Raw genomic sequence first — 56,378 nt, forward strand, 5'->3', positions numbered from 1 at the left:
AGACCCCGAAGGATCCGACGTGCGCGATACTGGGATTGAACCAGTGACCCCTACCGTGTCAAGGTAGTGCTCTCCCGCTGAGCTAATCGCGCGGGGAGGTCTTCCGGTCGGAACCGGTCGAACCTCTCGGAGGTGGAGACGGGATTTGAACCCGTGTACACGGCTTTGCAGGCCGTTGCCTCGCCTCTCGGCCACTCCACCAGGCAACACACGAAGAACGATCTTACACTGTTCTCCATCGAGCGGACGACGAGATTCGAACTCGCGACCCTCACCTTGGCAAGGTGATGCTCTACCAACTGAGCCACGTCCGCCTGTCTCCCGGGACCTTCACCGCTTTTCTTCGGCTGCGCTCCCTGGCGACGTGTTGAACTCTAGCGGATTCCCGGGCCAGCTAAAAATCCGTTCCCGCAGCGTGCCGATGGGATGCCCACCGAGCGCCTCCCCGCCGACCCCTCGGCCCGGCCACCGGCCGCCACCTGCGGCGCTTCCGGACGATCATCCGCAGGCCACCCGGCGCACACCCGCGCGACGCCGGGCGCTGCTCACGCCCCTGCGTCACACCCCCGCGCCGGGCCCGCACCCCGGACCTACACTTCAGGCACCGCCGCCCAGCACCACCGCGCAGGAGAACCGTGTCCGGCCCCACCGAACCCAGCACCCCGCTCGCCCGCTTCGGCGGCCGCCTGGCCACCGGGCTGCGCGACGTCACCTCGGACCCGGCCGCCCTGGACTCCACCGGCTACTGGGCCGTCGCCTACGACTTCGAGGGCCGGCTGACCTGCGCCCGCTTCGACGACGTCCGCCCCGCCCCCGCGCCGCCCTCGGGCGCCGGCTGGCGCGGACCGGGGGCCGGCGACTGGCACAGCTCCCTGGACCGCTCCGCCTACACCGCGGGCGTACGCCGCATCCGTGAACACATAGCCGCCGGCGAGGTCTACCAGGCGAACCTCTGCCGCGTGCTGTCCGCACCGCTGCCCGACCCGGCCCGCAGCGACGTCGACGCCCTCACCGGCCTCCTCGCCCACGGCAACCCCGCCCCCTACGCCGGCACCATCCGCCTGCCCGCGCACGGTGTCGAGATCGCCACCGCCTCGCCCGAGCTGTACCTGCGCCGCGCCGGCCGCACCGTCTCCTCCGGCCCGATCAAGGGCACCGGCCGCACCGAGGACGACCTCCTCGACAAGGACCACGCCGAGAACGTGATGATCGTGGACCTGGTCCGCAACGACCTCGGGCAGGTCTGCGCGACCGGCAGCGTCACCGTCCCCGACCTGTGCGCCGTCGAGAAGCACCCCGGCCTGGTCCACCTGGTGTCCACCGTCGAGGGCACCCTGCGCGAGGGCGCCGGCTGGCCCGAGCTGCTCGCCGCCACCTTCCCGCCCGGCTCCGTCACCGGCGCCCCCAAGTCCAGCGCCCTGCGGATCATCGACGCCCTGGAGACCGCCCCGCGCGGCCCGTACTGCGGCGCCGTCGGCTGGGTCGACGCCGACCGCGGCGAGGGCGAACTCGCCGTCGGCATCCGCACCTTCTGGCTCGACCGGACCGACCCCGAGGCGCCCGTGCTGCGCTTCGGCACCGGCGCCGGCATCACCTGGGGCTCCGACCCCGACCGCGAGTGGGCGGAAACCGAACTGAAGGCCGCCCGCCTGGTCGCGATAGCGTCGGGCAGCGATATCGACCCGACGGGCGCATGAACCGCCCCGCCCCCACCTCGTCCTAGGAGCAGCCCTCGATGCAGAACCCGACCACGAGCTGGGTCAACGGGGCGCTCGTCGACTCCGCCGACGCCGCCGTCTCGGTCCTCGACCACGGACTCACCACCGGCGACGGGGTGTTCGAGACCATGAAGGCCACCGACGGCCGGGCCTTCGCGGTCACCCGGCACCTCGACCGGCTCACCCGCTCCGCCCGCGGCCTCGGCCTGCCCGACCCGGACCACGACCTGGTCCGCGAGGCCTGCGCCCAGGTCCTCGCCGCCAACCCGGCCCCGCTCGGCCGCCTGCGCGTCACCTACACCGGCGGCACCTCACCGCTCGGCTCCGAGCGCGGCACCGCAGGCCCCACCCTCGTCGTCGCCCTCGGCGCGATCAACCGCCGCCCCGACGAGACCGCCGCCGCCGTCGTCCCGTGGCGCCGCAACGAGCACAGCGCTGTCGCAGGCCTCAAGACCACCTCGTACGCCGAGAACGTCGTCGCCCTGGCCGCCGCCCACCGCGCCGGCGCCTCGGAGGCCCTGCTCGCCAACACCGCCGGCCTGCTCTGCGAGGGCACCGGCTCCAACGTCTTCGTCGTCCTCGGCGGTCGCCTGCTCACCCCCACCCTCGGCTCCGGCTGCCTGGCCGGCATCACCCGTCAGCTGGTCGTCGACTGGTGCGGTGCCGAGGAGAACGACCTGCCGCTCAGCGCCCTCCGGGACGCCGACGAGGTCTTCCTCACCTCCACCACCCGTGACGTCCAGGCCGTGACCCGGGTGGACGACCGCGAGCTGCCCGGCATCGGCCCCGTCACCGCCAAGGCCATGGCCGTCTTCGCCGAACGCAGCGGCGACGACCTCGACCCGTGATCCCCGAAGCGGCAACCAGGGCATAGGGGCCCGGGCGCGGGGAAGGGACCACCACATGACCACGACGCTGCGCCCCGAGGGCCCGGAGACACCCACCGACGCCGGCGGCCGCACCAGGCGCTGGCAGATCTGCGCCAACGGCCGCCAGGTCGGCGCGCTGCGCACCACCGCCATCCCGCACGGCAGCCAACTCTGGGGCGAGATATCGGAGTTGGAGGTCAGGGAAGGCCGCGGTCGGGGCCGCGGCACGTTCGGCGCGCTGGCCGCGGAGGAGGTGCTGCGCAACTGGGACTGCACCCGGGTGGACGCCAACATCCCCGAGACGGCGCGGATCGCCCGGGGGCTCGCCACCACCCTCGGCTACACCGAGCGGATGCGGAACCTGGCCAAGCGGCTGACCACCGCCCCCGCCCTGCCCGCCGGCATCACCGCCGACCGGATCGAGCCCCCGGAGTTCCAGGCCTGGCTCGACCGGGCCGCCCGGGGTTACCTCCGCTCGCTCGTGGAGTCCGGACTCAGCGAGGAGCAGGCCCGCGCCAGGTCCCACCTGGACCACCAGCGCCAGCTCCCGCAGGGCGCCGACAGCCCGGGCGTCGCTCTGCGCCGCCTGCGCGCGGACGGTGAAGCCGAGCCGCTCGGCTCGCTCTGGGTGGACTTCCACCGGCGCGACCTGCCGAACGGCGGGCCGCTCGCCTGGGTGATGACCGTCGAGGTGTCCCCGGCCCACCGGGGCCGGGGCCACGGCCGCACGCTGATGCTGTTCGCCGAGCGCGAGTGCCTGGCCGCCGGCGTGCGCGACCTCGGCCTCAACGTGTTCGCCGGGAACGAGGTCGCGATCCGCCTCTACGCCTCGCTCGGTTACCGGGTCACCAACCGCATCTACGGAAAGCCGCTGTGACCCGACATGACGTCAGGAAGCCGCCGCCGCCTCGATGGCGGCCACGATGCGGTCCCGCAGGCCGTCCTGGCTCTGCCCGCCGTCCAGCCGCTGCCCGCCGATCACGTACGTCGGCGTACCGGTGACCCCGATCGCCCGGCCCTCGGCCTGGTCGGCGTCCACGGTGAGCATGTGCCGGCCGTCGATCAGCGCGGTGTCGACCTCCTCGACGTCCACCCCGACCGCCCGGGCCACCTCCAGCAGCACCTGCTGCCCGCGGGCGTCCAACTCCTCGACCCGGGCCAGCAGCGCCTCCACGAACGGCCAGCCCAGCCCCTGCGCGAACGCCTCCTCGGCGGCCTCCGCGGCCGCGTAGGCGTGCTTGTGCTTCTCCAGCGGGAAGTGGCGGACCTCGACGGGCAGCGCGTCGCCGTACCGCGCGCGCAGCGCCCGTACGTCGTCCAGCGCGGTGCGGCAGTCCGGACACTGGAGGTCGCACCAGAACTCGAGCCGGGGGAGGGAACCATCGATCATTCCCCCAGTGTTTCACTAGTGGGCGCCCGCTCCAGCCGACGGTGCGCCCCTGCGAAGGCCGACAGGGAGGCAGTGATGACCAGGACGACCGGAAGCGAAGGAGTACTGCCGTGCTGACGGCGGCGACCAGCTTCGCGCTCACGGCGGGCGGGGTGGCCGTGGCCGGCCTGCGGGCCTACCGGCGGCGGTTCCTGTCCGCGACCCGCTGGTTCGCGGTGGCCCTGGTGCCCGCCGGGCTCTACCTGACCGGCCTGTTCCCGGTGGCCCGGACGATCGGCAGCGAGTTCGCCGACTGGGCGACGAGGCTGGTGTTCGACCCCCGGGTCTGGACCGGCATCGTGCTGCTCGGCCTCTCCGCGCTCCTGCTGGTGACGACGCGCTGGGTGGGCCGCCGGGGCGCCGTGGACGCCGCCCCGGACCGCCCGGCGGCCGCCGGTGCCGCGCCCGAGCGCCCGGCGGTGGCGGCCACCCCGCCGAAGAAGCCGGCGACGGGCAAACCCGCGGCGGGCAAGCGGGACGACGGCCTCGGCGACTTCTCCGACATCGAGGAGATCCTCCGCAAGCGCGGCATCTGAGCGGCATCCGAACGCGGCATCCGAACCCCCGCGGGGGTCGGCGTCAGGCGGAGGGCACGGCCTCCGCCGAGCGCTGCCGTGCTCGGTAGGCGGCGACGTGCAGCCGGTTGCCGCAGGTGCGGCTGTCGCAGTAGCGCCGGGAGCGGTTGCGGGAGAGGTCCACGAAGACCCGGGCACAGTCCGGTGCCTCGCACCGGCGCAACCGCTCCCGCTCGCCCGCCATCAGGATGAAGGCCAGCGCCATGCCCAGCTCGGCGGCGAGGTGGTCGCCGAGCGCGGCGTGCGGCGCGAAGTAGTGGATGTGCCAGTCGTGGTGGTCGTGGTTGGTCAGCCGCGGCGTCGTACCGGCGGCCGCGACGATCCGGTTGACCAGTTCGGCGGCCTCGGCGGTGGACTCCGTCCCGAACACCTCCCGCAGCCGGGTGCGCAGGTCGTGCACCTTGCGCAGGTCGTTCTCGGTGAGCGAGTCGATCTCGCTGATCTCCTGGCCGACCACGAAGGCGTCCAGTGCGGCCACGTCCGGCAGCCGCTCGGTGCCGCACACCTCGGGCGCGGTGTTGAGCAGCTCGACGAGGATGCTCAGCGCGCACTCGGTGTCATGGGTGATCAGCACGTTGGGGACTCCTCGCGCAGGGGGACTCCGGAACCCCGCGTCCACGGTTACCCCAGACCATACCGGGCCGTGCGGCGGAAGGGCGGCGGGTTCTTTCGAAGGCGTGTACGGATTCCGTCAGAGTGCCGTGAAGCGGACGGCGTCCGGGCGGCCGGGCCCGCGAAGGACCCCCCGAAATGCCGAGGGCTCCCGGCAGCGAGGCCGGCCACCCGTATGGATGGCCGACCTCGTTGCCGGGCGCCTGCAGTGTCGCGGACCCGATCCGGTGGGATCGGGCCGTCCACCGGCCCCGAGGCCGCGTCGCGCGCGGCTGAGTTGCTGCCGTGCCCCCGAGTAGGACGGCAGCGGTGACGGCAGGAGGTACCACCCCGCCGATGGCGGGGCGTGACCGCCTCCGGGCGGGATCAGCTTTCGGCGAGGATGTGGGACAGCTCCCGGTCGAGGTCGAAGTGGCGGTGTTCGGTGCCGGGGGGCACCGCGGCGTCCGTCCGCTTGAGAAATGACTCAAGCGCCCGGGCCGGGGCTTCGAGCAGGGCTTCTCCTTCCGGAGAGCTCAGCGCGATGCAGACCACCCCTTGCCCGTGGCTGCGGGACGGCCAGACCCGGACGTCGCCGGTACCGGTCGGTCGGTGCAGCCCCTCCGCGAGGAGATCTCGGGCGAACACCCACTCCACGGTCTCGTCGGCGCCCGTGTGGAACGTGGCGTGCACGGCGTAGGGGTCGGCGGTGTCGTAGCGCAGGCCCGCGGGGACGGGCAGTGAGGACTCGCTGGACACGATGAGGCGCAGGTGCAGCTCGCAGCTGACCGTGGTGTTCATAAGCGCCATGGCCTTTCGCTCAGTGTGCGCTCGGGGAATCGCACGTCGGCGAACGGACCATCCCACCCCCAAGCCCGATGTAAACCCCTCTGTCCCGATTCGGGCGCGAGTCGTACCCCTTACGGCGCATTGCGGAATCATCCCGGAGTGGCCCGGTCGGGCATTACCGGGCCGCTTCTTGGTTAGTTTCCTGGCATGACTGTGCGAAACGACAAGACGGCCAAGAACACGGGATCGGGTGAACCGGTCACGGCGGATGACGCGGCCGGCTCCCGCGCCCCGGCGTTCGTCCGCCGCTCGCGGCCGCTGCACCTCACCTGGCAGGTGGCGATCTTCCTGGCCGGCCTCGCCGTGGTCGTCCTCGGCGTGATCATGCTGCCGCTGCCCGGCCCCGGCTGGGTGGTGATCTTCCTGGGCATGGGGGTCTGGGCCACCGAGTTCGACTGGGCCCGGCTGGTGCTGCGGTGGAGCCGCCGCAAGGTCGCCGAGGCCGCCCACCGCGCCCTGGACCCGCGGGTGCGCCGCCGCAACCTCACCGTCACCGCCATCGGCCTCGCCGCGGTCGTCGGGATCGGCGGCTGGTACTTCACCCGCTACGGCCTGGCCGTCCCCTGGACGGCGGGCGAGAGCTGAGCGGCCCGGGGCCGGGGGCTGCCGTGACCAGGGTGTTCGGACCACCCTCCGGGATGCGGTAATGTTTTCCCTGCACCCGGGCGATTAGCTCAGCGGGAGAGCACTTCGTTCACACCGAAGGGGTCACTGGTTCGATCCCAGTATCGCCCACCGGAATGCATTGTGATACGTGAGGCCCAGCCGATTATCGGCTGGGCCTCACGTGTATTTCCGGAATCCATCCGAAGAACCATCCGGAATGCGACTGAGGCTCAGTCATCTTCCGCGTGGAGCGCGAGTTCTGCGGATGCGCCAGCAGTACCCGGAAGGGGCGAGTTGTACGACGACCGCCAAATGGTGCTACAGTTCTTCTCGTTGCCCGGGCGATTAGCTCAGCGGGAGAGCACTTCGTTCACACCGAAGGGGTCACTGGTTCGATCCCAGTATCGCCCACCGGACAGCACGCAGGCCCTGACCAGGAAACCGGTCAGGGCCTGCGGCGCGTTCGGGACCGGCGCCTGCCGGCCGCCGCTACGCCGCCGCCTCGCAGCCGTGCTCGGGCTCCAGCCGGCGGCCGCAGCCGCACCGGGCCGGCCGCAGCGGCCAGGAGGGGTCCACCCGCTCCGGCGTCCCCGACCGGTCGAACCAGTTCTGCAGCCCCCGCGCCTGCGCCGCGTGCCAGACCGCCTGCCGCAGGTGCAGCTCCGCCGCCGTCAGTTCGCCCAGCGCCGCCGGGTAGCGGGCGCCTATCCGCCGGGTCAGCGCCAGCGCCGCCGTCGCGTCCGCCGCCGCGTCGTGCGCCCCGGCCAGCTCCACGCCGTAGTGCGCGCACAGGTCGGTCAGCGTTCGACGGCCCTTGCGGTAGCGGTCCACGTGCTTGTCCAGCACCCGCGGATCCAGCACCACCAGCCCGGCCGTGCCCACCCCGCCGGTCAGCGTCAGCCCGTGATGGCGGCGCAGCTCCCGGTCCAGCAGCGTCAGGTCGTACGGCGCGTTCATCACCACCACCGGGCGCCCGGCCCGCGCCTGGTCCGCCAGCGCGCGGGTGACCTCCGCCACCACCGCGCCGACCGGGCGGCCGTGCGTCCGGGCGTGCTCGTCGGTGATGCCGTGCACCGCCCGGGCGCCGTCCGGGATCGGGACGCCCGGATCGGCGAGCCAGGTGGTGGTCTGCACCGGCCGACCCGGGGCGAGTTGGACGACCAGGGCGGCCGAGACGATCCGATCGGACTCGACGTCCACGCCGGTGGTCTCGGTGTCGAAGGAGGCGAGTGGGCCGGTGTACCAGTGCTGCTGCATGACTGCCCCTCAGGCGAGCGTTCCGCGCGCCCGGTTGATACCCGGTTCTGACACCCGTTCAACCGTTTGGCGCAAGCCCGACCGGGGATCCTGCCCGTGGGCCCGCCGTTCCGATCCGGACGGGCCCGGAGCAGGGGGAGGCCACGGGGCGATGGCACTGACGCAGCCGCAGCCCGAGGAGGCGGCGGCCGTTCTACGGGGAAACCTGGCGGTCACCGCCTGCATGGAGACGCTGCAGGTCGGCTACCTGCACGCGGTCGCCGCCGCGGCCGGCTGCTCGCTCTCCCAGCCGTTCCCGGACAACGGGATCGACTGGCAGGTCAGCCACGGCTCCCGGGCGCACGAGGTGGACGACGAGGTCACCATCAAGATCCAGCTGAAGGCCACCCAGCAGATCGCGGCCGATCCGACCGGGCCGTTCTTCAGCTTCACCCTCGACAACGACCACCTGCGCAAGCTCGCCCGGGCGAGGGTCGCCGTGCCGCGCATCCTGGTCGTGATGCTGCTGCCGCGGCGGGTCGACCGCTGGCTGCACGCCCGCCCGGACGCGCTGGAACTGCGGCACTGCTGTTACTGGGTCAACCTGGCCGGCCACCCGGTCACCGGACAGCGGCGCACCAACGTGCGGGTCCCCACCGGCAAGGTCTTCGACGACCGCGCGCTCTGCGACATCATGGCCCGGGTCGGCGCGGGTGGCAGCCCGTGACCGCCCGCCCCGGTCCTGGCCCCCGGCAGCGAGGAGCAGCACCCATGACACCGCCGCACGCACCCGGCGAGCCGGTCCAGGCCCTGCCCGACCCCGCCGCCGTCGACCCGGCGGTGCTCGCCACCCTGCTCGCCCGGCACGGCTGGGTCCGGCGAGGCGGCCCCGCCGCCCGCTACGGCCGCTGGACGCCGCCCGACGACGAGTCCGGCACCAGCGTCCTCGTCCCCGCCGGGGACGGCTTCGACGACGCCGTCGACCTCCTCGCCGACGCCGTCACCGCGCTGTCCCGCTCCTCCACCCCGTCCGCCCGAGCCATCCTGCTCGCACTGGCCGTCCCCGGCGACGAACTGCGTTGGCACCGGGAGCCGGCCGGCCCCGCCGAGGCCGCCACCTGGGACGACGCCGAGCGGCTCCAGCGGGCGGCCCGCGCGATGCTCGCCGCCGGGGCCAAGGCCGGCCGGGCCACGGCCGCCTACTTCGGCGCCCGGCTGGACGCGCACGCCGGGGACTTCCTGGACCGCGTCCTGGTCGTCGAGCAGGGCGCCGCCCTCACCGCCTACACCCCCGCGCCCGAGGGCCGGGCCGCCGTCACCACCCTGGTCCGCGCCCTGGAGGCACTGCGCGACGCCGTCGACTACCGCCGGGTCAGCGGGGGGCCCGAGGCCTTCGAGAACGCCGTCCAGGCCGGAGTCAGCCGGGAACTCGTCCAGTCCGTGGAGGACCTGGTCCGCGGCGCGACGGCGGCCCGGTTGACCGTCGCCTGGTCCGCCGCCGCGGGGACCCCGGGCGGCTTCGGGGACCGCCGGGTCGTCCTCGACTTCTCGCCCGGCGACCTGCCCGCCCTGACCGAGGCCGCCGAACTGCTCGAACGGATCGAGCCCGCCGTCGCCGTCACCGTCGTCGGCGTGGTCGTCCGGCTCAAGCGCGCCGACCCGGCCGGACCGGGCGCGGTGCGGCTGCGCGTCCTCGGCGGCGCCGAAGTCCGCGAACTCAAGCTCCGCCTGCCCGACCCCGACTACCGGCTCGCCGCCGAGGCCCACCTCGCGGGCCTGCCGGTCCGGGTCGCCGGCCGGCTGGAGAGCCGCGGCGGCTTCCGTCGGCTCACCCGGCCGCAGGGCCTGGAACTGTGCGGCTGGGAGGACGCCGACCGCGAGCGGCTGCTGAAGTCCCTCGGCGAGGGACTCGGGGAAGAGCTCGGCGAAGAGCTCGACGGAGGCCTCGGGGAAGGGGGAGAGGGGGCGTAGGTGCGCGGCCGGGTCGACGCGCTCGGTACCATCGTCACGCGCAGCGCAGTGTTGCGTCCTCTGAATCCAGCACGTCAGGAGAGACCGGTGACGGACGTCCGGGTAATCATCAACCGCGAACCCGATCGGGAAGAGCGCGTGGTGACCACGGGCACTACGGCCGCCGAGCTCTTCGCCGACGACCGCTCGATCATCGCCGCCCGCGTCGGCGGCCAGCTCAAGGACCTCGCGTACGCCGTCCAGGACGGCGACGAGGTCGAGCCGGTCGCGATCGGCAGCAAGGACGGCCTGGACATCCTGCGCCACTCCACCGCGCACGTCATGGCGCAGGCCGTGCAGCAGCTCTACCCCGAGGCCAAGCTCGGCATCGGCCCGCCGGTCAAGGACGGCTTCTACTACGACTTCGACGTCGAGAAGCCCTTCCACCCCGATGACCTCAAGGCCATCGAGAAGCGGATGCAGGAGATCATCAAGCGCGGGCAGAAGTTCTCCCGCCGCGTGGTCACCGACGAGTCCGCCCGCGAGGAGCTGGCCGCCGAGCCGTACAAGCTGGAGCTGATCGGCCTCAAGGGCTCCGCCGCCACCGCCGGCGAGGGCGCCGACGTCGAGGTCGGCGCCGGCGAGCTCACCATCTACGACAACCTGGACGCCAAGACCGGCGAGCAGTGCTGGGGCGACCTCTGCCGCGGCCCGCACCTGCCCAGCACCCGGTACATCCCGGCGTTCAAGCTGATGCGCAACGCGGCCGCCTACTGGCGCGGCAGCGAGAAGAACCCGATGCTGCAGCGCATCTACGGGACCGCCTGGCCCACCAAGGACGAGCTCAAGGCCCACCTCGACTTCCTGGTCGAGGCCGAGAAGCGCGACCACCGCAAGCTCGGCAACGAGCTCGACCTCTTCTCCATCCCCGAGGAGATCGGCTCCGGCCTCGCCGTCTTCCACCCCAAGGGCGGCATCATCCGCCGGGCGATGGAGGACTACTCGCGCAAGCGGCACGAGGAGGAGGGCTACGAGTTCGTCTACACCCCGCACGCCACCAAGGGGAAGCTCTTCGAGAAGAGCGGCCACCTCGACTGGTACGCGGACGGTATGTACCCGCCCATGCAGCTCGACGAGGGCGTGGACTACTACCTCAAGCCGATGAACTGCCCGATGCACAACCTGATCTTCGACGCGCGCGGCCGCTCGTACCGTGAACTGCCGCTGCGCCTCTTCGAGTTCGGGACGGTGTACCGGTACGAGAAGTCCGGCGTGGTGCACGGCCTGACCCGCGCCCGCGGCTTCACGCAGGACGACGCGCACATCTACTGCACCCGCGAGCAGATGGCGGAGGAGCTCGACTCGACGCTGACCTTCGTGCTCAACCTGCTGCGCGACTACGGTCTGACCGACTTCTACCTGGAGCTGTCGACCAAGGACCCGGTCAAGTACGTCGGCTCGGACGAGACCTGGGAGGAGGCCACCGCCGTCCTCGCCAGCGTGGCCGAGAAGCAGGGGCTGCCGCTGGTGCCGGACCCGGGCGGCGCGGCCTTCTACGGCCCGAAGATCTCGGTCCAGGCGCGCGACGCGATCGGCCGGACCTGGCAGATGTCGACGATTCAGCTCGACTTCAACCTCCCCGAGCGTTTCGATCTCGAGTACACGGCGGCGGACGGCTCGCGCCAGCGGCCGGTCATGATCCACCGCGCGCTGTTCGGCAGCATCGAGCGGTTCTTCGCGGTGCTGCTGGAGCACTACGCCGGCGCCATGCCGCCGTGGCTGGCCCCGGTCACCGTGACGGGCATCCCGATCACCGACGAGCACGTGCCGTACCTGCTGGAGGTCGCGGCCGGGCTGAAGAAGCACGGGATCCGGGTCGAGGTGGACACCTCGGACGACCGCATGCAGAAGAAGATCAGGAACGCTCAGAAGAGCAAGGTTCCGTACATGCTGATCGCCGGCAACGACGACGTCGAGGCGGGCGCGGTGTCCTTCCGGTACCGCAACGGCGAGCAGAAGAACGGCGTGCCGGTGGCGGACGCCGTCGCCGAGATCGTGGACGCGGTGAGGAACCGCGTCCAGGTGTGACGCCTTCGGACCACCACGCGCGGGGCGGGCTCTCGATGAGTCCGCCCCGCGCGGCTTTGCAAGCAGCGTTGGGCGAATATGCTGATCAGCATGACGACTGAGCCGGAACTGCAGCGGGGCGTCGGGGAGCCGGACGGCTTCCGCCGCCTGTGGACCCCCCATCGGATGGCCTACATCCAGGGTGAGAACAAGCCCACCGGTCCGGCTCCGGACGACGGTTGTCCGTTCTGCTCGATCCCCTCGCTGAGCGACGAGGACGGGCTGGTCATCGCCCGGGGCGGCGCCGTGTTCGCGGTGCTGAACCTGTACCCGTACAACGGCGGCCACTTGATGGTGGTCCCGTACCGGCACGTCGCGGACTACACCGACCTGGACGAGGCGGAGACGGCCGAGCTGGCCGACTTCACCAAGCGGGCGATGACCGCGCTGCGGTCGGCCTCGGGGGCGCACGGGTTCAACATCGGGATGAACCAGGGCGCGGCGGCCGGTGCCGGGATCGCGGCGCACCTGCACCAGCACGTGGTGCCGCGCTGGGGCGGGGACACCAACTTCATGCCGGTGGTCGGCCACACCAAGGTGCTGCCGCAACTGCTGGCGGACACCCGGAAGATGCTGGCCGAGGCCTGGCCGCAGGACTGATCGGGAACGCCGGAGGGGCCCGTCACCGCTGAGTCGGTGGCGGGCCCCTCCGGCGTGCGCGGGCCGTGGTCACTCGAACTGGTCGACCTTGTACGGGCGGGTGCCCTGGGCCTCGGACTTGATGATCGAGGCGCGGTTCTTGAAGCGGTCGGTGTCCAGGTCGTGCTCCTCCAGGAACTCCAGGGTGGCGGCGTGCACGGCGCCGAGGACCGGGACGGAGGCGTTGAGCGCGTTGTCGGTCATGAACCGGCTGCCCCACGGCGGGCTCGCCCAGGCGTGCCGGAAGCCGAACGGCTCGGGCAGGCCCAGGCCGCCGCCGAGCCAGGAGAGCAGCCCGGGGGCGCGGGTGAGCGGCGCGCGCAGGGCCTGGCGGACCACCTCGTCGTTGTCGATCAGGGGGAGCTTGACGGTGCGCTCCTCCCAGAACTTGCCGGTCTTCTGGACGGTCTTCTCCTTGGCCGAGGGCTTGTCGGAGAAGACGCCGTTGACCGGGCCGAGCGCGTAGCCGGCGACGGTGACGGTGAGGGTGTTGGCGAGCAGGGTGACGGTGACGGTGAAGGTGATGATCAGCTTGCCGTCGAAGGTGATGAACTGGGTGGCGAGGTAGTGCCGGGGGCCGCCGCCGGCGAAGGTCTGCTTGTCGGCGATGGTCTGGAGGGCGAAGTCGCGCATCCGGTCGCCGTCCATGTCGGCGTTGCCGGGGCGGGAGATCTCATCGGCGTTCTCGCCGATTTCGAGGACCGCCCACTGCTTGACCGTGATGTTGGTCATCCCGCTGTTGGCGACCTCGCTGACGGCGAGCCCCTTGAGGTGCGAGGAGATCTTCCGGACGAGGTCCCAGGGGTGGAAGGCGCGGAAGTCGGAGTGGCCCGCGGCGGGGCGCATCACGTCGACCAGGCGCCATTCGCCCCAGCGCTTGCCGACGCCGAGGATGCCCTTGGGACCGGCGTAGTGCTGGACGTTGGTCTCCTGCTCGGCCTCAATGCGGGCGAGCTTGTCGCGCAGGTCGACGGCCTTCTTGTCGAGGTCGTCGCGGGGGACGGCCTTGGAGACGGTGGCGGCGACGGAGCTGCCCTCGGCGAGGGCGAGCCAGCGCTCGCGGAGCTCCTTGGTGGAGCGCAGCACGATGCGTCGGGCGAGGATCCCGCCGATGATGGGCGGGATCATGGCGACGCGCAGGTAGACGCCGAGCGGGCCGTGGGCGGGGGGCTTGACGAGGAACAGGACGGAGACCACGGCTGCGGCCAGGAGCGCGAGGGCGCCGTAGAGCTCGTCCTGGAGGGCCTTGCCCTTCATGAGGTAGATGCGCAGGTAGAACGCACCGATCCAGATCAGGGTGCCGGGCAGGGCGAGCAGGCCGAAGAGCACGGTGACCACGGTGAGCTTGCGGTCCCGCGCGGCCCGCAACTCCTGTGCGGCCAGGCAGTGTTCGACGATCTGGCGGGTGTCGGTGCCGAACGAGGGCACGATCGGCTTGCGCCCGGCACCGACGGTGCGGGAGATGACGGCGGCGCTGAACGCCTCGCCGAGGTTCGCCTCGAAGAGCTTGAACCGGGGCTTCTTGTGGGTCGCGGCGGTGACCTTGCCGACGAAGTCCTCGATCTTGCCGTCGCGGTACGCGACCGAGGAGAGCGCCGGGGTGACTCCGGTTTGCGGCCCGGCGTCGGTGCGGGGTATCTGCGCACCCGGAGTCATGTCGAGTGTGGTCACGGTGGCGTCCCCTCCTCCCCTTGTCAGCGGCAGGTTATCGTGCCGCGGTGTCGCCGCGCGCATGATCGTCTGAAGTGCCGTCACGATCGGGCCGCGCCTGGGCTTGAGAGGCATGATGCCCAGCTTCGGGCTGGTCGATACCCGGTCGGCGGCGGTCGTCGGGGTGGTGCAGGATGGCCGTGACGGCCAGGAAGGGAGCCCGGGCGATGGATCCGGTGTTGGTGTTCGACGGGGACTGTTCGTTCTGTTCGTCCTGCGTGCGGTGGGCGGAGCGCTATCTGCGGCAGACGCTGGCCTCGGGGGGCTGGGACGCGGTGCCGTTCCAGTTCGAGGACCTGGCGGCGCTGGACGCGCGCGCGGGCGGGCTGGGCGAGGTGACCGCGGAGCGGGCGGAGCGCGAGGTGCTGTGGGTGACGCCGACGGGCCGGGTGTACGGGGGTGCGCAGGCGGTGGCGCGGCTGCTGATGCGTTCGGGCGGCGCGTGGGCGTACCTGGGGGCGGTGCTGGCGTCGGCGCCGGTGCGGCCGGTGGCGGGCCTGGCGTACCGCTGGGTGGCGCGCAACCGGCACCGGATGCCGGGGGGTACGGCGGCGTGCGCGCTGCCGCGGCGGCAGGGCGCTCAGTCGGTGTAGCGGGTGGCCAGGGCGGTCGGCATGGGTTCGTGGCGCAGGTAGGCGCGGGAGAACTCGGCGGTGCCGTGGGTGAGTGAGCGCAGGTCGACCGGGTAGCGGACGAGTTCGAGTTCGGGGACCTCGGCGCGCAGCAGGGTCAGGCCGGGGCCGCCGGTCTCGGTGCCGAGGACGCGGCCGCGGCGGGCGGAGAGGTCGCCGAGTACGGCGCCGAGGTAGTCGTCGGGCAGCAGGACGGCGACGGCGGCGACGGGTTCGAGCAGCCGGATGACGGCGTGTTCGGCGGCGTCGCGCAGGGCGAGGGCGGCGGCGGCCTGGAAGGACGCGTCGGAGGAGTCCACGGAGTGGGCCTTGCCGTCGGTGAGGGTGACCCGGACGTCGACGAGCGGGTGGCCGGTGGCGACGCCCTTGGCGAGCTGGGCGCGCAGGCCCTTCTCGACGGAGGGGATGAAGTGCTTGGGGACGGCGCCGCCGACGACGTGCTCCTGGAACTCGAAGCCGGAGCCGGCCGGGAGGGGTTCGACCTCCAGGTCGCAGATGGCGTACTGGCCGTGGCCGCCGGACTGCTTGACGAGCCGGCCGTGGCCGGCGGCGGCGGTGCCGAAGGTCTCGCGGAGGGCGACCTGGGGTTCGACGGTGTCGACGTGGACGCCGTGCCGGGTGCGCAGGCGGTCGAGGACGACCTCGGCGTGGGCCTCGCCGGTGCACCAGAGGACGAGCTGGTGGGTGTCGGGGTTCTGTTCGAGGCGTAGGGCCGGGTCCTCGGCGGTGAGGCGGGTGAGGGCCTGGGAGAGCTTGTCGTCGTCGGCCTTGCTGTGGGCTTCGACGGCGATCGGGAGCAGGGGCTCGGGGAGGGCCCAGCCGGCGAGGTCGACGGGGTGGCCGGGGTCGTGGACGGTGTCGCCGGCGCGGGCGGTGGTGAGCTTGGCGATGCAGACGAGGTCGCCGGCGACGGCGTGCGGGACGGGCCGCTGGAGCTTGCCGAAGGGGCTGCTGAGGGCGGTGACGCGTTCGTCGCCGTTCTGGTCGGCGCTGTGGGCGGGGCCGGCGAGGTGGATGCGGGTGTCGGGACGCAGGGTGCCGGCGTACAGGCGCAGCAGGCTGATCCGGCCGACGTAGGTGTCGCCGGTGACGCGGACGACCTGGGCGGCGAGCGGGGCGTCGGGGTCGCAGTCGGGGGCGGGGCGGGTGCGTTCGCCGGGGTCGGGGAAGGTGTGGACGATCAGGTCGAGGAGTTCGGTGGCGCCGAGGCCGTTCTCGCTGGTGGGGACGGCGGGGTGGAGGGCGCAGCTGAGGACTTCGCGGCGCAGGCCGGCTTCGAGGGCGTCGGTGTCGAGGGTGTCGCCGGAGAGGTAGCGCTCCATGAGCGTGTCGTCCTGGCCGGAGATGGCCTCGACGAGGCTGTCGTGGGCCGGCCCGGTGTCGGGCAGCGGAGCGGCCCGGCCGTAGGTGTCGCCGGTGAGCAGGTCGACGCTGCCGTCGGGGCGGCCGTCGTGGAGGACGGGCAGGAAGAGCGGGCGGAGGGTGTCGGGGCCCAGGTCGAAGGCGTCGTGGCAGGCGGTGAGGATGTCGTCGAAGCCGGTGCGGGCGAGGTCGAGTTTGGCGACGGCGATGGCGCGCGGGATGCCTTCGGCGGCGCACTCGCGCCAGAGTGCGCGGGTGGGGGCGGTGACGGGGTCGGTGGCGGAGACGACGAAGACGGCGGCGTCGGCGGCGTGCAGGGCGGCGCGCAGGTCGGCGGTGAAGTCGGGGTGGCCGGGCGGGTCGATCAGGTTGATCTTGACGCCCTTCCATTCGAGCGGGAGCAGCGAGAGCTGGACGGAGCGCTGCTGGTGGTGCTCGATGTCCTCGTGGTCGGAGACGGTGGTGCCGTCGGTGACGCGACCGGCCCGGCCGGTGGCGCCGGCGGCGAGGGCGAGGGATTCGGCGAGCGTGGTCTTGCCCACACCGCTGGAGCCGATGAGGACGACGTTGCGCAGGTCCCGGGGGGCGGTGACGGCGGGTGCCTGGGCGGCTCGTGCCGTGCTGCGGTCGGGCATCGGGGTCTCCTCCCGTCGCGCCGGGGCTGTCCTTCGAAAGTGTAGGTGCGGGTGCTGCGGCGGCGCGTGTCGTACGGGTGGGCGGTGACCGTCCGTGTGTGGGACGTGGCCGGGGTGTCGTCGGGCGGTGCGTGCGACGGAGCGTGCCTCCGGCCTGGCTACGATGGGTGGGCCGGACGGGCTGATCCGTCCGGCCGTCTGCCGCGCGTGTTGCGCCAGGCGGGTACCAGGGAGATCGGAGCGGTCGGGAAGGCCATGCTCAACAAATACGCGCGTGCCTTCTTCACACGTGTTCTGACCCCGTTCGCCGCGTTCCTGATCCGGCTGGGCGTGAGCCCGGACGCCGTGACGCTGATCGGTACGGCCGGTTCGGTGGCCGGTGCGCTGGTGTTCTTCCCCCGCGGGGAGTTCTTCTGGGGCACCATCACGATCACGCTGTTCATCTTCTCGGACCTGGTGGACGGGAACATGGCCCGCCAGCTGGGCCGGAGCACCAGGTGGGGGGCGTTCCTGGACTCCACGCTGGACCGGGTCGCGGATGCGGCGATCTTCGGTGGTCTGGCGATGTGGTACGCGGGCAAGGGTGACGACAACCTGCTGTGCGCGGTGGCGATCTGCTGCCTGGCGAGCGGGCTGGTGGTGTCGTATACCAAGGCGCGGGCGCAGAGCCAGGGGCTGCCGTGCGACGTGTCGGGGCTGGTGGAGCGGGCCGAGCGGCTGGTGGCCAGCCTGGTGGCGGCCGGGGTCGCGGGTCTGCACAAGTTCGGGGTGCCGTACGTGGAGTGGCTGCTGCCGGTGGCGCTGTGGCTGGTGGCGGTGGGCAGTCTGGTGACGGTGTTCCAGCGCATGCTGACCGTGCGCCGGGAGGCGTTCGAGGCCGACCGAGCGGCGGCCGGGAGCTGATGGGGGGCGTCCTGCGGTGACGGACCGACTGGTGTACTGGGCGTACGCGCTGGGCTGGGCGGTGCTGAAGCACCTGCCGGAGCGGGTGGCGCGGGGCCTGTTCGACCGGCTGGCGGACCACGCCTGGCGCCGGCGGGGCAAGCGGGTGCTCCAGTTGGAGGCGAACCTGCGCCGGGTCCGTCCGGGACTGGACGAGGCGGGCCTGCGGGCGCTGTCCCGGGCCGGGATGCGTTCGTACCTGCGGTACTGGATGGAGTCGTTCCGGCTGCCGGTCTGGAGCAGGGAGCGGGTGGCCCGGGATGTCCGGTCGGAAGGCCTGGAGAACCTGCGCGCGCCGATCGAGGCCGGTCGGGGCGCGGTGATCGCGCTGCCGCACATGGGCAACTGGGACCTGGCGGGCACCTGGGTGGCGCAGCTGGGCTTCCCGTTCACCACGGTCGCGGAGCGGTTGAAGCCGGAGCGGCTGTTCGACCGGTTCGTGGAGTTCCGGGAGGGCCAGGGCATGGAGGTCCTGGCGTTGACCGGGGGCGGGGCGAACGTGATCGGCACGCTGGCGCGACGGCTGCGCGAGGGTCGGCTGGTCTGCCTGGTGGGGGACCGGGACCTCTCGGAGGCGGGCGTGGAGGTGTCGTTCTTCGGGGAGGCGACCCGGATGCCGGCCGGTCCGGCGGCGCTGTGCCAGCGCACCGGGGCGGCGCTGCTGCCGGTGACGCTCTGGTACGACGGCCCGGTGATGCGGGCGCGGATCCACCCCGAGGTGCCGGTGCCGCAGGAGGGCGACCGCAAGGAGCGGACGCAGGTGATGACGCAGGCGCTCGCGCGGGTGTGGGAGGAGGCGATCCGCGAGCACCCCGAGGACTGGCACATGCTGCAGCGGTTCTGGCTGGCCGACCTCCCGGTCCGTGAGACGGTGGAGGAGGCGGCCGCGCCGCACTCCGAGGCGGCCCGGGCGGCCGCGCCGGAGCCGGCCGGCGAGCCGGCGGCCGAGGCCTCCGGGTCCTGATCCCGGCCAGCAGGAGTACCCGAAGGAGCATGAGGAACCCGTGAAGATCGGCATCGTCTGCCCGTACGACTGGGACGTCCCCGGTGGGGTGCAGTTCCACATCCGGGACCTGGCCGAGCACCTGATCGGTCTGGGCCACGAGGTCTCGGTGCTGTCGCCGGCCGAGGACGAGGAGGCGCTGCCGCCGTACGTGGTCGGCGCCGGGCGGGCGGTGGCGGTGCCGTACAACGGGTCGGTGGCGCGGCTGAGCTTCGGCGTCCTGTCGGCGGCGCGGACGCGGCGGTGGTTGCACGAGGGCCGGTTCGACATCCTGCACGTGCACGAGCCGGCCGCGCCGAGCGTGTCGATGCTGGCCGCCTGGTCGGCGTCCGGGCCGATGGTGGGGACGTTCCACACCTCCAACCCGCGCTCGCGGGCGATGATCGCGGCCTCGCCGATCCTGCAGCCCGGCCTGGAGAAGATGCGGGCCCGGATCGCGGTGTCGGAGTACGCCCGGCGGACGCTGGTGGAGCACCTGGGCGGCGACGCGGTGGTGATCCCGAACGGCGTGGACGTCGGCTTCTTCGCGGACGCCGAGCCGGATGAGCGCTGGTGCGGCGGTGCGGCGGCCGGGGAGCCGGGCACGATCGGCTTCGTCGGCCGCATCAACGAGCCGCGCAAGGGCCTGCCGACGCTGCTGGCGGCGCTGCCGAAGATCCTGGCCGAGCGGCCGGGCGTGCGGCTGCTGGTGGCGGGCAAGGGGGACGAGGAGGAGGCCGTCGCCGGCCTGGCGCCGGAGGTCCGCCGTCAGGTGGAGTTCCTCGGCATGGTGAGCGACCGCGACAAGGCCCGGCTGCTGCGCAGCGTGGACCTGTACGTGGCGCCGAACACCGGTGGCGAGAGCTTCGGGATCATCCTGGTCGAGGCGATGTCGGCGGGCGCCCCGGTGCTGGCCAGCGACCTGGACGCGTTCAAGCAGGTGCTGGACGGCGGGGACGCGGGCGAGCTGTTCCCGGTGGAGGACGCGGACGCGCTGGCCGCTGCGGCGCTGCGGCTGCTGGGCGATCCGGGGCGGCTGGGGGAGCTGAGCAAGGCCGCCTCGCGGTACGTGCGGCGGTTCGACTGGTCGACGGTCGGCGCGGACATCCTGGCGGTGTACGAGACGGTGGCGGCGGGGGCCGCGGCGGTGGTCGAGGAGGACGTGCGCGGCGGCCGGCGCGGCCGGTTCGGGCTGGCCCGGGACTGAGGCCGGCGGGCCCGGGACTTTTCCGGGGTGTCGGCGGCGTTAGGGTCGGTCGACCGTATTCGGGCACGACGCATGGGGGCACCGATGCCGCAGATCTCCGTCGACTACTCGCCGAGCCTGGCCGGCTCCTTCGACCGCCGGGCGCTGGGCGTGGCGATCAACCGGCTCGCGGTGGGGACGATCGACGCGAAGCCGGAGGCGTGCAAGACGCTGTTCCGGCAGAACGACGACTTCGTGGTGGGGGAGGGCGAGGGGGCCGCCGCGCAGGTGTACGTCGAGTTCCAGATCTTCCCGGGCCGTACGCCGGAGGCGAAGGCGGCGCTCAGCGAGGGCGTGCTGGCGCTGCTGGCGGAGCACGTCGCGCCGACGCCGGGCACCCGGCTGCACACCGCGGTGAACGTCTCCGACATCGACCGCGGGTCCTACCGGAGCGCGAGCGCGGAGGGCTGAGCCGGTGACACCCGGTAGCGTTGCGCCCCGTGACTACCTGGATCTGGGCCGGCGTGGCCGTGGTGCTCTTCGGCATGTACCTGAGTTGGACGGCCGGTCGGTTGGACCGGCTGCACGCCAGGATCGACGCGGCGCGGGCCGCGTTGGACGCGCAGCTGGTCCGTCGGGCCTCGGTGGCGATGGAGCTGGCCACGTCCTCGCTGCTGGACCCGGCGGCCTCGCTGCTGCTGCTGGACGCGGCGCACGCGGCCCGGCAGGCCGAGGACGACCAGCGTGAGGTGGCGGAGAGCCAGCTGAGCCTGGCGCTGCGGGCGGTCTTCGCCGAGCCGGAGCAGGTGGCGGCGCTGGTGGCGGAGCCGGGCGGGGAGGACGCGGTGCGCGACCTGACGGCGGCGGTGCGCCGGGCGCCGATGGCGCGCCGGTTCCACAACGACGCGGTGCGGGCGGCGCGGGCGGTGCGCGAACACCGTCTGGTGCGGTACTTCCGGCTGGCGGGGAAGGCCCCGTTCCCGCTGGCGTTCGAGATGGACGATGCCCCGCCGCCCGCGCTCACGCCCGAAGGGGCACCCGCCTAGGCTGTGCTCGGATACGGCCCGTTTGTCGCATCCCGTCGTCCGGGCTGGACTTGGTGGCGCATGGTTGCGTCACCCGTTCCGCCTACCATAGGGCGATAGCACTGGTTCATCTTCGAGTGAGGTCTCACGTGTCCACCACCCCCACCACCGCAGACCAGCCGCAGATCGGTACCGCCCGGGTGAAGCGCGGCATGGCCGAGCAGCTCAAGGGCGGTGTGATCATGGACGTGGTCAACGCCGAGCAGGCCAAGATCGCCGAGGACGCCGGCGCGGTGGCCGTCATGGCGCTGGAGCGGGTTCCGGCCGACATCCGCAAGGACGGCGGCGTGGCCCGGATGTCCGACCCGAACATGATCGAGGAGATCATCGAGGCGGTCTCCATCCCGGTGATGGCCAAGTCGCGGATCGGTCACTTCGTCGAGGCCCAGGTCCTCCAGTCGCTCGGCGTCGACTACATCGACGAGTCCGAGGTGCTGACCCCGGCCGACGAGGTCAACCACTCCGACAAGTGGGCCTTCACCACCCCCTTCGTCTGTGGCGCCACCAACCTGGGCGAGGCCCTGCGCCGCATCGCCGAGGGCGCGGCCATGATCCGCTCGAAGGGCGAGGCCGGCACCGGCAACGTCGTCGAGGCCGTCCGCCACCTGCGCCAGATCAAGAACGAGATCGCCAAGCTGCGCGGCTTCGACAACAACGAGCTGTACGCCGCCGCCAAGGAGCTGCGCGCCCCGTACGAGCTCGTCAAGGAGGTCGCCGAGCTCGGCAAGCTGCCGGTCGTGCTGTTCTCCGCCGGTGGCGTGGCCACCCCGGCCGACGCCGCGCTGATGCGCCAGCTCGGCGCCGAGGGCGTCTTCGTCGGTTCGGGCATCTTCAAGTCGGGCGACCCGGCCAAGCGCGCCGCCGCCATCGTGAAGGCCACCACCTTCTTCGACGACCCGAAGATCATCGCGGACGCCTCCCGCAACCTCGGCGAGGCCATGGTCGGCATCAACTGCGACACCCTGCCGGAGACCGAGCGCTACGCCAACCGCGGCTGGTAGTCGCCCCTTGTGCCGGCCCGTCGCAGCGCCTCGGCGCGCGGCGGGCCGCGTCACGTACATCCGTAGAACGATCTAACGAGGTTGAAGACCGTGAGCACTCCAGTCATCGGCGTCCTCGCCCTCCAGGGTGACGTCCGCGAGCACCTGGTCGCGCTGGCCGAGGCCGACGCGCTCGCCCGCCCGGTGCGCCGTGCCGAGGAGCTGGCCGAGGTCGACGCGCTGGTGATCCCCGGCGGGGAGTCCACCACCATGTCCAAGCTGGCGCTGCTGTTCGGCGTGATGGACCCGCTGCGCGAGCGGGTCGCCGCCGGGATGCCGGTGTACGGCACCTGCGCGGGAATGATCATGCTGGCCGACAAGATCCTGGACGGCCGGGACGACCAGGAGACCGTCGGCGGCATCGACATGACCGTGCGCCGCAACGCCTTCGGCCGCCAGAACGAGTCCTTCGAGTCCGGTGTCGCCTTCGAGGGCCTGGGCGACGCGCCGGTGCACGGCGTCTTCATCCGGGCCCCCTGGGTCGAGGGCGTCGGCGCGGGTGTCGAGGTGCTGGCCGAGCTGCCCGCCGCGGACGGTCCGGAGAGCCGGATCGTGGCCGTGCGCCAGGGCAACCTGCTGGCGACCTCCTTCCACCCGGAGCTCACCGGCGACCACCGCGTGCACGCCTACTTCGTCGCGATGGTCGAGGAGCACCTGGGGCGGCGCTGACCGTGTGCGCCTTTCCGGTGACGACACCGGTAAGATCTCATCTGTTTCATTTCCCTTTGGCGACGTAAAGGAGCTGGCGAATGTCCGGCCACTCTAAGTGGGCTACCACCAAGCACAAGAAGGCCGTGATCGACGCCAAGCGCGGCAAGCTCTTCGCCAAGATGATCAAGAACATCGAGGTGGCGGCGCGCACCGGCGGTCCCGACCCGGCCGGCAACCCGACCCTCTACGACGCCATCCAGAAGGCGAAGAAGAGTTCGGTCCCGATCGACAACATCAACCGCGCCGTCAAGCGCGGTGGCGGTCTGGAGGCCGGCGGCGCCGACTACCAGACCATCATGTACGAGGGCTACGGCCCGAACGGCGTCGCCGTCCTGATCGAGTGCCTCACCGACAACCGCAACCGCGCCGCCTCCGACGTGCGCGTCGCGATGACCCGCAACGGCGGCTCGATGGCCGACCCGGGCTCGGTGTCGTACCTGTTCACCCGCAAGGGCGTCGTGATCGTCCCCAAGGCTGACGGCGTGGACGAGGACAAGCTCTTCGAGGTCGTCCTCGACCAGGAGCCCGAGGAGATCAACGACCTCGGCGACTCGTTCGAGATCGTCTCCGAGGCCGCCAAGATGGTCGCCGTGCGCACCGCGCTGGTGGACGCCGGCGTCGACTACGACTCGGCCGAGGCCAACTTCCTCCCGAGCATGCAGGTCGAGCTGGACGTCGACGGCGCCCGCAAGATCCTCAAGCTGATCGACGTGCTGGAGGACAGCGACGACGTGCAGAACGTCTTCGCCAACTTCGACATCTCCGACGAGGTCGGTGCGCAGCTCGACGCCGAGTGATCGTTCTCACTCCCCGGCCCGGCGGTCTTCCGACCGCCGGGCCGGTGTCTTTGCGGGCGCTGTCGGACCCGGACGGTAGCCTTCGCAGGTCGCCCGCCGTGGGCCGGAGGGCGTGCCCGGGCCGGAGCGCCCGGAGGCGGGCGGCGACCAACGAGAGGCGGGGCTGTGGTACGGGTACTGGGCGTGGACCCGGGGCTGACCAGGTGCGGGATCGGCGTGGTCGAGGGTGCGCCGGGGCGGCCGCTGCGGATGGTCGGGGTCGGCGTGGTGCGCACCCCCGCCGAGGACGAGATCGGGCGGCGGCTGCTGCTGGTGGAGCAGGGCATGGAGGCCTGGCTCGACGAGCACGAGCCGGAGCTGGTCGCCGTCGAGCGGGTGTTCGCCCAGCACAACGTCCGGACGGTGATGGGCACCGCCCAGGCCAGCGCGGTCGCGATGCTCTGCGCCACCCGGCGCGGCATCCCGGTCACCCTGCACACCCCGAGCGAGGTCAAGGCCGCCGTCACCGGCTCCGGCCGGGCCGACAAGGCGCAGGTCACGGCCATGGTGCAGCGCCTGCTGCGGCTGGACGCCCCGCCCAAGCCCGCCGACGCCGCCGACGCGCTGGCGCTGGCCATCTGCCACATCTGGCGCGGCGGGGCGGTCAACCGCCTGGAGGCCGCGGTACGGGCGGCCCGCGCCACCCCCCTGAAAGGAAGCAGCCGGTGATCGCCTTCGTGCAAGGGCCCGTGGCGGCCATCTCCTCCGGACTCGCCGTGGTCGAGGTCGGCGGGGTCGGCATGGCCGTGCAGTGCACGCCGAACACGCTGGCCGGGCTCCGGCTGGGTGAGCCCGCCCGGCTCGCGACCTCGCTGGTGGTCCGGGAGGACTCGCTGACCCTGTTCGGCTTCGCGGACGACGACGAGCGCGCCGTCTTCGAGATCCTCCAGGCCGCGCCGGGCGTCGGCCCGAAGCTGGCGCAGGCGATCCTCGGGGTGCACAGCCCCGACGCGCTGCGGGCCGCGGTGGCCGGCGGCGACGAGAAGGCGCTGGTGGCCGTGCCCGGCATCGGGAAGGCGAAGGCCGCCAAGCTGCTGCTGGAGTACAAGGACAAGCTGGGAGCCCCGCACGGCGCGGTGCCGGCGCAGAAGCCGATCGCGAGCGGTCCGGCCCCCTGGAGCGAGCAGCTGCACTCGGCGCTGACCGGTCTCGGCTACGCTCCGCGCGAGGCGGACGAGGCGGTCGTGGCCGTCACCTCCGAGGCGGAGGCCCAGCAGACGCCGGACGTCGGCGCACTGCTCCGGCTCGCCCTGCGCGGCCTCAACCGATCCCGCTAAAGCCATCTGGCGATCTGTCCTCTTGTCGACTTTGGAGCATGTGCTGATGAGTCCGTACGACTCGGACCCGGGCGACCGGCTGGTGACGGCCGCCGCCGACGGGGAGGACCAGGCGGTCGAGGCGGCGCTGCGCCCCAAGGCGCTGGACGAGTTCATCGGTCAGGAGCGGGTGCGCGAGCAGCTGTCCCTGGTGCTCCAGGCGGCCCGCAAGCGCGGCAGCGCGCCCGACCACGTGCTGCTCAGCGGGCCGCCCGGGCTGGGCAAGACCACCCTGTCCATGATCATCGCCGCCGAGCTGGGCGCCCCGATCCGGATCACCTCCGGTCCGGCGATCCAGCACGCGGGGGACCTCGCGGCGATCCTCTCCTCGCTCGCCGAGGGCGAGGTGCTCTTCCTCGACGAGATCCATCGGATGTCCCGTCCGGCCGAGGAGATGCTCTACATGGCGATGGAGGACTTCCGGGTCGACGTGATCGTCGGCAAGGGCCCGGGCGCCACCGCCATCCCGCTGGAACTGCCGCCCTTCACCCTGGTCGGCGCCACCACCCGGGCCGGCCTGCTGCCGCCCCCGCTGCGCGACCGCTTCGGCTTCACCGGGCACATGGAGTTCTACGCCCCGGCCGAGCTCGAACGGGTGGTGCGCCGCTCGGCCACCCTGCTGGACGTGGAGATCGACCCGGCCGGCGCCGCCGAGATCGCCGGCCGCTCGCGGGGGACGCCGCGCATCGCCAACCGGCTGCTGCGCCGGGTCCGCGACTTCGCGCAGGTGCGGCACGACGGCCAGGTCACGGCGGAGATCGCCGCCCGGGCGCTGGACGTCTACGAGGTGGACGCCCGCGGTCTGGACCGGCTGGACCGCGCGGTGCTGACCGCGCTGCTGCGGCTGTTCGGCGGCGGGCCGGTCGGTTTGTCGACTCTCGCGGTCGCGGTGGGGGAGGAGTCCGAGACGGTCGAGGAGGTGGCGGAGCCCTTCCTGGTCCGCGAGGGCCTGCTCGCCCGGACCCCGCGCGGCCGGATCGCCACCGCGGCGGCCTGGCAGCACCTCGGGCTGACCCCGCCGGTCCAGGCCAACCGGGGCGCCGTGCCCGCGCAATCCGAACTCCTCCGGGCCGACGAGGGCTGAACGGGTGATCGCCGCCCGCCGGTTCCCGGGAGGCGTCCGATGCGCCACCCCGGTGAGTGGCCCGCGTGCGAGCCGGGGGCGAAGTCCGGGGAAACTGTACAGGCGGAGGGTCGCCACTTTTGGCGGCAGGATGCGATGCTTGGCGTTGTCCGATCAGTTCGGGGTCGCCTAGACTCCGCCGGACCGCCCCGCTCACCTGACGGGCCGACCAATACCACACAGGCCGCCGGTCGGCGGCCCGTAAAGGACCCTGGCTGCAGTGAACTTCATCATCCTTCTCCTCCCGATCATCGCGATCGTGCTCATGTTCCGGTCGCAGAAGAAGCGCCAGTCGCAGATGCAGCAGATGCAGACCTCGCTGGAGCCAGGGGCGGGGGTGCGCACCATCGGCGGCCTGTACGCCCAGGTGAAGGCGGTCAACGAGGAGACCATCGAGCTGGAGATCGCGCCCGGCGTGGTCACCCACTTCACCAAGAGCGCGATCGCCGCTGTCCTGGACCCCCAGGAGTACGACGCGATCATCAACGGCCGCCCCGCCGATGACGAGCTGGCCGAGCCGGAGGCCGAGGACGCCGACGCCGAGCCGGTCGAGGACAAGCCGCTGACGCTCACCAAGGACGGCGGCGCCAAGGGCGACGTCGAGGGCGGGGCTCCCGCGAGCAAGTAGTACGGTCGGGCACCAGCCCGGCCGCGCGGCCCAGTGCCGCGAGCCCACAGGACCTCAGGGCCGCAGAACCGCCATGCCCCCGTCCCGCCACAAGCCGGACGGGGGTCCGGTTGGGGGAGTGGCATGGACAGGGAGAAACGAGCAAGGTGGCAACACCCAAGTCGCGCCCGCGCGACGGCTACCCAGGGCGGGCGCTGGCCCTCATCCTGGTCGTCACCGTCGGACTGGTCGCCCTCATGTTCGGGACGGGCCACACCAAGCCCCGGCTCGGAATCGACCTCGCCGGTGGCACCAGCATCACGCTGACCGCGAAGTCGACAGACCCCAAGGCGATCACCAAGTCCAACATGGACATCGCCACCGGGATCATCGAGCGCCGCGTCAACGGCATGGGTGTCTCCGAGGCGGAGGTGCAGACCCAGGGCGACAACACGATCATCGTGAACATCCCCAAGGGCGGCAACCAGCAGAACGCGGCGGACCAGGTGGGTACCACCGCCAAGCTGTTCTTCCGCCCGGTCCTGGCGGTGGCGCCCAGCGGCTTCACGCCGCCGGCGCCCACCGGCTCCCCCTCGGCCACCGGCACTCCGAGCGCGGCCCCGTCCGCCGGGTCCACCGCCTCGGCCGGCGCGAGCGCGTCCGGCACGCCCAGCGCGAGCGGCAGCAAGCAGGGCCGCCCGGCCGGTGAGGCGCTGGCCGCCGACGCCAGCCCGAGCGCCGCCGCGACGGGCGCGAGCACCGCCCCGAGCGCCGCCACCACGCCGTCCGCGCCCGCCACCCCGCCCAGCGCCGCGGACGTCAGCGCCGCGATGACCCAGGGCACCGTGCCGCCGGAGCTGGCCACGGCCTTCACCAACCTCGACTGCACCAAGCCGGAGGCCCGCGCGGCCCAGACCGGCCCCGAGGACAAGGCCGTCGTCGCCTGCTCGCAGAAGCCCGAGAACGGCTACTACGAGAAGCTCGTCCTCGGCCCCGTCGCCGTGAAGGGCTCGGACGTCTCCAAGGCCCAGCCGAGCCTCGACACCCAGACGGGTGCCGGCTGGCAGGTCCAGCTGCAGTTCAACGGCGCCGGCACCGACGCCTTCACCAAGGTCACCGGCCAGCTCGCCACCCAGGCCCCGCCGAACAACCAGTTCGCGATCGTGCTGGACAACCAGGTCGTCTCGCACCCCGAGGTCAAGAACGTGATCCCCGGCGGCAGTGCCGTGATCACCGGCCGCTTCAGCCAGGCCGAGGCGCAGGACCTGTCCAACGTGCTGGGCTACGGCGCCCTGCCGCTGGAATTCAGCAAGGGCGAGATCACCACCGTCTCCCCGGCGCTCGGCGGCGACCAGCTCATGGCCGGTCTGGTCGCAGGCGTGATCGGCATGCTGCTGGTGGTGCTCTACTCGCTGGTCTACTACCGCGGCCTCGGCCTGGTCTCGATCGCCGGTCTGCTCGTCTCGGCGGCCCTGACCTACTCGATCATGAGCCTGCTCGGCGCCGGGATCGGCTTCGCGCTGAACCTGCCCGCGGTCTGCGGTGCGATCGTCGCGATCGGCATCACCGCCGACTCCTTCATCGTCTACTTCGAGCGCATCCGCGACGAGGTCCGCGAGGGCGCCCCGCTGCGCCCGGCGGTCCAGCGGGCCTGGCCGCGCGCCCGGCGCACCATCCTGGTGTCGGACTTCGTGTCCTTCCTCTGTGCCGCCGTGCTCTACGTGGTCTCGGTCGGCAAGGTCCAGGGCTTCGCGTTCACCCTGGGGCTGACCACCGCGCTGGACGTCGTGGTGATCTTCCTCTTCACCAAGCCGGTGATCACGCTGCTGGCCCGGCGCAAGTTCTTCGCCAACGGTCACCCGTGGTCCGGCCTGGACCCGAAGCGGCTGGGCGCCCGCCCGCCGCTGCGCAGCAGCCGTCGCCGTAGCCCCTCCTCTGCCGCCGTGAAGGAGGCCTGACACCGTGTCACGCTTCTCCAATCTGGGACACCGGCTCTACCAGGGCGAGGTCAGCTTCGACTTCGTCGGGCGCCGTAAGCTCTGGTACTCCATCTCCGGCGTGATCGTGCTGATCGCGGCGATCGGTCTGGCGATGGGCCTGCACCTGGGCATCGAGTTCAAGGGCGGCTCGGTCTACACCGTGACCAAGCCGGGGCTGACCGTCTCGCAGGCGCAGGAGACGTCCGACAAGATCGTCTCCTCGCACCCGCTGGTGCAGTCGACCGACAACGGCAAGATCCGCATCCAGGTCAGCACCGAGGAGCCGAAGAGCTCGGACGAGATCCGCGCTCAGCTCTCCGAGAAGCTGGCCGTGCCGCTGGACACCGTCGAGGCCCAGGTGATCGGCCCCAGCTGGGGCAAGCAGATCTCCTCGAAGGCGCTCACCGGCCTGATCATCTTCATGGTCCTGGTGACGGTCTACCTGGCGATCGCCTTCGAGTGGCGGATGGCGGTGGCGGCCCTGGTCGCCCTCATCCACGACCTCCTGATCACCATCGGCGTGTACGCCCTGGTGGGCTTCGAGGTCACCCCCGGTACGGTGATCGGCTTCCTGACCATCCTCGGGTACTCGCTCTACGACACGGTCGTCGTCTTCGACACCGTGAAGGAGAACACCAAGGACCTCACCAAGCAGAACAAGCTCACCTACAGCGAGGCGGCCAACGCGGGCCTCAACCAGACCCTGGTGCGTTCGCTCAACACCACCGTGGTCGCCCTGCTCCCGGTCGCCGCGCTGCTGTTCATCGGCGGTGGCCTCCTGGGTGCCGGCACGCTGAACGACATCTCGCTGGCGCTGTTCATCGGCCTCGCGGCCGGTGCCTACTCGTCGATCTGCGTCGCCACTCCGCTGCTGGCGCAGCTCAAGGAGGAGCAGCCGGAGATGAAGGCGCTGCGCAAGCGGGTCCTGCAGCACCGGGCCGCGGCCGCTGCCAAGGCCGCCGGCGAGGTGCCGGCGGACGAGGAGATCGCGGACGAGGACCTGCCTGCGGGTATGGTCGGTCAGCGCGGCCGGGCGGCCGGCACCACGCGTGCCAAGGGCCGTCCGTCCACCAAGCGCTGAACCGACCCGATCGTAAGGACACGCCGTGACCACCGCCGACACCGCACTGGCCGATCTGTTGAACAGCCGGATCCGGGACGTCCCGGACTACCCGAAGCCGGGTGTGCTGTTCAAGGACATCGCGCCGCTGCTGGCCGACGCCGAGGCCTTCGGCGCCCTCACCAGGGCGCTGGCGGACCGGGCGCGGGAGCTCGGGGCGACCAAGGTGGTGGGCCTGGAGGCGCGCGGCTTCGTGTTGGCGGCTCCGGCGGCCTTCGCGGCCGGGCTCGGCTTCGTGCCGATCCGCAAGCAGGGCAAGCTGCCCGGTGAGGTGTTCCGGCGCTCGTACGAGCTGGAGTACGGCTCGGCGACGCTGGAGGTGCAGTGCGACGCCTTCGCGCCCGGTGAGCGGGTGCTGGTGGTGGACGACGTGCTGGCCACCGGTGGCACCATCGGCGCCTCGCTGGACCTGGTGAAGGAGGCCGGCGCCGAGCTGGTGGGCGTCGTGGTGCTGATGGAGCTGGGCTTCCTGGACGGCCGGGAACGGCTGTCCGGGCACCTGAACGGCGCCCCGCTGGAGACGCTGGTCACGGTCTGAGGGACCTGAACGAAGGGCGGCGGTCGGATCATCCGACCGCCGCCCTTCCGTTTCCGGCCCGGGTGGATGAACGCCGGGGCGCCCGGCTCGGTACCATGAAGATTCACCCCCTCCCGGTTGCGTCCGACCGTACGGGCCGCGGCAGGGGTCGGCCCCGGTGCCCCGAGGAGAGTCCTTGCCCGACGAGGTTGTGCCCACGGCCGAAGCGGCCGCCCCCGACAACCGTCCCACGCCCTCGGGGGCCACCCCGGCACGCCCGGCGCCGACCTCCTCGCGACCGACCGGCCCCACCGGGCGAGGCTCCTCCTCGGGTGGCATGCGTGCCCGCTTGGCCCGCCTCGGCGGCCAGCGCTCCAGCGTGCTCAACCCCGTGCTGGAGCCGCTGTTCCGGTCGATCCGGGCGAACGACCCGAAGGCCGACCCGGCGCTGCTGCGGGACATCGAGCGGGCCTACGCCGTCGCCGAGAAGTGGCACCGCGGGCAGAAGCGCAAGAGCGGCGACCCGTACATCACCCACCCGCTGGCGGTGGCCACCATCCTGGCCGAGCTGGGGATGGACGCCCCGACCCTGATGGCCGGGCTGCTGCACGACACCGTCGAGGACACCGACTACGGCCTGGAGACCCTGCGCAAGGACTTCGGCGACTCGGTGGCGCTGCTGGTGGACGGCGTCACCAAGCTGGACCGGGTCAAGTTCGGCGAGGCCGCGCAGGCCGAGACCGTCCGCAAGATGGTCGTCGCGATGGCCAAGGACCCGCGGGTCCTGGTGATCAAGCTGGCCGACCGCCTGCACAACATGCGCACGATGCGCTACCTCAAGCGGGAGAAGCAGGAGAAGAAGGCCCGCGAGACGCTGGAGATCTACGCCCCGCTGGCGCACCGGCTGGGCATGAACACCATCAAGTGGGAGCTGGAGGACCTCGCCTTCGCGATCCTCTACCCCAAGATGTACGACGAGATCGTCCGGCTGGTCGCCGAGCGCGCCCCCAAGCGGGACGAGTACCTGGCGACCGTCATCGACCAGGTCCAGGGGGACCTGCGCGGCGCCCGGATCACCGCCTCCGTCACCGGCCGGCCGAAGCACTACTACTCGGTCTACCAGAAGATGATCGTCCGGGGCCGGGACTTCGCCGAGATCTACGACCTGGTGGGCATCCGGGTCCTGGTCGACACCGTCCGCGACTGCTACGCGGCGCTGGGCACCATCCACGCGCGGTGGAACCCGGTGCCGGGGCGGTTCAAGGACTACATCGCGATGCCCAAGTTCAACATGTACCAGTCGCTGCACACGACGGTGATCGGCCCCGGCGGCAAGCCCGTCGAACTCCAGATCCGCACCTTCGACATGCACCGCCGGGCCGAGTACGGCATCGCCGCGCACTGGAAGTACAAGCAGCGCGCCGTGGCCGGCGCGTCCAAGGTCCGCACCGACACCCCGACCCAGGTCCGCAAGGACGACAAGGCCGGCGCCGTCAACGAGATGGCCTGGCTGCGGCAGCTGCTGGACTGGCAGAAGGAGACCGCCGACCCGGGCGAGTTCCTGGAGTCGCTGCGCTTCGACCTGGCCAGCAACGAGGTCTTCGTCTTCACGCCCAAGGGCGACGTGATAGCCCTGCCGGCCGGCGCGACCCCGGTCGACTTCGCCTTCGCGGTGCACACCGAGGTGGGCTACCGGACGATAGGGGCCCGGGTCAACGGGCGGCTGGTGCCGCTGGAGTCGACGCTGGAGAACGGCGACGCCGTCGAGGTGTTCACCTCCAAGGCGGAGAACGCCGGACCGTCCCGGGACTGGCTGGGCTTCGTCAAGTCGCCGCGCGCCCGCAACAAGATCCGCGCCTGGTTCTCCAAGGAGCGCCGCGAGGAGGCGATCGAGCACGGCAAGGAGGCGATCGTCCGGGCGATGCGCAAGCAGGGCCTGCCGATCCAGCGGATCCTGACCGGCGACTCGCTGGTCACCCTGGCCCACGAGATGCGCTACCCCGACATCTCCTCGCTCTACGCCGCGATCGGCGAGGGCCACGTCACCGCGCAGAACATCGTGCAGAAGCTGGTCCAGGCGCTCGGCGGCGAGGAGGGCGCCACCGAGGACCTCGCCGAGACCGCGACCCCGACGCACGACAACCGCCGGGCGGCGCGCCGCCGGGCCAAGGGCGACCCGGGCGTGATCGTCAAGGGCGTCGAGGACGTCTGGGTCAAGCTGTCCCGCTGCTGCACCCCGGTGCCGGGCGACCCGATCGTCGGCTTCGTGACCCGCGGCAACGGCGTCTCGGTGCACCGCGCCGACTGCGTCAACGTCGAGTCGCTGAGCCAGCAGCCCGAGCGGATGATCGACGTCGAGTGGGCCGCCACCCAGTCCTCGGTGTTCCTGGTGGCCATCCAGGTCGAGGCGCTGGACCGCTCCCGGCTGCTCTCGGACGTCACCCGGGTGCTCTCAGACCAGCACGTCAACATCCTGTCGGCGGCGGTGCAGACCTCCCGCGACCGGGTCGCGATGAGCCGCTTCACCTTCGAGATGGGCGACCCGAAACACCTCGGCCACGTGCTCAAGGCCGTGCGCGGTGTCGAGGGCGTCTACGACGTCTACCGCGTCACCTCGGCCCGCAAGTAGCGCCCCGAGCGCGAGAGAGGGCCCCGGGATCTCCCGGGGCCCTCTCTCGTGCGTTCGGCGGATCAGCCGCTGAACTCCTCCTGGCTGCGGTGCGCCTGCTCCAGCAGGGTCTGCACGCCGGCCAGCTCGTTCTCCAGCTTGGCGATCCGGCCGGCGTTGCCAGCGGCGCGGGCCTTGTCCAGATCGGCCCGGATCTTGTCGGCCTTCGCCTCGAACAGGCCGACCATGCCGGCGGCGCGCGCCTTGGCCTCCGGGTTGGAGCGCCTCCACTCGGCGTCCTCGGCCTCGCGGATGGCCCGCTCGACCGTGTTCAGCCGGCCGTCCAGCTTCGGACGGGCGTCGCGCGGCACGTGCCCGATCGCCTCCCAGCGCTCGTTGACCTCGCGCAGCGCCGCCTTGGCGGCCTTCAGGTCGGTGATCGGCAGGATCGCCTCGGCCTCGGTGGCCAGTGCCTCCTTGAGCTTCTGGTTGGCCACCTGCTCGGCGTCCCGCTCGCTGAACACCGCGGAACGGGCCTGGAAGAAGACGTCCTGCGCGCCGCGGAACCGCGCCCACAGCTCGTCCTCGATGTCCCGCTGGGCCCGGCCGGCGGACTTCCAGCGCGCCATCAGGTCGCGGTAGGCGGCCGCGGTGTCGCCCCACTCGGTGGACGAGGACAGCGCCTCGGCCTCGGCGACCAGCGCCTCCTTGGTCTGCCGGGCCTGCTCGCGCTCGGCGTCCAGGGTCGCGAAGTGCGCCTTGCGGTGCTTGGAGAAGACCGAGCGGGCGTGCGAGAAGCGGTGCCACAGCTCGTCGTCGCTCTTGCGGTCCAGCCGGGGCAGGCCCTTCCAGGTGTCCACCAGGGCGCGCAGCCGGTCCCCGGCCTCCCGCCACTGGGTGGACTCGGCGAGCTGCTCGGCCTCGGAGACCAGCGTCTCCTTGGCGGTGCGGGTCTCGTCCTGGGCCTTGGCGCGGGCGGCCTTGCGCTCCTCGCGCCGGCTCTCGATCTCGCCGGCGAGCGTGTCCAGCCGCTTGGCCAGGGCGGCCAGGTCGCCGACCGCGTGCCCCTCGGTCACCTGGGCGCGCAGGTGGTCCAGCGCGGCCTGGGCGTCCTTGGCGGCCAGGTCGGTGGTGCGCACCCGCTTCTCCAGCAGGCCGATCTCCACCTCGATGCCCTGGTACTTGCGCTCGAAGTAGGCGAGGGCCTCCTCGGGCGAGCCGGCCTGCCAGGAACCCACGACGTGTTCGCCGTCGGCCGTCCTGACGTAGACCGTGCCCTGCTCGTCGACACGGCCCCACGGGTCGCTGCTCATAGCGCGTCCTCCACATGACGTCGCGCCCGCGCCGGGGCGGCGCGCGTCCGTCGTCCACAGTTGATGTGCGGCGGACCGATGAGTCCGCCGTCCCCGTCCGCCGTGACTTGCTGCCGAGGGTGACGGCCAGGCGGGTGCGGGCACCCTGATACAACGCCAACATAGGCGACCAGCCCCGGTGCTGTCCGCATCCGGGCCGGGCGATTTCGGGCCGGGGCCGCGCCGAGGCGCTTCGGGCGCCCCTTGCGGGCGGCCCCGGGAGATGTCAACTCTTCGCGGTGGTCACCGAGTTGAAGGTGACGTCGGCCATCGGGTGGCCGTCCGGGGCACCCTCCAGGGTGCCCGCGGCGGCGATCTTCTGCACCGCGTCCAGGCCCCCGGTGATCTTGCCGAAGGGGGTGTAGTTCGGGGGCAGCTGGGTGTCCTTGTAGACCAGGAAGAACTGGCTCCCGTTCGTGCCGGGGCCGGAGTTGGCCATCGCCACGGTGCCCGCCGGGTAGGTCGCGCCGGTCAGGTTCTCGTCCGCGAACTTGTAACCGGGGCCGCCGGTGCCGCCCGGGACGGTCGCGCTGGCGGTCGGGTCGCCGCACTGGAGCACGAAGATGCCGTCGGTGGTGAGGCGGTGGCACTTGGTGTGGTCGAAGTACTTCTCCCCGGCCAGGAAGACGAAGGAGTTCACCGTGTGTGGGGCCTTGGCCGCGTCGAGCGCGAGCGTCACCTTGCCGCAGTTGGTGTCCAGCGTCGCGGTGTACGAGCCGCCCGCGTCGATCGCCATGGCCGGCTCGGCCTGCCACTGCTTGCCGTTCGGCGCGCCCGGCGCCGGATCGGCGCAGCCCTCGACCGGCTTGCGGGTCGGGGTGGTCGGCTCGGCGCTCTGGCTCGGCGCGGCCTGGGCGGAGGAGGCGGCCGAAGCCGACTTGTCCTTGTCCGAGCCGAACGCCCCGGTGCCGACCAGCGCACCGCCGCCGGCCAGCACCACGACGGCGAGCGCGGCGCCCAGGATCGTGTTGCGGCGCCTGCGCGCGGACCGCGCGGCGACCCGCCGCTCCATCTGGCGCTCGTACTTCTCTCGGGCGAGCTGCCGCCGCCGCTGTTCGCTGCTGACCACCGGCCGTGTCTCCTACGGATGTGCTGGGAAAGTGGATGGGTACCGAAGCGGATCATCGCATCCATCGGCGGCCAAGTGTAGGGACCGGGCCTGTAAGAACGCGGTGAACCTGTCAGTGCGAACCGCGCGCGCCACCCCTATCTGGTTCGCAACCGCACCCGCACCGCCGGTAGGCTGCCTTTACCTCACTGGTTTGCTGCATGACTGGTGGCTGCATCCGACCCGGCCGCCGCGACCGTAGCCGCCACTGCCGACCGCATCACGAAGGACGCGCGTGTTCATCGCCGGATTCCCCGCTGGAGCCTGGGGCACCAACTGCTACCTGGTCGCCCCGGCGGCGGGCGAGGAGTGCGTCATCGTCGATCCCGGCCACCAGGCGGCGCGCGGTGTCGAGGAGATGGTCCGCGAGCACGGGCTCAAGCCCGTCGCCGTGGTGCTCACGCACGGCCACATCGACCACGTGGCCTCGGTGGTCCCGGTCTGCGGCGCCCGCGGCGTCCCGGCCTGGATCCACCCCGAGGACCGGTACATGATGTCCGACCCGGAGAAGGCCCTCGGCCGCGCCCTGGGCACCCAGCTGATGGGCGAGCTCACCGTCGGCGAGCCCGACGACGTGCGCGAGCTCACCGACGGCGCCGTGCTGGAGCTCGCCGGCCTGCAGCTCACCGTGGACCACGCCCCGGGCCATACCGGGGGGTCGGTGACCTTCCGGACGCCCGGTGCCGAGGACCTCCCCCCGGTGCTGTTCTCGGGCGACCTGCTGTTCGCCGGCTCCATCGGGCGTACCGACCTCCCGGGCGGGGACAGCGAGGCGATCATGCGGTCGCTGGCCCGGGTGTGCCTGCCCCTCGACGACACCACCGTGGTCCTCTCCGGCCACGGCGGACAGACCACCATCGGCCACGAGCGCGCCACCAACCCCTACCTCCGACAGGCAGCAGGGGCGGCCGGCGCCCAGGCTTTCCCGCGACGAGGAATGTGACGGAAGAGAAGTTGAGCACCTTCACCGCCCCCAAGGGCACCTACGACCTGCTGCCCCCCAGCTCCGCGACCTTCCTGGCGATCCGCGAGCGCATCGCCGCGCCCGCCCGCCGGGCCGGCTACGGCTACGTCGAGACCCCGGTCTTCGAGGACGTGAAGCTCTTCTCCCGCGGCGTCGGCGAGTCCACCGACATCGTCAGCAAGGAGATGTACAACCTCACCACCCGCGGCGGCGACGAGCTCGCGCTGCGCCCGGAGGGCACCGCCTCGGTGCTGCGCGCCGCCCTCCAGGCCAACCTGCACAAGCAGGGCAACCTGCCGGTCAAGCTCTGGTACTCCGGCTCGTACTACCGCTACGAGCGCGCCCAGAAGGGCCGCTACCGCCAGTTCTCCCAGGTCGGCGCCGAGGCGATCGGGGCCGAGGACCCGGCCCTGGACGCCGAGCTGATCATCCTCGCCGACGACGCCTTCCGCTCGCTGGGCGTGCGCGACTACTCGCTGCTGCTCAACAGCCTCGGCGACAAGCAGTGCCGCCCGGTCTACCGCGCCGCCCTGGTCGAGTTCCTCGCCGGCCTGGACCTGGACGAGGACACCCGCCGCCGCGCCGACATCAACCCGCTGCGCGTCCTGGACGACAAGCGCGAGTCGGTGCAGGCCCAGCTGGTCGACGCGCCCAAGCTGCGCGACTACCTGTGCGAGGAGTGCAAGGCGTACGACGAGAAGGTCCGCGAGCTGCTCACCGCGAACGGCGTGGCCTTCGTCGACGACCCGAAGCTGGTCCGCGGCCTGGACTACTACACCCGCACCACCTTCGAGTTCGTGCACAACGGCCTCGGCGCCCAGTCCGCGATCGGCGGCGGCGGCCGCTACGACGGCCTGTCCGAGATGATCGGCGGCCCGGCGCTGCCGTCCGTCGGCTGGGCCCTCGGCGTGGACCGCACCTTCCTGGCGATGGAGGCCGAGGGCATCGTCCTCGACCTGCCCGCCGCGACCTCCGTGTACGCCGTCGCGCTCGGCGAGGAGGCCAAGAACGTCCTGTTCGCCAAGGTGGTCGAGCTGCGCCGGGCCGGCGTCGCCACCGACCTCGCCTTCGGCGTCAAGAGCATCAAGAACGCCATGAAGTCCGCCGACCGGTCCGGCGCCCGCTTCGCCCTCGTGGCCGGGGACCGGGACCTCGCCGACGGCGTCGTCCAGCTCAAGGACCTGACCACCGGCGAGCAGAACCCCGTCGCCCTCGACGCACTCGTCACCACCCTGAAGGAGAAGCAGCTGTGATCCGCACGCACGACGCGGGCACGCTCCGCCCGGAGCACGCAGGCACCACCGTCACCCTGGCCGGCTGGGTCGCCCGCCGCCGCGACCACGGCGGTGTCGCCTTCATCGATCTGCGCGACGCCTCCGGCACCGTGCAGATCGTGGTCCGCGACCTCGACTCGGTGCACGGCCTTCGCGCCGAGTACTGCGTCAAGGTCGTCGGCGACGTCCGGGTGCGCCCCGACGGCAACGAGAACCCGGACATCCCGACCGGCGCGGTCGAGGTCGTCGTCAGCGAGATCGAGGTCCTCTCCGAGGCCGCCCCGCTGCCCTTCCCGGTCGCCGAGTACGAGCCGGGCACGGTCAACGAGGAGGTCCGGCTGCGCTACCGCTACCTGGACCTGCGCCGCGAGGGCCCGGCCAAGGGCCTGCGGCTGCGCTCGAAGGTCAACAACATCATCCGCCGGGTGATGGAGGAGAACGACTACCTCGACATCGAGACGCCGTACCTCACCCGCTCCACCCCCGAGGGCGCCCGCGACTTCCTCGTCCCGGTCCGCCTGCAGCCCGGCCACTGGTACGCGCTGCCGCAGTCGCCCCAGCTGTTCAAGCAGCTGCTGATGGTGGCCGGCATGGAGCGCTACTACCAGATCGCCCGCTGCTTCCGCGACGAGGACTTCCGCGCCGACCGGCAGCCGGAGTTCACCCAGCTCGACATCGAGGCCTCGTTCGTCGACCAGGAGGACATCCTGGCCCTCGGCGAGAAGATCGTCGGCTCGATCTGGCGCGAGGTGCACGGCTACGAGCTCCCCAACCCGCTGCCCCGGATGACCTACGCGGACGCCATGGCCCGCTACGGCTCCGACAAGCCGGACGTCCGCTTCGGACAGGAACTCACCGACCTCACCGAGTACTTCAAGGGCACCGAGTTCCGCGTCTTCCAGGCCCCGTACGTCGGCGCCGTGGTGATGCCCGGCGGCGCCTCGCAGCCCCGCAAGGCGCTCGACGCCTGGCAGGACTGGGCCAAGGCGCGCGGCGCCCGCGGCCTGGCCTACGTCGTCATCGACGCCGAGACCGGCGAGCTGCGCGGCCCGGTCGCCAAGAACCTGTCCGAGGAGCACCTGGCCGGCCTGGCCGCCGCCGCGGGTGCCAGGAACGGCGACGCGATCTTCTTCGCGGCCGGCAAGCAGCGCCCCTCGCAGGAGCTGCTGGGCGCCGCCCGCCTGGAGATCGGCCGCCGCTGCGAGCTGATCGACGCGTCGCAGTGGGCCTTCCTCTGGGTCGTCGACTTCCCGATGTTCGAGCCGATCGAGGACGACAAGGGCGAGTTCCAGGGCTGGCACGCGGTGCACCACCCGTTCACCGCCCCGACCGCCGAGTCGCTCGCCACCTTCGACACCGACCCGGGCTCGGCCCTGTCCAACGCCTACGACCTGGTCCTCAACGGCTCGGAGCTGGGCGGCGGTTCGATCCGTATCCACCAGCGCGACGTGCAGAAGCGGGCGTTCGACGCGATCGGCCTCTCCGAGGAGGAGGCGGCCTCGCAGTTCGGCTTCCTGCTGGACGCCTTCAACTACGGCCCGCCGCCGCACGGTGGCGTCGCCTTCGGCCTCGACCGCATCGTCACCCTGCTCGGCGGGTACGACACCATCCGCGACGTCATCGCCTTCCCGAAGACGTCCACCGGCGGTGACCCGCTGACCGGCGCCCCGACCCCGATCACCCCGGCCCAGCGCCGGGAGGCCGGCGTGGACGCCAAGCCGAAGCTGCGCGAGGACGCCGCGAAGTCCGAGGCCTGACACCGGATCCGCTAACCTTCAACGGCCCCGGACGGTCCACCCACCGTCCGGGGCCGGTCCACAATGACGTGTGACACAAGGAGGGTTGACTCATGCAGGTGATCACAAGGGTCGAGTGTCCGGATGACGCCCCGGCGACCAGACGCGTCCACATGGCCGCGTTCCCCGGCCCCGACGAGGCGGACCTGGTCGACGCGCTGCGCCGCGATCCGGCCTGGCTGCCCGAGCTGTCGCTGGTCGCGGTCGACGAGACCGGGCTGGTGATCGGGCACGCGCTGCTGACCCGGCTGCGGGTCGGCGAGGACGGCGCGGGCCTCGCGCTCGCGCCGGTCGCCGTCGCGCCCGAGTGGCAGCGCAAGGGCGTCGGCGAACTCGTCGTCCGGGCCGCGCTGTCGGCGGCCGAGGAGGCGGGGGAGAAGCTCGTGGTCGTCCTCGGCGACCCGGAGTACTACGGGCGGTTCGGCTTCAGCGCGGCCGGTCGGCACGAGGTCAGCGGGCCGTTCGAGGTGCCGGACGCCTACTTCCAGGCGCTGCCGCTGCCCGGGTACGACGGCGCTCCGCGCGGGCTCTGCCGCTACCCCGAGGCCTTCGTGGCGGTGTAGACCGTCAGGTCGGCTCCACCGACCGCGTTCCCACCCGGGGCTCCGTCCCACCCGACGTTCCCACCCGGGGCTCCGTCCCACCCGACGATCCCAGCCGGCCGAAGGGGACCGTGACCCGGCAGCTGCGCACGAACGCGGCCATCGCCGGCGTGAGTTCGCGGTCCTTCGGCCAGTACAGCCCGACCAGGCTCGGGCTGAGCCCCCGCACCGGCCGGTACGCGACGTCATCCCGTACGGCCAGCCGGCTCATCGTCTCCGGTGCGAAGCCGACGCCCTGACCGCACACCACCGCGGCCAGCCACTCGTCGGTGTTGTGCGCCACCGCGCCGATCCGCACCGGACGCCCGCCCCGCTCCCGGCCCGCCAGCCAGTACTCGCGCCAGTGCCCGGCCTCGTGCGGTATCGCCACGAACGGCTCGTCCAGCAGGTCCTCGACGGACAGCTCGGCCCGGTCCGCCAGCCGGTGCCCGGTCGGCAGCGCCACGACCCGCGCCTCCTCGCCGAGCACGGCGACGTTGTAGTGCTCGACCAGCCACGCCGGGCCGTGCCAGAGCGTCAGGTCGATCTCGCCGGTGGCCAGGCCCGAGGTCGGGTCGAACCAGTTGTTCTGCCGCAGCTCCACCTGCCAGCCGGGCATCCGCCGGGCGAAGTCGGCGACGGTGCTGCGGGTCATCAGGTTGATGATGCCGCCCTCGAACCCCACGCGCAGCACCGAGCCCTGCTCGGCGGCGGCCGCCCGGGTGGCACGCAGCGCGTCCTCCCAGCCGGCCAGCATCGCCCCGGCGTAGTCCGCCAGCGCCCGCCCGGCCGGGGTGGGCGCCATGCCGCGCCGCGAGCGCTCGAACAGCGCGACCCCGAGCAGCGATTCCAGCTGGCGGATCTGCTTGGTGAGCGTCGGCTGGGAGACGAACAGCCGGGCCGCGGCGGCGGTCAGCTGACCCTCCTCGCAGACCGCGGCGAAGCTGCGCAGCAGGCGGGTGTCGACATCCATGCCCCAAGGTTATGGAACCGGATATTGGACCCGTCCGGCAGGTGTGGGTCAAGGTTGGTCGTTCGGCGTTCACGCCGACCGGACGGGGGAGCGCGGCAGCGGCGGTTCAGGGGGCCGCCGCTGCCGCCCACCCGTCCGCCGACCTGCGGGGGCGGTCTCCAGCGCCTACGGTGAGTGCTCATCAGCAGCAGCCGGACGGAGGACCCCAGGTGGCCGAGGAGCAGCGGACCGCGAAGCCGGAACGACTCGCGAGGAAGCCGTACGAGCGGGAACTGCTGCGGCTCCAGCAGGAACTGGTGAAGCTCCAGGAGTGGGTGCGGGTCGAGGGCGCCCGGCTGGTGGTGGTCTTCGAGGGGCGCGACGCCGCCGGCAAGGGCGGCGCGATCAAGCGGGTGACGGAGTACCTGAACCCGCGCATCGCCCGGGTCGTGGCGCTGCCGACCCCGACCGAGCGGCAGAAGACCCAGTGGTACTTCCAGCGGTACGTCGAGCAGCTGCCGGCCGCGGGAGAGATCGTGCTGTTCGACCGCAGCTGGTACAACCGGGCCGGCGTCGAGCGGGTCATGGGCTTCTGCACGGACGAGCAGTACTGGCAGTTCCTGCACCAGTGCCCGACCTTCGAGCGGATGCTGATCGAGGAGGGCGTCCTGCTGCGCAAGTACTGGTTCTCGGTGAGCGACACCGAGCAGGAACGGCGCTTCCGGGACCGGCTGGAGGATCCGATGAAGCGTTGGAAGCTCTCCCCGATGGACGTCGAGTCGATCACCCGTTGGGAGGACTACTCGCGGGCCAAGGACGAGATGTTCGTCTACACCGACACCCCGGACTCGCCCTGGCACGTGGTGGAGAGCGACGACAAGCGGCGGGCCCGGATCAACATGATCGCCCACCTGCTCTCCACCGTGCCGTACCGCGAGATCACCGCCCCGCAGATCGACCTGCCGCCCCGCCCGGCCCCGCGCGGCTACCAGCGGCCCCCGCGCGACCTGCAGAAGTACGTCCCGGACCACGCGGCCCGCCTCGATCGGCGGGCGGCCCGGGCGCGATGAGGCCGGCTCGCTCCGGCGGGTGTGTCGGCGGCCTCGCATAGGCTTTCGGTGTGGACGAACCGGACCTCTTCACCGCCGCCGCCGAGGAACGCCAGAGCAGGGAGCCCGGCCGGGCGCCGCTGGCCGTACGGATGCGTCCGCGCACCCTGGACGAGGTGGCCGGGCAGCGGCAGCTGCTGAAGCCCGGGTCGCCGCTGCGGCGGCTGGTCTCGGGCTCGCGCGGGCCGGCGGCGACCAGCTCGGTGATCCTCTGGGGCCCGCCCGGCACCGGCAAGACCACCCTCGCGCACGTGATCAGCCAGGCCGTGGAGGGCCGCTTCGTCGAGCTGTCCGCGATCACCGCCGGGGTCAAGGAGGTCCGGGCGGTGATCGACGGCGCCCGGCGGGCGGTCGGCATGTCCGGCCGGGAGACGGTGCTGTTCCTGGACGAGATCCACCGCTTCTCCAAGGCCCAGCAGGACTCGCTGCTGCCGGCCGTGGAGAACCGCTGGGTCACCCTGATCGCGGCGACCACGGAGAACCCGTACTTCTCGGTGATCTCCCCGCTGCTGTCCCGCTCGCTGCTGCTCACCCTGGAGTCGCTGACCGACGAGGACGTCCGCGCCCTGCTGCGCCGCGCGGTGGCCGACGAACGCGGCCTGGGGGGCGCGTTGGACCTGACGGCGGAGGCCGAGGACCACCTGGTGCGCCTCGCCGGCGGTGACGCCCGGCGGGCGCTCACCACGCTGGAGGCCGCGGCCGGGGCGGCGCTGGAGAAGGGCGAGGCGAGCATCACGCTGGCCACCACGGAGACGGCCGTCAACCAGGCGGCGGTGCGCTACGACAAGGACGGCGACCAGCACTACGACGTGGCGAGCGCGCTGATCAAGTCGATCCGGGGCAGCGACGTGGACGCCACCCTGCACTACCTGGCCCGGATGATCGAGGCGGGGGAGGACCCGCGGTTCATCGCCCGCCGGCTGATGATCTCGGCCAGCGAGGACGTCGGCCTGGCCGACCCGACGGCGCTCCAGACCGCGGTCGCGGCGGCCCAGGCGGTGGCCCTGATCGGCTTCCCGGAGGCGCGGATCATCCTCTCCCAGGCGGCGATCGCGCTGGCCCTGGCGCCCAAGTCCAACGCGGCCTACCTGGCGATCGACGCGGCGCTGGCGGACGTCCGGCAGGGGCTCGCGGGCGCGGTGCCGCCGCACCTGCGGGACGCGCACTACGGCGGCGCGGGCAAGCTCGGCCACGGCCGGGGCTACCAGTACCCGCACGACCTGCCGGAGGGCATCGCGGCCCAGCAGTACGCGCCGGACGCGGTGCACGGCAAGGACTACTACCAGCCGACCCGGCGCGGCGGCGAGGCCCGCTACGCGGACGTCGTGGAGTGGACGCGGGGCCGGCTCAGGGGTGAGTGAGAAGGGGCGGTCGAGCACCCGGTACAATCGGTCGGAGTGCCACGTCCCGGGACGGCGGCGGGGGAGACCCCACCGACCGGCCACACCAGCGGGGCATCGGCCGTAGGCCTCCTCCGGGAGGCCCGCACCAGGAGCGTCGCGCACCGTTTCGGTGTCGCGGACGGCCCGGATTTCCGGGCTGTTCCGTGTGACCAGCACTTTTGTGCCCGGCTCCGGAGAGCGGCTGACCGCATCGCCTCGGCGATGGGTTGTCTCCGGGTCGCGAGATGCGACCTCCGTCAACACCTGGTGAAGCCGTATTCGTAAGCAAGGAAGGTTTGGTTCATGGCGAACCAGAAGCGTCCCAAGGTCAAGATCGCGCGTGCGCTCGGCGTGCCGCTGACCCCGAAGTCCGTCAAGTACTTCGAGGCCCGCCCGTACCCGCCCGGCCAGCACGGCCGTGGTCGCAAGCAGAACTCGGACTACAAGGTCCGTCTGCTCGAGAAGCAGCGTCTGCGCGCCCAGTACGACCTGAGCGAGAAGCAGATGGCGCGCGCGTTCGACCGCGCGAAGAAGGCCGAGGGCAAGACCGGTGAGGCGCTCGTCGCCGAGCTGGAGACCCGTCTGGACTCGCTGGTGCTGCGTTCGGGCATTGCCCGCACCATCTACCAGGCCCGCCAGATGGTCGTCCACGGCCACATCGAGGTCAACGGTGGCAAGGTCAACAAGCCGTCGTACCAGATGAAGCCGGGCTTCGTGGTGACCGTCCGCGAGCGCAGCAAGGAGAAGGTCCCGTTCCAGGTCGCCCGTGAGGGTGGCTACGCGGGCGAGGGCCAGACCCCGAAGTACCTCGAGGTCAACCTGAAGGCCCTGGCCTTCCGCCTGGACCGTGCGCCGCAGCGCAAGGAGGTCCCGGTGATCTGTGACGAGCAGCTGGTGGTCGAGTACTACTCGCGCTGACCCGCGGCGGTTCCGCATCTGCGGTACCTCAGCGAGCCCCCGTCGCCTTTCGAGGCGGCGGGGGCTCGCCCCTTTCCCGGTGGCAGCTCCTGGTGCCGGTCGGACAGGACCTAGCGGTTCTCGCCGGTCATCGCCGCGGCCAGCCGCAGGTGGGGGCGGGCCTCCTCGGCGCGGCCCTGGCGCTCCAGGGTGCGGCCGAGCATCAGCCGGGCGTAGTCCTCGGCCGGGTCGGTGTCCAGGATCCGGAGCAACTCGGCCTCGGCGCGCCCGAGTTGGGCGGAGTGGTAGTAGCTGCGGGCCAGCAGCAGCCGGACCGAGAGGTTGGCCGGCTCCTCGGCCAGCACGCCCTCCAGCATGCGGGCGGCGTCGGCGTAGGCCTTGGACTCGAAGTGGAACGTCGCGAGGCGGTACTCGTCGGCGGCGGTGGTCACGGCCACGGGGTGCTCCTTCCGGGTGGTTCCTTGCCTCCTCAAGCAATCGGCAAGTTTCAGCTATTCCTGGCCGGTGCGGGCGTCGGTGCAGACGGCACCGAGCAGGGCCCGGACCCGGGCTCCGGGCCGCCCGCCGACCCGCTGCCGCCCAGCGCCCGGGAGACCGCCGCGTCCAGGTCGAGCCGGGCCCCGGCCTGGTAGCACCGCTCGTACTCCTGCGCGGTCAGCCCCGCCCGGGCCCGCTCCGCGCACTCCTGGTGCGGGCCGAAGAAGGACCGCGAGCCCAGGAAGGGCAGGCCGACCGCGCCCCAGATCCGGTGCGCGGCGCCCTGCAGCACCCGGGCCCCGCCCAGGTCGCCCGGCGCGCCCGGGCCGCCCGGCTCGGTCTCCAGCAGCGCCAGCAGGTCGATCGCCAGCGCGATTCCCAGCAGGTCGTGGAACAGGTGGTTCAGCCGCAGGCCCTCCCGGGCCAGGGCGCGGGCCGCCCGGACTGCGCCGTCCATCCAGTGCGCGTACGCCATCGCGTACAGCACGTACGCGTACGCCCACTGCTCGCCGTGCTCCTCGCACAGCTCGCGGGCCTGGCCGAACCAGAGCTCCCCGCTCTCCGGATCCCCCTGGAAGAGGTACGCGAGGCCCAGCTCGACCATGGCCAGCACGACGTTGCTGTTGAGCTCGCCGATCGTCCGGTAGTGCCAGAGCGCCTCCTCGAACAGCTCGGCGGCGCGGTCCGGCTCGTCGCCGATCAGGGCCGCGCTGCCCTGCCGGTGGACGGCGTAGGCCAGCGCCCGGTCGTCGCCGGTGTCCAGGGCCTGGCGGCGGCACTCCTCCAGTGCCGGGCGGGCCGTCTCCAGGTCGCCTTGCAGGGTGGCCAGATGGCCGGTCACCCAGAGGGCCTTGGCGCGGGCCTCGGTCGGCTCGCGGTCCAGGGCGAGCGCGCGGTCCAGCCAGTGCCGCCCCTCGCCGAGGTGGCCGCAGCCGACCCAGTAGAACCACAGCGTGCCCGCCAGCAGCAGGGCGATCTGCTCCTCGCCGGGCTCGGCGAGGCAGAACTCCAGCGCCGCGCGGAGGTTGGGGTGGGCGAGTTCGGTGCGCTCGGCGGTCTCGGCCTGCCGGGGCCCGAACCACTCGACCTCGCCCCAGGTGGCCACGCCCAGGTACCAGTCGCGGTGGCGGCGCAGCAGCCGCTGCTCCTGGCCGGCGGCCCGCAGCCACTGGCCGCCGTAGTCGCGCAGGGTGTCCAGCAGCCGGAAGCGGACGCCGAAGGCGCTGTCCTCGCCCAGCACCACGGACTTGCCGACCAGTTCGTCGAGCAGGTCGAGCACGTCCTCGGCCTCCAGGCCGTCACCGGCGCAGACGTACTCGGCGGCCTCCAGGTCGAAACTGCCGGCGAAGACCGACAGGCGGGCCCAGAGTAAACGTTCCTGCACGGTGCAGAGCTCATGGCTCCAACCGATCGTGGTGCGCAGCGCCCGGTGCCGCGGCAGGGCCGTCCGGGAGCCGCCGGTGAGCAGCCGGAACCGGTCGTCCAGCCGGGCGGTGATCTGCTCCACCGACAGCGCGCGCAGCCGCCCGGCCGCCAGCTCCACCGCCAGCGGGAGGCCGTCCAGACGGCGGCAGAGCAGGCTCACCGCCTCGGCGTCGGCCTCGGTCAGCGCGAAGGAGGGCAGCACCGCCCGGGCCCGCTCGGCGAACAGCCGCACCGCGTCCGGCAGTCCGCCCGGATCGCTCGGACCGCCCGGATCGCTCGGCCGCGGGTCGACCGGCAGCGGGGCCAGGGTGAGCAGGTGCTCGCCCGAGGCCCGCAGCGCGGCGCGGCTGGTGGTCAGCACCCGGAGGCCGGGCAGCGCCCGCAGCAGCGCGTCCGCCAGTTCGGCGCAGGCCTGCACCAGGTGTTCGCAGCCGTCCAGCACCAGCAGCGTGCACCGGCCGGACAGCCGCTCGGTGAGCAGGTCGAGCGGCGGGCGGGCGGTGCCGTCGGTCAGCCGCAGCGCCTCCAGCACCGCGCGGCCGAGCAGCAGCGGGTCCTGCACCGGGGCCAGCTCGACCAGCCAGGTGCCGTCCGGGAAGGCGCCGGCCGCCCGGGCGGCGGCGCGCAGGGCCAGTCGGCTCTTGCCCACCCCGCCCGGCCCGGTCACCGTCACCAGCCGGGCGCCGGCCAGCAGGCCCGCCAGCTCGGCCAGCTCCCGCTGCCGCCCGACGAAGCCCGTCACCTCGGCCGGCAGCCGACCGGGCTCCGGCTCGCGCGGCCGCGCCGCGGGTTCCCCGGACTGTGCTCTCCAGTCGCCGGCCAAGCGCTGCTCCCCGTGTTCCTGGCCCGGACCGTCGGGGCCCGGACGTTCGTCGGGCCGTACGGGCGACGGCCCGCCTGGCAGAACGAGGTGACCGGCCGGTAGGTTACGCGCGCGGTTCGCACATCCGACCGGTTCGGCCGGGGGCCGACGCGACGGCGGACCCCGGGGCCCGGCGACAACCCGGTCCGGAAACCGGGCGTGGGCGCGATAGGGTTCCGTTTGGAGAACAGCAAGGCGAGGGAGCGCGCAAAGGTGTCCGTGGGAGAGCTGGCCGGGTTGCTCGTCGCCGTGTTCTGGGCGGTCCTGGTCACCCTGCTCGCCGTGGTGCTGGTCCGCCTCTCGCGAGTGCTGAAGGAGGCCACTGTCCTCGTCTCCGCCGTCACCGAGCAGGCCGTCCCGCTGCTGAGCGACGCGGGCGCCGCCGTGCGCAGTGCCAACCAGCAGCTGGAGCGGGTGGACGAGATCACCGCCAACGTGCAGGACGCCGCCGCCAACGCCAACGCGCTCTCCTCCACCGTCGCCGCCACCCTGGGCGGGCCGCTGGTGAAGGTCGCGGCCTTCAGTTACGGCGTCCGCAAGGCCGTCGCCAAGCAGCAGGGCGGCCAGCCGTCCGTGCCGTCGCAGAGCGGCGAGCGCGAGGAGCTGGCCCGGCTGATCCGGGCCGAGGTGCGCGCCGCGACCGCGCCCAGGAACGGCCTGTTCTCCCGGGTCCGGCGCGCGGTGAGGGGCTGACGGCATGGTGCGACGCGTCTTCTGGATGGCGGTCGGCGCCGGTGCGACCGTGTGGGCCATGAACAAGGCCAACGAGGCCGTGCACCGGCTCACCCCGGACAGCCTCTCCGGCACCGCCACGCGCGGTGCGCTGCACCTGGGCGACCTGGCCAAGCAGTTCGCCCAGGACGTGCGGGCCGGCATGGCCGAGCGCGAGGAGCAGCTGAAGGACGACCTCGGACTGCACGGCACCGCCGTCGTCGAGCCCGGGAGCACCCGCCGGGTCCTGCGCGGCGAGCCGCAGTACCGAGCTATCTCGGCGGCGCCCGGCAGCCCGGCCGCCGCCCTGCCCCCGTCCGGCCCCCGCCCCGTATCCCGTGGGGCCCGCACCACCACCCGAGCCATTGAAGAAACGCCCCGCCGCGCCCTGCCGCAGCGGGGCGGCACCCCGAACCGGAAGGACCAATAATGGAGTCGGCTGAGATCCGCCGCCGCTGGCTGCGCTTCTTCGAGGAGCGCGGCCACACCGTCGTTCCGTCGGCGTCCCTGGTCGCCGACGACCCCACCCTGCTGCTGGTCAACGCCGGCATGGTGCCGTTCAAGCCCTACTTCCTGGGCGAGGTCAAGCCGCAGTTCTCGCGCGCCACCAGCGTCCAGAAGTGCGTGCGCACCCTGGACATCGAGGAGGTCGGGAAGACCACCCGGCACGGCTCCTTCTTCCAGATGTGCGGCAACTTCTCCTTCGGCGACTACTTCAAGGAAGGCGCCATCAAGTTCGCGTGGGAGCTGCTCACCAGCTCCGTCGCGGACGGTGGCTACGGCCTGGAGAAGGAGAAGCTCTGGATCACCGTCTACCAGGACGACGACGAGGCCGAGCTGATCTGGCGTGACGTCATCGGCGTCCCGTCCGAGCGCATCCAGCGCCTCGGCATGAAGGACAACTTCTGGTCGATGGGCGTCCCCGGCCCCTGCGGCCCGTGCTCGGAGATCAACTACGACCGCGGCCCCGCGTACGGCGAGGAGGGCGGCCCGGCCGTCAACGGCGAGCGCTACCTGGAGATCTGGAACCTGGTCTTCATGCAGTACGAGCGCGGCCACGGCGACGGCAAGGACGGCTTCGAGATCCTCGGCGACCTGCCGAGCAAGAACATCGACACCGGCCTCGGCCTGGAGCGCCTCGCCGCCATCCTCCAGGGCGTCGACAACCTCTTCGAGATCGACACCAGTCGGATGATCCTCGACCGCGCCGCCGAGCTCACCGGCCACACCTACGGCGCCGACCACAAGTCGGACGTCTCGCTGCGCGTGGTCACCGACCACATCCGCACCGCGCTGATGCTGATCGGCGACGGCGTCACCCCCGGCAACGAGGGCCGCGGCTACGTGCTGCGCCGCATCCTGCGCCGCGCCATCCGCAACATGCGCCTGCTGGGCGCCACCGGCGTGGTGGCCAAGGACCTCACCGACATCGCCATCAAGGCGATGGCTCCGCAGTACCCGGAGCTGGAGAGCGACCGCAAGCGCATCGAGACGGTCGTCGTCGGCGAGGAGGCGGCCTTCCTGCAGACCCTCAAGGCCGGCACCAGCCTGCTGGACGCCGCGGTCACCGAGACCAAGCAGGCCGGCGGCGCGGTCCTCTCCGGGGACCAGGCCTTCAAGCTGCACGACACCTACGGCTTCCCGATCGACCTCACCCTGGAGATGGCCGAGGAGCAGGGCCTCCAGGTGGACGAGGCCGGCTTCCGCCGTCTGATGCAGGAGCAGCGCAACCGCGCCAAGGCGGACGCCAAGGCCAAGAAGATGGGCCACGCCGACGTCGCCGCGTACCGCGAGGTCGCCGACAAGTCCGGCGCGAGCGTCTTCACCGGCTACAACCTCACCGAGGGCGAGGCCAGCGTCGTCGGCCTGCTGGTGGACGGCGTTCCGGCGCCGGCCGCCTCCGAGGGCGACGAGGTCGAGATCATCCTCGACCGCACCCCGTTCTACGCCGAGGGCGGCGGCCAGCTCGCCGACCACGGCCGGATCCGGCTGGAGTCCGGCGCGGTGGTGGAGATCCGCGACGTGCAGCAGCCCGTCCCGGGTGTCATCGTGCACTCCGGCGGGGTGCTGTTCGGCGAGGTCGTGCTCGGCGCCTCGGCGTACGCCACGATCGACACCGAGCGCCGCCGGGCGATCGCCCGCGCCCACTCGGCCACCCACCTGACCCACCAGGCGCTGCGTGACGCGCTCGGCCCGACGGCCGCCCAGGCCGGTTCCGAGAACGCCCCCGGCCGCTTCCGCTTCGACTTCGGCTCGCCCGCCGCCGTCCCGGGCACCGTGCTGGTCGACGTCGAGCAGAAGATCAACGACGTGCTGGGTCGCGAACTCGACGTCACCGCCGAGGTCATGACGATGGATCAGGCCCGCAAGGCCGGCGCCATCGCGATGTTCGGCGAGAAGTACGGCGACGAGGTCCGGGTCGTCACCATCGGTGACTTCTCCAAGGAGCTGTGCGGTGGCACGCACGTCGGCAACACCGCCCAGCTGGGCCTGGTCAAGCTGCTCGGCGAGTCCTCGATCGGCTCCGGCGTGCGTCGCGTCGAGGCGCTGGTCGGCGTCGACGCGTACAAGTTCCTGGCCCGCGAGCACACCGTGGTCTCCCAGCTGACCGAGCTGGTCAAGGGGCGCCCGGAGGAGCTGCCGGAGAAGATCTCGGGCATGCTCGCCAAGCTCAAGGACGCCGAGAAGGAGATCGAGCGCTTCCGCGCCGAGAAGGTGCTGGCCGCCGCGGCGGGTCTGGCCGACTCGGCCGAGGACGTGCACGGCATCTCGGTGGTCGCCGCGCAGGTCGCCGACGGCGTGGGCGCGGACGAGCTGCGCAAGCTGGTGCTGGACGTGCGAGGCCGCCTCGGCTCGCGCCCGGCCGTGGTCGCCGCCTTCACCGTGGCGAACGACCGCCCGCTGACCGTGATCGCCACCAACGAGGACGCCCGCGCCCGCGGCATCAAGGCCGGCGAGCTGGTCCGGGTCGCCGCCAAGACCCTCGGCGGCGGCGGTGGCGGCAAGGACGACGTCGCCCAGGGCGGCGGCTCCAACCCGGCCGCGGTCGGCGAGGCCGTCGCCGCGGTGCGCGGCCTGGTCGCGGAGCGCGCCAGCTGATGGTCGAGGAGCCTCAGGTGGAGCGGCCCTTCCGACGGGGGCGGCGGATCGCCGTCGACGTCGGTGACGCCCGGATCGGGGTCGCGTCCTGCGACCCCGACGGGGTGCTCGCCACGCCCGTGGAGACCGTTCCGGCCGGGGTGAAGTCGCAGGCCAGGATCGCCGCCATCGTCGAGGAGTACGACGCGGTGGAGGTGATCGTCGGGCTGCCCCGCTCGCTGAGCGGCAAGGAGGGCCCGGCGGCGGAGAAGGTCCGCGCCTACGCGACGCGGCTGGCCAACCGGCTGTACCCGGTGCCGGTCCGGCTGGTCGACGAGCGGATGTCGACCGTCACCGCCACCCACGGGCTGCGCGCCTCGGGCGTCAAGGCGAAGAAGGGCCGCTCGGTGGTCGACCAGGCCGCCGCGGTGGTGATCCTGCAGACCGCCCTTGAGTCCGAACGGGTGAGCGGGAACCCGCCTGGTGAGAGCGTCGAGGCGGTCGGCTGACCGGCCTGATCTAACGTCCCGTCGAGGGGTCCGTGCGGACGCGTCCGCACGGACCCCTTCGAACGTTTCGGCACTGCCGAGGGGACGCGAGCCATGACCGACCAGGACTTCCATCCGGGGCTCACGCCCGGGCACCTGGGTGCGCCGGTGCTGGAGCCGGAGGGCCGGCCGCCGGGCGCGCCCCGCATGCGCCCCGATGCACCCGATCCGCACCGACGGCGTAACGGACTGGCCTGCGCGCTCACCGCGCTCGCCCTGGTCGCGGTGTTCGGCGGGGCGGGCCTCGCCGGGTACACCTGGTTCCAGGGACAGCGCACACCCCCGGCCGCCGCCGACTACGCGGGGCAGGGCACCGGCAGCGTCCAGGTCTCGGTGCCGGAGGGCGCGGGCCTGTCCCAGATCGCGTCCGCCCTGGTCCGCAACGGGGTGGTGGCCAGCTCGCTCGCCTTCACCCGGGCGGCCAAGGGCAGCGCCGCGGCTGCCGGGCGGATCCAGCCCGGCACCTACACCCTGAAGCAGCGGATGTCGGCCGCGGCCGCGCTGACCGTGCTGATCGACCCGGCCAACGCCAACGGCCTGACCATCCCCGAGGGCTGGCGCGGCTACCAGATCTACGTGGCCATCGACCACAAGCTGCGCCTGCCGGAGGGCACCACCCAGCGCACCGCCCAGGAGCAGGGCGCCGAACTGGGTCTGCCGGACTTCGCCAAGGGCAGCCCCGAGGGCTACCTCTTCCCCGCGACGTACAGCGTCACCGACGGGACCACCGCGATCGACCTGCTGAAACAGATGGTGGAGCGGGCCGGCAAGGAGTTCAGCCGGGACGACGCGAACGTCGTCGCGCAGAACCTCGGGCAGAGCCTGTACGGGCTGGTCACCGTGGCCAGCATGGTCCAGGGCGAGGCCGACAACAACGAGGACATGGGCAAGGTGGCGCGGGTCATCTACAACCGGCTCGCCAAGGGCATGCCGCTGCAGCTCGACTCCACGATCAACTACGCGCTCGGCCGGTCGACCCTGAACACCACCGTCACCGACACCCGGCTGGACTCCCCGTACAACACCTACCTGCACCCCGGGCTGCCGCCCACGCCGATCTCCAACCCGGGGCGGCAGGCGATCATGGCGGCGCTGGACCCGGCGCAGGGGGACTGGCTCTACTTCGTCACCGTGAAACCGGGGGACACCCGCTTCACCGACAGCTTCGACGTGCAGCAGCGCAACGTCGCCGAGTTCAACGCCAACCGGGCGTCGGCGAAGCCGAGTGCCTCGGCCCTGCCGTCGGCTTCGGCCGGCGCGTCCGCCCCCGCCTCCGGGCCGCCGGCGCCGGCGCCCGAGCCGAGCGCGGGCGGGTGAGGTCGGACACTGACGGCACGTCCGCCCTGCCGGGGGCACGTGTGCGGTACGGTAACGTCTCCTCCCAGGCGCTGCGCTAGCACGCCGGTTCGAGAATCAGCCGGGACCGCGTCCCGGACGGCCGGTCCGATCCTCCGGCCGTCTTCGTCGGTTAAGGGGATCAATGACCGATCTGGGTCGGGGCTACGGCCCCCAGGGCTCTGAGCCGTGGCACCCCGGTGACCCCGGGTACGGCGGCCAGCAGCCGGTCCCCGGCCAGCAGGACGGCCAGTGGCAGCAGTATCCCCAGCAGGGCGAGCCGGTCCAGCAGTATCCCCAGCAGCAGGGCGAGCCGGTCCAGCAGCCGTACGGAGACATGCAGCAGCAGGGGTATCCGCAGCAGCAGATGCAGCAGATGCCGCAGCAGGGGTATCAGCAGCAGGGGTTCCCGGGCGGACAGCAGCAGTACCCGCAGCAGCAGGTGCCCCAGCAGCAGATGCAGCAGCAGGGCTACCCGCAGCAGGGGTACCCGCAGCAACAGCAGCAGATGCAGCAGATGCCGCAGCAGGGGTACCCGCAGGGGTATCAGCAGCAGGGGTTCCCGGACGGTCAGCAGCAGCCGGGTATGGCGCAGCAGCAGGGCATGGCGCAGCAGCAGGGGATGGCCCCGCAGCAGCCCCAACAGCTTCAGCAGCCCGGTGCGCAGCAGCAGCCGGGCATCCCGCAGCAGGGCGCGCAGCCCGGGCGGCGGCGTCGCGCGGCGCCGGAGCCCGAGCCGGTCGCGCCCGTCAGCGGCCCCGGCCCGGACGGCATCGACTGGGAGGCCGAGGCCGCCGCGCTGGAGGCCGGCGCCGACCCGGTCGGCGGGCACGCGCCCGAGACCGACGAGTGGGACGGCCACCCGGACGGCTTCCAGGAGGACGGCCACCACGAGGACGCCGAGCACCGCGACGAGGACGGCCACGCCGAGCAGGATGGCTTCCTCGGCGAGGAGGACTCCTCCCGCGACGCGCAGAAGAAGCGCAAGGAGAAGGGCAAGAAGTCCGGCCGCCGCAACGGCGGGGCCTGCTTGCTGGTCGCGCTGGTGCTGGTCGGCGCCCTGGGCGGGGCCGGCTGGTGGGGCTACGGCTTCTACCAGGACCACTTCGGCCCGCCGCCGGACTTCACGGGCGAGGGCGGCAGCCCCGTCCAGGTCGAGGTCAAGTCGGGTGCGGTCGGCGGTCAGATCGGCCTGGCGCTGAAGAACGCCGGCGTGGTCAAGAGCGTCGACGCCTTCGGCAAGGTCTGTTCCGCCGAGCCGAAGTGCACGACCATCCAGCCGGGCTTCTACTCGCTGAAGAAGGAGCTGCCGGCCGCCACCGCGCTGAGCGAGCTGCTCAACGGGGCCGGCGGTGCGGCGCTGGTCATCCCCGAGGGTAAGACCGCCGCGGACATCTACACCCTGATCGACGGGAAGCTGAAGCTGCCGCAGGGCACCACGGCGGGTGTCGCCAAGGCCCAGGTCGGCAGCCTCGGCCTGCCGGCGTACGCGAACGGCAACGTCGAGGGCTTCCTCTGGCCGACCCGGTACAACATCGCCGACGGCATGAAGCCCGAGGACCTGCTCAAGCAGATGGTGAAGAACGCCACCGACAAGTACGCGACGCTGGACGCCGACGCGTCCAAGGCGGGCCTCAAGAACGCGTACGAGGTGGTCATCGAGGCGAGCATCCTGCAGCGCGAGGGCAACAACGTCGAGGACTTCGGCAAGATGGCCAGGACCATCCAGAACCGGCTGGCGAGCGATGCCGTGCGCCACACGCTCGGCATGGACACCACGCTGCAGTACTCGCTGGGCCGCAAGGACCTGGACAAGAAGGACATCAACGACGGGTCCAACAAGTACAACACCTACATCAACCCGGGTCTGCCGCCGACGCCGATCTCCAACCCCGGCGACGACGCGCTCAAGGCGGTGCTCAACCCGGCGGACGGCAAGTGGCTGTACTTCATCGCGATGTCCCCGATCAAGACCCTCTTCGCCGAGACGGACAAGGAGCACGCGGCCAACGTCGAGGCGTACTGCCGGGCGGCGGGCCAGGGCTTCGACAAGGTCGGTCTCCACTGCACCACCAAGTAGCCGCCACCGCACCGCCGTTCACGGAGGAGCAGCGTTGACCAGCAAGCACCGGGCCGCCGTCCTCGGCTCGCCGATCGCCCACTCGCTCTCGCCGGACCTGCACCGGGCCGCCTTCGCGGCGCTCGGGCTGGACGGCTGGCGCTACGACCGCTTCGAGGTCGACGAGGCCGGCCTGCCCGGCTTCCTCGCCGGGCTGGACGAGGCCGAGTGGGCCGGGTTGTCGCTGACCATGCCGCTGAAGCGGGCGATCATCCCGCTGCTGGACGAGGTCAGCGCGACGGCCCGCGCGGTGGACGCGGTGAACACCGTGGTGTTCACCGCCGACGGGCGGCGCACCGGGGACAACACCGACGTCCCCGGGCTGGTGAACGCGCTGCGCGAGCGGGGCATCACCGAGGTGCCGGCCGCGGCCGTGCTGGGTGCCGGGGCCACCGCCTCCTCGGCGCTGGCGGCGCTGGCCCAGGTCTGCACCGGCGAGGTGACCGTCTACGTGCGCAGCGCGGAGCGGGCCCGGGAGATGGCCGAGCTGGGCGAGCGGCTGGGCGTCGCCGTGCGCACCGCCGACTGGGAGCGCGGCGCGGAGGCGCTGGCGCGGCCGCTGACCGTCTCGACCACGCCGGTCGGTGCGACCGACGCCTTCGCCGGGGCACTGCCCGCCGCGCCGGGGGCGCTGTTCGACGTGCTGTACCACCCGTGGCCGACGGCGCTGGCCGAGGCCTGCGCCGCGCGCGGGGCGACCGTCCTGGGCGGGCTGGACCTGCTGGTGCACCAGGCGGTGCTGCAGAGCGAGGCCTTCACCGGGCGGGCGCCGGGGCCGCTGGCGGCGATGCGCGAGGCGGGCGAGAAGGCCCTCGCCGGGCGCTGAGGCCGGGCCGGTGGCCGGATCGCGCCGACCACCGCCCGGCCGGGTGGCCGGAATCGTGCCGACCACCGTCCCGCCGACTGGCCGGTTGCCGTCCGTCACGCGGACTGGGCCTCCGGGTGCCGCCGGGACGTGAAAGGATTCAGGGGAAAAGGCACGCCCGGGCGGGCCCCGGCAGGTGCCGAGGCCGGTCCGCTGATGAAGGAGCTCCGTTGGGTACGTTGCGCTGGCTGACGGCGGGGGAGTCGCACGGCCCCGCACTCGTCGCGACGCTGGAAGGCCTGCCCGCCGGTGTACCGGTCACCACCGCGGTGGTGGCCGACGCGCTGGCGCGCCGCCGGCTCGGTTACGGTCGCGGCGCACGGATGAAGTTCGAGCAGGACGAGGTGACGTTCCTCGGCGGCGTCCGGCACGGCGAGACCATGGGCAGCCCGGTGGCGGTCATGGTCGGTAACACCGAGTGGCCGAAGTGGGAGCAGGTCATGTCGGCCGACCCGGTCGACCCCGAGGTGCTGGCCGGTCTGGCCCGCAACGAGGCGCTCACCCGCCCCCGCCCCGGCCACGCCGACCTGGCCGGCATGCAG

Annotated in this window: 52 protein-coding genes, 5 tRNA genes and 1 pseudogene (1 of these 58 only partly in view); 43 read left to right on the plus strand and 15 right to left on the minus strand. The window is 72.4% G+C overall.

The features are described from left to right. Positions 1–20 precede the first annotated feature (20 nt). The 3 genes from AB0P03_RS00675 to AB0P03_RS00685 form a co-directional block, all read right to left on the minus strand. Positions 21–92 (minus strand) — tRNA-Val (locus AB0P03_RS00675). Between the two features lie 38 nt (positions 93–130). Continuing rightward, positions 131–201: transfer RNA gene (locus AB0P03_RS00680), tRNA-Cys, on the minus strand. A gap of 40 nt (positions 202–241) precedes the next feature. Next, positions 242–314: transfer RNA gene (locus AB0P03_RS00685), tRNA-Gly, on the minus strand. 321 nt (positions 315–635) lie between these two features. Between AB0P03_RS00685 and AB0P03_RS00690 the strand changes: the two genes are divergently transcribed. Genes AB0P03_RS00690 through AB0P03_RS00700 form a run of 3 tightly spaced genes read left to right on the plus strand, consistent with a single transcriptional unit; the run spans position 636 to position 3,464 of the window. Then, the gene (locus tag AB0P03_RS00690) at positions 636–1,697 is read left to right on the plus strand and encodes a chorismate-binding protein (RefSeq protein ID WP_363627463.1); all 1,062 of its coding nucleotides are present in this window, start codon (positions 636–638) and stop codon (positions 1,695–1,697) included. A 38-nt stretch (positions 1,698–1,735) separates the two neighbouring features. After that, on the plus strand, positions 1,736–2,566 hold the full coding sequence (locus AB0P03_RS00695) for an aminodeoxychorismate lyase (RefSeq protein ID WP_363583035.1): 831 nt from the start codon (positions 1,736–1,738) through the stop codon (positions 2,564–2,566). 55 nt (positions 2,567–2,621) lie between these two features. After that, positions 2,622–3,464, plus strand: coding sequence for a GNAT family N-acetyltransferase (locus AB0P03_RS00700; RefSeq protein WP_363583037.1), 843 nt, complete (start codon positions 2,622–2,624; stop codon positions 3,462–3,464). Between the two features lie 12 nt (positions 3,465–3,476). Here the strand turns inward: AB0P03_RS00700 and AB0P03_RS00705 are convergent, their stop codons facing one another. Continuing rightward, on the minus strand, positions 3,477–3,977 hold the full coding sequence (locus AB0P03_RS00705) for a DsbA family protein (protein ID WP_363583038.1): 501 nt from the start codon (positions 3,975–3,977) through the stop codon (positions 3,477–3,479). Between the two features lie 110 nt (positions 3,978–4,087). Here AB0P03_RS00705 and AB0P03_RS00710 point away from each other — a divergent pair, with 110 nt between their 5' ends. Next, a complete protein-coding gene (locus tag AB0P03_RS00710) occupies positions 4,088–4,552 on the plus strand; it encodes a hypothetical protein (protein WP_363583040.1) in 465 nt (154 codons plus the stop codon). 43 nt (positions 4,553–4,595) lie between these two features. Here AB0P03_RS00710 and AB0P03_RS00715 read toward each other — a convergent pair whose 3' ends face one another. Both AB0P03_RS00715 and AB0P03_RS00720 read right to left on the minus strand, forming a co-directional pair. Further along, entirely contained in the window at positions 4,596–5,165 is a 570-nt protein-coding gene (locus AB0P03_RS00715; RefSeq protein ID WP_363627464.1) for a CGNR zinc finger domain-containing protein, read from the minus strand. 404 nt (positions 5,166–5,569) lie between these two features. Then, the gene (locus AB0P03_RS00720) at positions 5,570–5,983 is read right to left on the minus strand and encodes an SsgA family sporulation/cell division regulator (protein WP_030056266.1); all 414 of its coding nucleotides are present in this window, start codon (positions 5,981–5,983) and stop codon (positions 5,570–5,572) included. A gap of 195 nt (positions 5,984–6,178) precedes the next feature. Here AB0P03_RS00720 and AB0P03_RS00725 point away from each other — a divergent pair, with 195 nt between their 5' ends. The 3 genes from AB0P03_RS00725 to AB0P03_RS00735 all read left to right on the plus strand — a co-directional run bounded on the left by AB0P03_RS00725 (position 6,179) and on the right by AB0P03_RS00735 (position 7,048). Next, positions 6,179–6,616: a TIGR02611 family protein gene (locus tag AB0P03_RS00725; protein WP_363583042.1), complete on the plus strand. Its 438-nt coding sequence runs from the start codon at positions 6,179–6,181 to the stop codon at positions 6,614–6,616. 78 nt (positions 6,617–6,694) lie between these two features. Further along, positions 6,695–6,766, plus strand: a tRNA-Val gene (locus AB0P03_RS00730). Between the two features lie 210 nt (positions 6,767–6,976). Next, positions 6,977–7,048, plus strand: a tRNA-Val gene (locus AB0P03_RS00735). Positions 7,049–7,126: 78 nt separating this feature from the next. Here the strand turns inward: AB0P03_RS00735 and AB0P03_RS00740 are convergent. After that, the gene (locus tag AB0P03_RS00740) at positions 7,127–7,894 is read right to left on the minus strand and encodes an exonuclease domain-containing protein (RefSeq protein WP_363583044.1); all 768 of its coding nucleotides are present in this window, start codon (positions 7,892–7,894) and stop codon (positions 7,127–7,129) included. Between the two features lie 151 nt (positions 7,895–8,045). Here AB0P03_RS00740 and AB0P03_RS00745 point away from each other — a divergent pair, with 151 nt between their 5' ends. From AB0P03_RS00745 to AB0P03_RS00760, 4 genes are all read left to right on the plus strand, one after another. Next, positions 8,046–8,600 carry a DUF4365 domain-containing protein gene (locus tag AB0P03_RS00745; protein ID WP_363583046.1) on the plus strand — a complete coding sequence of 185 codons (555 nt, stop codon included), beginning with the start codon at positions 8,046–8,048 and terminating at the stop codon, positions 8,598–8,600. A gap of 44 nt (positions 8,601–8,644) precedes the next feature. Next, positions 8,645–9,844 (plus strand): hypothetical protein, encoded by a 1,200-nt coding sequence (locus AB0P03_RS00750; RefSeq protein WP_363627465.1) that lies wholly within the window; start codon positions 8,645–8,647, stop codon positions 9,842–9,844. A gap of 87 nt (positions 9,845–9,931) precedes the next feature. Then, a complete protein-coding gene (gene thrS, locus AB0P03_RS00755; RefSeq protein WP_363583050.1) occupies positions 9,932–11,911 on the plus strand; it encodes a threonine--tRNA ligase in 1,980 nt (659 codons plus the stop codon). Between the two features lie 78 nt (positions 11,912–11,989). Continuing rightward, the gene (locus tag AB0P03_RS00760; protein ID WP_363627466.1) at positions 11,990–12,550 is read left to right on the plus strand and encodes an HIT domain-containing protein; all 561 of its coding nucleotides are present in this window, start codon (positions 11,990–11,992) and stop codon (positions 12,548–12,550) included. A gap of 69 nt (positions 12,551–12,619) precedes the next feature. On the opposite strand, the gene AB0P03_RS00765 is transcribed toward AB0P03_RS00760, so the two are convergent. Then, positions 12,620–14,260 carry a hypothetical protein gene (locus AB0P03_RS00765; protein WP_363627467.1) on the minus strand — a complete coding sequence of 547 codons (1,641 nt, stop codon included), beginning with the start codon at positions 14,258–14,260 and terminating at the stop codon, positions 12,620–12,622. Between the two features lie 206 nt (positions 14,261–14,466). Here AB0P03_RS00765 and AB0P03_RS00770 point away from each other — a divergent pair, with 206 nt between their 5' ends. Continuing rightward, entirely contained in the window at positions 14,467–14,892 is a 426-nt protein-coding gene (locus AB0P03_RS00770) for a DUF393 domain-containing protein (RefSeq protein WP_363583056.1), read from the plus strand. Here AB0P03_RS00770 and AB0P03_RS00775 read toward each other — a convergent pair. Next, on the minus strand, positions 14,880–16,928 hold the full coding sequence (locus AB0P03_RS00775) for an elongation factor G-like protein EF-G2 (RefSeq protein ID WP_363627468.1): 2,049 nt from the start codon (positions 16,926–16,928) through the stop codon (positions 14,880–14,882). The two genes, AB0P03_RS00770 and AB0P03_RS00775, sit on opposite strands and share 13 nt — an antisense overlap. A gap of 255 nt (positions 16,929–17,183) precedes the next feature. Here AB0P03_RS00775 and pgsA point away from each other — a divergent pair, with 255 nt between their 5' ends. The 16 genes and pseudogenes from pgsA to AB0P03_RS00855 form a co-directional block, all read left to right on the plus strand. Next, complete coding sequence (gene pgsA, locus AB0P03_RS00780) at positions 17,184–17,831, plus strand: phosphatidylinositol phosphate synthase (RefSeq protein WP_363583060.1); 648 nt, start codon at positions 17,184–17,186, stop codon at positions 17,829–17,831. A gap of 16 nt (positions 17,832–17,847) precedes the next feature. Beyond that, positions 17,848–18,834: a phosphatidylinositol mannoside acyltransferase gene (locus AB0P03_RS00785; protein WP_363627469.1), complete on the plus strand. Its 987-nt coding sequence runs from the start codon at positions 17,848–17,850 to the stop codon at positions 18,832–18,834. A gap of 40 nt (positions 18,835–18,874) precedes the next feature. After that, positions 18,875–20,059 carry a glycosyltransferase family 4 protein gene (locus AB0P03_RS00790; protein ID WP_363583064.1) on the plus strand — a complete coding sequence of 395 codons (1,185 nt, stop codon included), beginning with the start codon at positions 18,875–18,877 and terminating at the stop codon, positions 20,057–20,059. Between the two features lie 84 nt (positions 20,060–20,143). After that, on the plus strand, positions 20,144–20,509 hold the full coding sequence (locus tag AB0P03_RS00795; protein WP_363627470.1) for an isomerase: 366 nt from the start codon (positions 20,144–20,146) through the stop codon (positions 20,507–20,509). 74 nt (positions 20,510–20,583) lie between these two features. After that, a complete protein-coding gene (locus AB0P03_RS00800; RefSeq protein ID WP_063350972.1) occupies positions 20,584–21,084 on the plus strand; it encodes a hypothetical protein in 501 nt (166 codons plus the stop codon). Positions 21,085–21,212: 128 nt separating this feature from the next. Beyond that, the gene (pdxS, locus tag AB0P03_RS00805) at positions 21,213–22,124 is read left to right on the plus strand and encodes a pyridoxal 5'-phosphate synthase lyase subunit PdxS (RefSeq protein WP_063346811.1); all 912 of its coding nucleotides are present in this window, start codon (positions 21,213–21,215) and stop codon (positions 22,122–22,124) included. A gap of 90 nt (positions 22,125–22,214) precedes the next feature. Next, positions 22,215–22,832, plus strand: a complete 618-nt coding sequence (pdxT, locus tag AB0P03_RS00810) for a pyridoxal 5'-phosphate synthase glutaminase subunit PdxT (protein ID WP_063350971.1) — start codon at positions 22,215–22,217, stop codon at positions 22,830–22,832. Between the two features lie 80 nt (positions 22,833–22,912). Next, positions 22,913–23,671 (plus strand): YebC/PmpR family DNA-binding transcriptional regulator, encoded by a 759-nt coding sequence (locus AB0P03_RS00815; protein WP_363583070.1) that lies wholly within the window; start codon positions 22,913–22,915, stop codon positions 23,669–23,671. A gap of 165 nt (positions 23,672–23,836) precedes the next feature. Beyond that, positions 23,837–24,379 carry a crossover junction endodeoxyribonuclease RuvC gene (gene ruvC, locus AB0P03_RS00820; protein WP_363618240.1) on the plus strand — a complete coding sequence of 181 codons (543 nt, stop codon included), beginning with the start codon at positions 23,837–23,839 and terminating at the stop codon, positions 24,377–24,379. Then, complete coding sequence (ruvA, locus tag AB0P03_RS00825; protein ID WP_363627471.1) at positions 24,376–24,987, plus strand: Holliday junction branch migration protein RuvA; 612 nt, start codon at positions 24,376–24,378, stop codon at positions 24,985–24,987. Before ruvC ends, ruvA begins: the two co-directional genes overlap by 4 nt. Before the next feature lie 46 nt (positions 24,988–25,033). Continuing rightward, positions 25,034–26,110: a Holliday junction branch migration DNA helicase RuvB gene (gene ruvB, locus AB0P03_RS00830; RefSeq protein ID WP_363627472.1), complete on the plus strand. Its 1,077-nt coding sequence runs from the start codon at positions 25,034–25,036 to the stop codon at positions 26,108–26,110. A 259-nt stretch (positions 26,111–26,369) separates the two neighbouring features. Beyond that, complete coding sequence (gene yajC, locus AB0P03_RS00835) at positions 26,370–26,777, plus strand: preprotein translocase subunit YajC (RefSeq protein WP_363583076.1); 408 nt, start codon at positions 26,370–26,372, stop codon at positions 26,775–26,777. A gap of 236 nt (positions 26,778–27,013) precedes the next feature. Beyond that, on the plus strand, positions 27,014–28,714 hold the full coding sequence (gene secD, locus AB0P03_RS00840) for a protein translocase subunit SecD (protein WP_363583270.1): 1,701 nt from the start codon (positions 27,014–27,016) through the stop codon (positions 28,712–28,714). A gap of 4 nt (positions 28,715–28,718) precedes the next feature. After that, positions 28,719–29,816: a protein translocase subunit SecF gene (gene secF, locus AB0P03_RS00845; protein WP_363583078.1), complete on the plus strand. Its 1,098-nt coding sequence runs from the start codon at positions 28,719–28,721 to the stop codon at positions 29,814–29,816. A gap of 25 nt (positions 29,817–29,841) precedes the next feature. Continuing rightward, positions 29,842–30,393, plus strand: coding sequence for an adenine phosphoribosyltransferase (locus AB0P03_RS00850; protein ID WP_363583080.1), 552 nt, complete (start codon positions 29,842–29,844; stop codon positions 30,391–30,393). Between the two features lie 304 nt (positions 30,394–30,697). After that, a pseudogene (locus tag AB0P03_RS00855) lies at positions 30,698–33,001 on the plus strand (bifunctional (p)ppGpp synthetase/guanosine-3',5'-bis(diphosphate) 3'-pyrophosphohydrolase); the annotation flags it as partial. Between the two features lie 62 nt (positions 33,002–33,063). Here the strand turns inward: AB0P03_RS00855 and AB0P03_RS00860 are convergent. Both AB0P03_RS00860 and AB0P03_RS00865 read right to left on the minus strand, forming a co-directional pair. After that, positions 33,064–34,293, minus strand: coding sequence for a DUF349 domain-containing protein (locus AB0P03_RS00860; protein ID WP_363583082.1), 1,230 nt, complete (start codon positions 34,291–34,293; stop codon positions 33,064–33,066). A gap of 265 nt (positions 34,294–34,558) precedes the next feature. Then, entirely contained in the window at positions 34,559–35,401 is an 843-nt protein-coding gene (locus AB0P03_RS00865; protein ID WP_363583084.1) for a peptidylprolyl isomerase, read from the minus strand. A 274-nt stretch (positions 35,402–35,675) separates the two neighbouring features. Between AB0P03_RS00865 and AB0P03_RS00870 the strand changes: the two genes are divergently transcribed. The 4 genes from AB0P03_RS00870 to AB0P03_RS00885 all read left to right on the plus strand — a co-directional run bounded on the left by AB0P03_RS00870 (position 35,676) and on the right by AB0P03_RS00885 (position 40,037). Beyond that, positions 35,676–36,383: an MBL fold metallo-hydrolase gene (locus AB0P03_RS00870; protein WP_063346799.1), complete on the plus strand. Its 708-nt coding sequence runs from the start codon at positions 35,676–35,678 to the stop codon at positions 36,381–36,383. 11 nt (positions 36,384–36,394) lie between these two features. Further along, positions 36,395–37,657, plus strand: a complete 1,263-nt coding sequence (gene hisS, locus AB0P03_RS00875; protein WP_063346798.1) for a histidine--tRNA ligase — start codon at positions 36,395–36,397, stop codon at positions 37,655–37,657. After that, complete coding sequence (aspS, locus tag AB0P03_RS00880) at positions 37,654–39,435, plus strand: aspartate--tRNA ligase (RefSeq protein ID WP_363583088.1); 1,782 nt, start codon at positions 37,654–37,656, stop codon at positions 39,433–39,435. The genes hisS and aspS overlap by 4 nt, the downstream gene beginning before the upstream one ends. A gap of 92 nt (positions 39,436–39,527) precedes the next feature. Next, a complete protein-coding gene (locus AB0P03_RS00885; RefSeq protein ID WP_363627473.1) occupies positions 39,528–40,037 on the plus strand; it encodes an N-acetyltransferase in 510 nt (169 codons plus the stop codon). Positions 40,038–40,041: 4 nt separating this feature from the next. Here AB0P03_RS00885 and AB0P03_RS00890 read toward each other — a convergent pair whose 3' ends face one another. Then, positions 40,042–41,028 (minus strand): LysR family transcriptional regulator, encoded by a 987-nt coding sequence (locus tag AB0P03_RS00890; protein WP_363627474.1) that lies wholly within the window; start codon positions 41,026–41,028, stop codon positions 40,042–40,044. Between the two features lie 209 nt (positions 41,029–41,237). Here AB0P03_RS00890 and ppk2 point away from each other — a divergent pair, with 209 nt between their 5' ends. The 3 genes from ppk2 (at position 41,238) to rpsD (ending at position 44,416) form a co-directional block, all read left to right on the plus strand. Next, positions 41,238–42,077, plus strand: a complete 840-nt coding sequence (gene ppk2, locus AB0P03_RS00895) for a polyphosphate kinase 2 (protein WP_363583094.1) — start codon at positions 41,238–41,240, stop codon at positions 42,075–42,077. A gap of 50 nt (positions 42,078–42,127) precedes the next feature. Then, complete coding sequence (locus AB0P03_RS00900) at positions 42,128–43,477, plus strand: replication-associated recombination protein A (protein ID WP_363583096.1); 1,350 nt, start codon at positions 42,128–42,130, stop codon at positions 43,475–43,477. Between the two features lie 324 nt (positions 43,478–43,801). Further along, positions 43,802–44,416, plus strand: coding sequence for a 30S ribosomal protein S4 (gene rpsD / locus AB0P03_RS00905; RefSeq protein ID WP_063346792.1), 615 nt, complete (start codon positions 43,802–43,804; stop codon positions 44,414–44,416). A 110-nt stretch (positions 44,417–44,526) separates the two neighbouring features. Here rpsD and AB0P03_RS00910 read toward each other — a convergent pair whose 3' ends face one another. Next, the gene (locus AB0P03_RS00910; RefSeq protein ID WP_063346791.1) at positions 44,527–44,853 is read right to left on the minus strand and encodes a tetratricopeptide repeat protein; all 327 of its coding nucleotides are present in this window, start codon (positions 44,851–44,853) and stop codon (positions 44,527–44,529) included. A gap of 50 nt (positions 44,854–44,903) precedes the next feature. After that, positions 44,904–47,141 (minus strand): regulator, encoded by a 2,238-nt coding sequence (locus AB0P03_RS00915; protein ID WP_363627475.1) that lies wholly within the window; start codon positions 47,139–47,141, stop codon positions 44,904–44,906. Between the two features lie 252 nt (positions 47,142–47,393). Between AB0P03_RS00915 and AB0P03_RS00920 the strand changes: the two genes are divergently transcribed. The 5 genes from AB0P03_RS00920 to mltG (AB0P03_RS00940) all read left to right on the plus strand — a co-directional run bounded on the left by AB0P03_RS00920 (position 47,394) and on the right by mltG (AB0P03_RS00940) (position 52,834). Beyond that, positions 47,394–47,873 (plus strand): DUF948 domain-containing protein, encoded by a 480-nt coding sequence (locus AB0P03_RS00920; RefSeq protein ID WP_363583100.1) that lies wholly within the window; start codon positions 47,394–47,396, stop codon positions 47,871–47,873. 4 nt (positions 47,874–47,877) lie between these two features. After that, positions 47,878–48,321 (plus strand): DUF6167 family protein, encoded by a 444-nt coding sequence (locus AB0P03_RS00925; protein WP_363583102.1) that lies wholly within the window; start codon positions 47,878–47,880, stop codon positions 48,319–48,321. Then, entirely contained in the window at positions 48,321–50,990 is a 2,670-nt protein-coding gene (gene alaS / locus AB0P03_RS00930; protein WP_363618264.1) for an alanine--tRNA ligase, read from the plus strand. The genes AB0P03_RS00925 and alaS overlap by 1 nt, the downstream gene beginning before the upstream one ends. 17 nt (positions 50,991–51,007) lie before the next feature. After that, positions 51,008–51,478 carry a Holliday junction resolvase RuvX gene (gene ruvX, locus AB0P03_RS00935; protein ID WP_244293307.1) on the plus strand — a complete coding sequence of 157 codons (471 nt, stop codon included), beginning with the start codon at positions 51,008–51,010 and terminating at the stop codon, positions 51,476–51,478. A gap of 93 nt (positions 51,479–51,571) precedes the next feature. Further along, on the plus strand, positions 51,572–52,834 hold the full coding sequence (mltG, locus tag AB0P03_RS00940) for an endolytic transglycosylase MltG (protein ID WP_363583106.1): 1,263 nt from the start codon (positions 51,572–51,574) through the stop codon (positions 52,832–52,834). A gap of 160 nt (positions 52,835–52,994) precedes the next feature. Here mltG (AB0P03_RS00940) and AB0P03_RS00945 read toward each other — a convergent pair whose 3' ends face one another. Further along, positions 52,995–53,495 carry a hypothetical protein gene (locus tag AB0P03_RS00945; RefSeq protein WP_363627476.1) on the minus strand — a complete coding sequence of 167 codons (501 nt, stop codon included), beginning with the start codon at positions 53,493–53,495 and terminating at the stop codon, positions 52,995–52,997. Here AB0P03_RS00945 and mltG (AB0P03_RS00950) point away from each other — a divergent pair. The 3 genes from mltG (AB0P03_RS00950) to aroC all read left to right on the plus strand — a co-directional run. After that, positions 53,457–54,932, plus strand: a complete 1,476-nt coding sequence (gene mltG, locus AB0P03_RS00950; RefSeq protein ID WP_363627477.1) for an endolytic transglycosylase MltG — start codon at positions 53,457–53,459, stop codon at positions 54,930–54,932. The two genes, AB0P03_RS00945 and mltG (AB0P03_RS00950), sit on opposite strands and share 39 nt — an antisense overlap. Before the next feature lie 34 nt (positions 54,933–54,966). Continuing rightward, positions 54,967–55,797, plus strand: a complete 831-nt coding sequence (locus tag AB0P03_RS00955) for a shikimate dehydrogenase (RefSeq protein ID WP_363583112.1) — start codon at positions 54,967–54,969, stop codon at positions 55,795–55,797. Positions 55,798–56,006: 209 nt separating this feature from the next. Next, a protein-coding gene (gene aroC / locus AB0P03_RS00960; protein ID WP_350877858.1) for a chorismate synthase crosses the window boundary here: on the plus strand, positions 56,007–56,378 show its beginning. Its footprint extends 813 nt past the window's final position; 372 of the gene's 1,185 nt are visible here — the first part of the coding sequence; its start codon is at positions 56,007–56,009; its stop codon lies beyond the right edge, outside the window.

It is taken from the genome of Kitasatospora sp. NPDC088779, from assembly GCF_040685395.1.
Taxonomy (GTDB): domain Bacteria; phylum Actinomycetota; class Actinomycetes; order Streptomycetales; family Streptomycetaceae; genus Kitasatospora.

What these genes read in the sequence shown, in the direction of transcription:
- AB0P03_RS00695 (WP_363583035.1), top strand. Translation starts at nt 1,736, where the DNA reads ATGCAGAACCCGACCACGAGCTGGGTCAACGGGGCGCTCGTCGACTCC.
- AB0P03_RS00700 (WP_363583037.1), top strand. Translation starts at nt 2,622, where the DNA reads ATGACCACGACGCTGCGCCCCGAGGGCCCGGAGACACCCACCGACGCC.
- AB0P03_RS00705 (WP_363583038.1), bottom strand. Translation starts at nt 3,977, where the DNA reads ATGATCGATGGTTCCCTCCCCCGGCTCGAGTTCTGGTGCGACCTCCAG.
- AB0P03_RS00720 (WP_030056266.1), bottom strand. Translation starts at nt 5,983, where the DNA reads ATGAACACCACGGTCAGCTGCGAGCTGCACCTGCGCCTCATCGTGTCC.
- AB0P03_RS00725 (WP_363583042.1), top strand. Translation starts at nt 6,179, where the DNA reads ATGACTGTGCGAAACGACAAGACGGCCAAGAACACGGGATCGGGTGAA.
- AB0P03_RS00740 (WP_363583044.1), bottom strand. Translation starts at nt 7,894, where the DNA reads ATGCAGCAGCACTGGTACACCGGCCCACTCGCCTCCTTCGACACCGAG.
- AB0P03_RS00745 (WP_363583046.1), top strand. Translation starts at nt 8,046, where the DNA reads ATGGCACTGACGCAGCCGCAGCCCGAGGAGGCGGCGGCCGTTCTACGG.
- AB0P03_RS00750 (WP_363627465.1), top strand. Translation starts at nt 8,645, where the DNA reads ATGACACCGCCGCACGCACCCGGCGAGCCGGTCCAGGCCCTGCCCGAC.
- AB0P03_RS00760 (WP_363627466.1), top strand. Translation starts at nt 11,990, where the DNA reads ATGCTGATCAGCATGACGACTGAGCCGGAACTGCAGCGGGGCGTCGGG.
- AB0P03_RS00770 (WP_363583056.1), top strand. Translation starts at nt 14,467, where the DNA reads ATGGATCCGGTGTTGGTGTTCGACGGGGACTGTTCGTTCTGTTCGTCC.
- AB0P03_RS00775 (WP_363627468.1), bottom strand. Translation starts at nt 16,928, where the DNA reads ATGCCCGACCGCAGCACGGCACGAGCCGCCCAGGCACCCGCCGTCACC.
- pgsA (WP_363583060.1), top strand. Translation starts at nt 17,184, where the DNA reads ATGCTCAACAAATACGCGCGTGCCTTCTTCACACGTGTTCTGACCCCG.
- AB0P03_RS00795 (WP_363627470.1), top strand. Translation starts at nt 20,144, where the DNA reads ATGCCGCAGATCTCCGTCGACTACTCGCCGAGCCTGGCCGGCTCCTTC.
- AB0P03_RS00800 (WP_063350972.1), top strand. Translation starts at nt 20,584, where the DNA reads ATGTACCTGAGTTGGACGGCCGGTCGGTTGGACCGGCTGCACGCCAGG.
- AB0P03_RS00815 (WP_363583070.1), top strand. Translation starts at nt 22,913, where the DNA reads ATGTCCGGCCACTCTAAGTGGGCTACCACCAAGCACAAGAAGGCCGTG.
- ruvB (WP_363627472.1), top strand. Translation starts at nt 25,034, where the DNA reads ATGAGTCCGTACGACTCGGACCCGGGCGACCGGCTGGTGACGGCCGCC.
- secD (WP_363583270.1), top strand. Translation starts at nt 27,014, where the DNA reads ATGTTCGGGACGGGCCACACCAAGCCCCGGCTCGGAATCGACCTCGCC.
- AB0P03_RS00860 (WP_363583082.1), bottom strand. Translation starts at nt 34,293, where the DNA reads ATGAGCAGCGACCCGTGGGGCCGTGTCGACGAGCAGGGCACGGTCTAC.
- AB0P03_RS00885 (WP_363627473.1), top strand. Translation starts at nt 39,528, where the DNA reads ATGCAGGTGATCACAAGGGTCGAGTGTCCGGATGACGCCCCGGCGACC.
- AB0P03_RS00890 (WP_363627474.1), bottom strand. Translation starts at nt 41,028, where the DNA reads ATGGATGTCGACACCCGCCTGCTGCGCAGCTTCGCCGCGGTCTGCGAG.
- rpsD (WP_063346792.1), top strand. Translation starts at nt 43,802, where the DNA reads ATGGCGAACCAGAAGCGTCCCAAGGTCAAGATCGCGCGTGCGCTCGGC.
- AB0P03_RS00925 (WP_363583102.1), top strand. Translation starts at nt 47,878, where the DNA reads ATGGTGCGACGCGTCTTCTGGATGGCGGTCGGCGCCGGTGCGACCGTG.
- alaS (WP_363618264.1), top strand. Translation starts at nt 48,321, where the DNA reads ATGGAGTCGGCTGAGATCCGCCGCCGCTGGCTGCGCTTCTTCGAGGAG.
- mltG (WP_363583106.1), top strand. Translation starts at nt 51,572, where the DNA reads ATGACCGACCAGGACTTCCATCCGGGGCTCACGCCCGGGCACCTGGGT.
- mltG (WP_363627477.1), top strand. Translation starts at nt 53,457, where the DNA reads ATGGCGCAGCAGCAGGGGATGGCCCCGCAGCAGCCCCAACAGCTTCAG.